At 65.3% G+C, this 57,671-nt stretch carries 48 protein-coding genes (1 of these 48 running past the window's edge); 17 read left to right on the forward strand and 31 right to left on the reverse strand.

What is annotated here, in order from left to right; genetic code table 11:
• Positions 1-97: 97 nt before the first annotated feature.
• Entirely contained in the window at positions 98-1,276 is a 1,179-nt protein-coding gene (locus VFW84_RS06830; protein ID WP_329679695.1) for a class I SAM-dependent methyltransferase, read from the forward strand.
• 12 nt (positions 1,277-1,288) lie between these two features.
• Here the strand turns inward: VFW84_RS06830 and VFW84_RS06835 are convergent, their stop codons facing one another.
• Positions 1,289-1,753 (reverse strand): hypothetical protein, encoded by a 465-nt coding sequence (locus VFW84_RS06835; protein ID WP_329679696.1) that lies wholly within the window; start codon positions 1,751-1,753, stop codon positions 1,289-1,291.
• 21 nt (positions 1,754-1,774) lie between these two features.
• Complete coding sequence (locus tag VFW84_RS06840; RefSeq protein ID WP_329679697.1) at positions 1,775-3,409, reverse strand: ShlB/FhaC/HecB family hemolysin secretion/activation protein; 1,635 nt, start codon at positions 3,407-3,409, stop codon at positions 1,775-1,777.
• A 153-nt stretch (positions 3,410-3,562) separates the two neighbouring features.
• Between VFW84_RS06840 and lpxC the strand changes: the two genes are divergently transcribed.
• Together lpxC and VFW84_RS06850 are read left to right on the forward strand one after the other, a co-directional pair.
• Positions 3,563-4,498 (forward strand): UDP-3-O-acyl-N-acetylglucosamine deacetylase, encoded by a 936-nt coding sequence (lpxC, locus tag VFW84_RS06845; protein ID WP_329679698.1) that lies wholly within the window; start codon positions 3,563-3,565, stop codon positions 4,496-4,498.
• A 7-nt stretch (positions 4,499-4,505) separates the two neighbouring features.
• Positions 4,506-4,694, forward strand: a complete 189-nt coding sequence (locus VFW84_RS06850; protein ID WP_329679699.1) for a hypothetical protein — start codon at positions 4,506-4,508, stop codon at positions 4,692-4,694.
• Between the two features lie 74 nt (positions 4,695-4,768).
• Here VFW84_RS06850 and VFW84_RS06855 read toward each other — a convergent pair whose 3' ends face one another.
• From VFW84_RS06855 to VFW84_RS06865, 3 genes are all read right to left on the reverse strand, one after another.
• Positions 4,769-5,350 (reverse strand): hypothetical protein, encoded by a 582-nt coding sequence (locus tag VFW84_RS06855; RefSeq protein ID WP_329679700.1) that lies wholly within the window; start codon positions 5,348-5,350, stop codon positions 4,769-4,771.
• Between the two features lie 98 nt (positions 5,351-5,448).
• Positions 5,449-7,134, reverse strand: coding sequence for a GMC family oxidoreductase (locus VFW84_RS06860; RefSeq protein WP_329679701.1), 1,686 nt, complete (start codon positions 7,132-7,134; stop codon positions 5,449-5,451).
• On the reverse strand, positions 7,127-7,624 hold the full coding sequence (locus tag VFW84_RS06865; RefSeq protein ID WP_329679702.1) for a gluconate 2-dehydrogenase subunit 3 family protein: 498 nt from the start codon (positions 7,622-7,624) through the stop codon (positions 7,127-7,129). Before VFW84_RS06865 ends, VFW84_RS06860 begins: the two co-directional genes overlap by 8 nt.
• A 178-nt stretch (positions 7,625-7,802) precedes the next feature.
• Between VFW84_RS06865 and VFW84_RS06870 the strand changes: the two genes are divergently transcribed.
• Together VFW84_RS06870 and VFW84_RS06875 are read left to right on the forward strand one after the other, a co-directional pair.
• Complete coding sequence (locus tag VFW84_RS06870) at positions 7,803-9,704, forward strand: propionate--CoA ligase (RefSeq protein WP_329679703.1); 1,902 nt, start codon at positions 7,803-7,805, stop codon at positions 9,702-9,704.
• 119 nt (positions 9,705-9,823) lie between these two features.
• Positions 9,824-10,294 (forward strand): hypothetical protein, encoded by a 471-nt coding sequence (locus VFW84_RS06875; RefSeq protein WP_329679704.1) that lies wholly within the window; start codon positions 9,824-9,826, stop codon positions 10,292-10,294.
• A gap of 29 nt (positions 10,295-10,323) precedes the next feature.
• Here VFW84_RS06875 and VFW84_RS06880 read toward each other — a convergent pair whose 3' ends face one another.
• Positions 10,324-11,574, reverse strand: coding sequence for a polyhydroxyalkanoate depolymerase (locus VFW84_RS06880; protein ID WP_329679705.1), 1,251 nt, complete (start codon positions 11,572-11,574; stop codon positions 10,324-10,326).
• Positions 11,575-11,715: 141 nt separating this feature from the next.
• Here VFW84_RS06880 and VFW84_RS06885 point away from each other — a divergent pair, with 141 nt between their 5' ends.
• The 5 genes from VFW84_RS06885 (at position 11,716) to uvrA (VFW84_RS06905) (ending at position 20,507) form a co-directional block, all read left to right on the forward strand.
• Positions 11,716-12,432, forward strand: a complete 717-nt coding sequence (locus VFW84_RS06885) for a glutathione S-transferase family protein (protein ID WP_329679706.1) — start codon at positions 11,716-11,718, stop codon at positions 12,430-12,432.
• Between the two features lie 103 nt (positions 12,433-12,535).
• A complete protein-coding gene (locus tag VFW84_RS06890) occupies positions 12,536-13,255 on the forward strand; it encodes a UPF0149 family protein (RefSeq protein ID WP_329679707.1) in 720 nt (239 codons plus the stop codon).
• A 31-nt stretch (positions 13,256-13,286) separates the two neighbouring features.
• Complete coding sequence (locus VFW84_RS06895; protein ID WP_329679708.1) at positions 13,287-14,141, forward strand: metallophosphoesterase; 855 nt, start codon at positions 13,287-13,289, stop codon at positions 14,139-14,141.
• A 34-nt stretch (positions 14,142-14,175) separates the two neighbouring features.
• Positions 14,176-14,598: a universal stress protein gene (locus VFW84_RS06900; RefSeq protein ID WP_329679709.1), complete on the forward strand. Its 423-nt coding sequence runs from the start codon at positions 14,176-14,178 to the stop codon at positions 14,596-14,598.
• A 92-nt stretch (positions 14,599-14,690) separates the two neighbouring features.
• Positions 14,691-20,507 (forward strand): excinuclease ABC subunit UvrA, encoded by a 5,817-nt coding sequence (gene uvrA, locus VFW84_RS06905; protein WP_329679710.1) that lies wholly within the window; start codon positions 14,691-14,693, stop codon positions 20,505-20,507.
• On the opposite strand, the gene VFW84_RS06910 is transcribed toward uvrA (VFW84_RS06905), so the two are convergent.
• From VFW84_RS06910 to VFW84_RS06940, 7 genes are all read right to left on the reverse strand, one after another.
• Entirely contained in the window at positions 20,504-21,628 is a 1,125-nt protein-coding gene (locus VFW84_RS06910) for a GGDEF domain-containing protein (protein WP_329679711.1), read from the reverse strand. The two genes, uvrA (VFW84_RS06905) and VFW84_RS06910, sit on opposite strands and share 4 nt — an antisense overlap.
• Before the next feature lie 67 nt (positions 21,629-21,695).
• Positions 21,696-22,706 carry an AEC family transporter gene (locus VFW84_RS06915; RefSeq protein ID WP_329679712.1) on the reverse strand — a complete coding sequence of 337 codons (1,011 nt, stop codon included), beginning with the start codon at positions 22,704-22,706 and terminating at the stop codon, positions 21,696-21,698.
• 13 nt (positions 22,707-22,719) lie between these two features.
• Positions 22,720-23,337 (reverse strand): protein-methionine-sulfoxide reductase heme-binding subunit MsrQ, encoded by a 618-nt coding sequence (locus VFW84_RS06920; RefSeq protein ID WP_329679713.1) that lies wholly within the window; start codon positions 23,335-23,337, stop codon positions 22,720-22,722.
• The gene (msrP, locus tag VFW84_RS06925; protein ID WP_329679714.1) at positions 23,337-24,359 is read right to left on the reverse strand and encodes a protein-methionine-sulfoxide reductase catalytic subunit MsrP; all 1,023 of its coding nucleotides are present in this window, start codon (positions 24,357-24,359) and stop codon (positions 23,337-23,339) included. The genes VFW84_RS06920 and msrP overlap by 1 nt, the downstream gene beginning before the upstream one ends.
• A gap of 98 nt (positions 24,360-24,457) precedes the next feature.
• Positions 24,458-25,171: a hypothetical protein gene (locus VFW84_RS06930; protein ID WP_329679715.1), complete on the reverse strand. Its 714-nt coding sequence runs from the start codon at positions 25,169-25,171 to the stop codon at positions 24,458-24,460.
• A 4-nt stretch (positions 25,172-25,175) separates the two neighbouring features.
• Positions 25,176-26,942, reverse strand: coding sequence for a glycoside hydrolase family 5 protein (locus VFW84_RS06935; protein ID WP_329679716.1), 1,767 nt, complete (start codon positions 26,940-26,942; stop codon positions 25,176-25,178).
• A gap of 152 nt (positions 26,943-27,094) precedes the next feature.
• Complete coding sequence (locus VFW84_RS06940; RefSeq protein ID WP_329679717.1) at positions 27,095-29,722, reverse strand: DNA topoisomerase III; 2,628 nt, start codon at positions 29,720-29,722, stop codon at positions 27,095-27,097.
• A 143-nt stretch (positions 29,723-29,865) separates the two neighbouring features.
• On the opposite strand from VFW84_RS06940, the gene VFW84_RS06945 reads away from it, so the two are divergent.
• The 3 genes from VFW84_RS06945 to VFW84_RS06955 are packed head-to-tail and all read left to right on the forward strand — an operon-like array spanning position 29,866 to position 32,065.
• Positions 29,866-30,396, forward strand: a complete 531-nt coding sequence (locus tag VFW84_RS06945; protein ID WP_329679819.1) for an SET domain-containing protein — start codon at positions 29,866-29,868, stop codon at positions 30,394-30,396.
• A gap of 8 nt (positions 30,397-30,404) precedes the next feature.
• On the forward strand, positions 30,405-31,301 hold the full coding sequence (locus tag VFW84_RS06950; protein WP_329679718.1) for a biotin--[acetyl-CoA-carboxylase] ligase: 897 nt from the start codon (positions 30,405-30,407) through the stop codon (positions 31,299-31,301).
• A 41-nt stretch (positions 31,302-31,342) separates the two neighbouring features.
• The gene (locus tag VFW84_RS06955; RefSeq protein ID WP_329679719.1) at positions 31,343-32,065 is read left to right on the forward strand and encodes a hypothetical protein; all 723 of its coding nucleotides are present in this window, start codon (positions 31,343-31,345) and stop codon (positions 32,063-32,065) included.
• Here VFW84_RS06955 and VFW84_RS06960 read toward each other — a convergent pair.
• The 16 genes from VFW84_RS06960 to recA all read right to left on the reverse strand — a co-directional run bounded on the left by VFW84_RS06960 (position 32,002) and on the right by recA (position 47,748).
• Complete coding sequence (locus VFW84_RS06960; RefSeq protein WP_329679720.1) at positions 32,002-33,732, reverse strand: S8 family serine peptidase; 1,731 nt, start codon at positions 33,730-33,732, stop codon at positions 32,002-32,004. The genes VFW84_RS06955 and VFW84_RS06960 overlap by 64 nt on opposite strands.
• A 122-nt stretch (positions 33,733-33,854) precedes the next feature.
• Positions 33,855-34,856: a type I glyceraldehyde-3-phosphate dehydrogenase gene (gene gap, locus VFW84_RS06965; RefSeq protein ID WP_329679721.1), complete on the reverse strand. Its 1,002-nt coding sequence runs from the start codon at positions 34,854-34,856 to the stop codon at positions 33,855-33,857.
• Positions 34,857-34,881: 25 nt separating this feature from the next.
• Positions 34,882-35,475: a hypothetical protein gene (locus VFW84_RS06970; RefSeq protein ID WP_329679722.1), complete on the reverse strand. Its 594-nt coding sequence runs from the start codon at positions 35,473-35,475 to the stop codon at positions 34,882-34,884.
• A gap of 57 nt (positions 35,476-35,532) precedes the next feature.
• Positions 35,533-37,578, reverse strand: a complete 2,046-nt coding sequence (tkt, locus tag VFW84_RS06975) for a transketolase (protein ID WP_329679723.1) — start codon at positions 37,576-37,578, stop codon at positions 35,533-35,535.
• Positions 37,579-37,746: 168 nt separating this feature from the next.
• Positions 37,747-38,199 carry a pilin gene (locus tag VFW84_RS06980; protein WP_329679724.1) on the reverse strand — a complete coding sequence of 151 codons (453 nt, stop codon included), beginning with the start codon at positions 38,197-38,199 and terminating at the stop codon, positions 37,747-37,749.
• A 249-nt stretch (positions 38,200-38,448) separates the two neighbouring features.
• The gene (locus VFW84_RS06985) at positions 38,449-39,264 is read right to left on the reverse strand and encodes a 3',5'-cyclic-nucleotide phosphodiesterase (RefSeq protein WP_329679725.1); all 816 of its coding nucleotides are present in this window, start codon (positions 39,262-39,264) and stop codon (positions 38,449-38,451) included.
• Positions 39,265-39,272: 8 nt separating this feature from the next.
• The gene (locus VFW84_RS06990) at positions 39,273-40,034 is read right to left on the reverse strand and encodes an FHA domain-containing protein (RefSeq protein ID WP_329679726.1); all 762 of its coding nucleotides are present in this window, start codon (positions 40,032-40,034) and stop codon (positions 39,273-39,275) included.
• A gap of 43 nt (positions 40,035-40,077) precedes the next feature.
• Positions 40,078-40,878 (reverse strand): Stp1/IreP family PP2C-type Ser/Thr phosphatase, encoded by an 801-nt coding sequence (locus VFW84_RS06995; protein ID WP_329679727.1) that lies wholly within the window; start codon positions 40,876-40,878, stop codon positions 40,078-40,080.
• 29 nt (positions 40,879-40,907) lie between these two features.
• Positions 40,908-42,443, reverse strand: coding sequence for a serine/threonine-protein kinase (locus VFW84_RS07000; RefSeq protein ID WP_329679728.1), 1,536 nt, complete (start codon positions 42,441-42,443; stop codon positions 40,908-40,910).
• Positions 42,444-42,506: 63 nt separating this feature from the next.
• Positions 42,507-43,214 (reverse strand): TerC family protein, encoded by a 708-nt coding sequence (locus tag VFW84_RS07005; protein WP_329679729.1) that lies wholly within the window; start codon positions 43,212-43,214, stop codon positions 42,507-42,509.
• Between the two features lie 65 nt (positions 43,215-43,279).
• Positions 43,280-44,173: a succinate--CoA ligase subunit alpha gene (gene sucD / locus VFW84_RS07010; RefSeq protein ID WP_329679730.1), complete on the reverse strand. Its 894-nt coding sequence runs from the start codon at positions 44,171-44,173 to the stop codon at positions 43,280-43,282.
• A gap of 19 nt (positions 44,174-44,192) precedes the next feature.
• Entirely contained in the window at positions 44,193-45,353 is a 1,161-nt protein-coding gene (gene sucC, locus VFW84_RS07015; RefSeq protein ID WP_329679731.1) for an ADP-forming succinate--CoA ligase subunit beta, read from the reverse strand.
• A 165-nt stretch (positions 45,354-45,518) separates the two neighbouring features.
• Positions 45,519-45,959, reverse strand: a complete 441-nt coding sequence (gene recX / locus VFW84_RS07020) for a recombination regulator RecX (RefSeq protein ID WP_329679732.1) — start codon at positions 45,957-45,959, stop codon at positions 45,519-45,521.
• A 14-nt stretch (positions 45,960-45,973) separates the two neighbouring features.
• Complete coding sequence (locus VFW84_RS07025; protein WP_329679733.1) at positions 45,974-46,285, reverse strand: BrnA antitoxin family protein; 312 nt, start codon at positions 46,283-46,285, stop codon at positions 45,974-45,976.
• Complete coding sequence (locus VFW84_RS07030; protein ID WP_329679734.1) at positions 46,263-46,538, reverse strand: BrnT family toxin; 276 nt, start codon at positions 46,536-46,538, stop codon at positions 46,263-46,265. The genes VFW84_RS07025 and VFW84_RS07030 overlap by 23 nt, the downstream gene beginning before the upstream one ends.
• A 151-nt stretch (positions 46,539-46,689) precedes the next feature.
• Positions 46,690-47,748, reverse strand: a complete 1,059-nt coding sequence (gene recA / locus VFW84_RS07035) for a recombinase RecA (protein ID WP_329679735.1) — start codon at positions 47,746-47,748, stop codon at positions 46,690-46,692.
• 186 nt (positions 47,749-47,934) lie between these two features.
• Here recA and VFW84_RS07040 point away from each other — a divergent pair, with 186 nt between their 5' ends.
• The 3 genes from VFW84_RS07040 to metH all read left to right on the forward strand — a co-directional run bounded on the left by VFW84_RS07040 (position 47,935) and on the right by metH (position 52,340).
• Complete coding sequence (locus VFW84_RS07040; RefSeq protein ID WP_329679736.1) at positions 47,935-49,059, forward strand: patatin-like phospholipase family protein; 1,125 nt, start codon at positions 47,935-47,937, stop codon at positions 49,057-49,059.
• Positions 49,060-49,135: 76 nt separating this feature from the next.
• Complete coding sequence (locus tag VFW84_RS07045) at positions 49,136-49,372, forward strand: YdcH family protein (RefSeq protein ID WP_329679737.1); 237 nt, start codon at positions 49,136-49,138, stop codon at positions 49,370-49,372.
• Positions 49,373-49,523: 151 nt separating this feature from the next.
• Entirely contained in the window at positions 49,524-52,340 is a 2,817-nt protein-coding gene (gene metH, locus VFW84_RS07050) for a methionine synthase (RefSeq protein ID WP_329679738.1), read from the forward strand.
• An 8-nt stretch (positions 52,341-52,348) separates the two neighbouring features.
• On the opposite strand, the gene VFW84_RS07055 is transcribed toward metH, so the two are convergent.
• Positions 52,349-54,013, reverse strand: a complete 1,665-nt coding sequence (locus VFW84_RS07055) for a hybrid sensor histidine kinase/response regulator (protein WP_329679739.1) — start codon at positions 54,011-54,013, stop codon at positions 52,349-52,351.
• Positions 54,014-54,115: 102 nt separating this feature from the next.
• The gene (gene uvrA / locus VFW84_RS07060; protein WP_414638918.1) at positions 54,116-57,019 is read right to left on the reverse strand and encodes an excinuclease ABC subunit UvrA; all 2,904 of its coding nucleotides are present in this window, start codon (positions 57,017-57,019) and stop codon (positions 54,116-54,118) included.
• Between the two features lie 112 nt (positions 57,020-57,131).
• On the opposite strand from uvrA (VFW84_RS07060), the gene VFW84_RS07065 reads away from it, so the two are divergent.
• Positions 57,132-57,671: the start of a GGDEF domain-containing protein gene (locus VFW84_RS07065; protein ID WP_329679741.1), read on the forward strand. 594 nt of this gene lie beyond the right edge of the window; only the first 540 of its 1,134 coding nucleotides appear in the window; its start codon is at positions 57,132-57,134; its stop codon lies off the right edge, out of view.

Raw genomic sequence — 57,671 nt, forward strand, 5'->3', positions numbered from 1 at the left:
CCCAGGCGCTTGCCCGCGCCGGTCACCAGCACGACCCGATCCTGGGAAGAGGGAGAACTTGCAGCAGATGCAGACATGAGACTTTCTACAATGGGGCATGAACCGTCCACCCCTCTCCGACCACAGTGTAGTGTCCGCGCCTGTGTCCAGCGAGCCCCTGAGCCGTCTGATCGCCCATGAAATCCAGGAGCGCGGCGGCTGGCTGCGCTTCGATCGTTTCATGGAACTGGCGCTGTATGCCCCCGGCCTGGGCTACTACAGCGGAGGCCGCCGCGTGCTGGGTGCCCTGCCGCGGGACGGCAGCGACTTCGTCACTGCCCCCGAGCTGACCCCATTGTTTGGCGAAACCCTGGCCCATCAGGTCGAGCAGGCCCTGGAAGCCACGGGCACACGCGAGGTCTGGGAGTTTGGCGCGGGCACCGGTGCGCTGGCCGAACAGTTGCTGAGCAATCTGGGTGACCGCATCGATCGCTACACCATCGTCGATCTGTCGGGCACCCTGCGGGACCGCCAGCACCAGCGCCTGGTCAAGGCCCAGCCCGAGCTGGTGCACAAGGTCATCTGGGCCGACAGCCTGCCCGACACCTTCGAAGGCGTGGTCGTGGGCAATGAGGTGCTCGATGCCATGCCGGTGCAGCTGATGGTCTGGGACGGCCGCCACTGGCTGGAGCGCGGCGTGAGCGTGGATGCCAGCCAGCCCCTGGGCTTCGTGTGGGAGGACCGGCCGGCCGAGCCCGGTGCCCGGCCACCCACGGACCGGCCCGACGACGCCTTTGTCCCTGGCACCGTCACCGAAACCCATGCGCAGGCCGAAGCCTTTGTGGCCACACTGGCGCAGCGCATGACACGGGGCGCGGCCTTCTTCGTGGATTACGGCTTCCCCGAAGCGGAGTACTACCACCCGCAACGCACCGGAGGCACCCTGATGTGCCACCACCTGCACATGAGCGACCCCGACCCCTTGATCGGCGTGGGGCACAAGGACATCACCACACACGTGAACTTCACGGGCATTGCCCTGGCAGGCCAGGAGGCCGGCTGGGAGGTGCTGGGCTACACCAGCCAGGGGCGATTTCTGAGCAACTGCGGTCTGGCCGAAGCCCTGGCCGCGACCGGCCAGGCCAGCACCGCCGAGGAGCTCAGATCACGCGCGGCCATGCAGATGCTGGTGGCCGAGCATGAAATGGGCGAGTTGTTCAAGGTGATCGGATTCGTGAAGGGGCCCTGGTTCGACGCCCTGGGTTTCAGGCAGGGCGACCGCACCCACACGCTCTGACGAGCCCGGCGCTCAGGGCGAGCAGCTCAGCTCGCCGGGTTTGGGTGTGCAGGCTTCCTTGCGCTGCGCCCCCCCCTTGCCTTCGGTGGCCGCACGGCCTGTGCCGACTTCGCCGATCACCCCACCACGCACGCGGCCGGACACATTGGCCCCCTCGCCGGCCTGACTGGAGTCCTGCACGCAGTCCAGGCTGTTGGTCTTGGGCGTGCAGGCACCCGGTGTACGCAACACCCGCACCCCTTCGGACACCGCCGTGCCACTGCCCACCACGGTCACAGGCGTGGGCCGAGGCCGCACGGTGATGGCCGTGCTCAAGGGCTCGCGGGCCGCCGCCGTGGCCGCCGTCATGGGGGGCACCGCCTGGGGTTCAACCAGCGGCCGGACATCGTTGCCCGGCGCAGCCGTCTGCGCGGAGGCCGTCACAGCCAGGGTCGGCAACACGATGGCCAGCACATGCCACAGCTTGATCTTGTTCATTTCATGCTCCTCGTTGAGCGCTCAGAAGCGCTTGCTCAGCACCAGATTGACACGGGGCTCGTCGTCCTTCGGATCCGCCAGGGCATCGCCCTGACCGCGCCAGGCCAGGTCCATGCGCACGGAGAAGTTGCCCACGCGCTCCCAGATCATGCCGATCCCGGCCGCGCTGAGCCTGCCGGTGTTGTCCACGCCAAAGCTCTGCAGCGATTCGTCGTGGAAGAACTTGACGTGGGCCCAGTCGTAGAAGGCACTGAAGACCAGCTCGCGCGCGGTCTTGCCAAAGATCGACTCGGGCGGCAGCCAGCGCAACTCGGCATTGACCACGTGGGCCGTGTCGGCCGCAGCCTCGCCCGGCTCGAAGGCCCGCACCCCGGTCGGCCCACCGGCCGCATAACGCTCGGTGGCGTCCAGGCTGGTGCCTGACAGCTGAGCTTTGTAGCGGGCATAGAGCTGCAGGCGCCCCGGCACGATGCTTTGCAGGCGCGCCGCGCCCAGCGTCACCTTGTCAAAGCGCCGATCCAGGCCCAGGGGGTTGGCGCCCGCACCATAGTGCATGCGCCCCTGCAGGGCCTGCAACTCGAAGGTGTTGATGCCGCCGCCCAGCCAGGCGTCACGGGAGTCTCCCACCATGCCCAGGATCCAGTCACCGCTGCGCTTGCTCAGTGCCAGACCCGTCTGACGGTCATCAAAATCCTTGTGCTCGTAGCTGAGCAGACCAAAGAGGTTCAGGTTGCGCGAACGCACCAGGGGATACAAACCATAGGCGCCCGCCACATCCACGGTCCCGCGGTAGGCTGCGGGGAAGTCGAAGCGATCGACCGCATACTCGACGCGGGACAGCACCCCGCCCAGGCGCAGGCCCTGCGCGCCCACCGGCACCACATAGCCCAGGCTGCCCTGCTTGAGCCCACCCGTGTGCGAGGACAGCACCTGGGCCGTGAGCGCATCACCGACCTGCAGCACACCCGCGGTGGAGACCGCCGCGCTCACCCGGGCCAGGCCGGTGTAGCGGTTGCCCAGGGTGTCGGCCTCCAGGCGCCAGGCCCAGGCCGATTCCGCACGCGAACTCACGCGCAAGGCGGCAGTGCCCGGCTGGCGCCCCTCTTCCACCTCCACCTTGATGCTCAGCCCTCGCAGGTCATTGAGCAGCAGCACGGCACGCTCGACCTCATCGGTGCGCAGGATCTCGCCAGGCTTCAAGGAGGCGAGCTGGCGGGCGATCAGCGCGCGCTCGGCCTCGCTGGCCTCACCGCCGTCCCCCGCGATGTCGATGCGGTCCAGGCGACCTTCCAGGGCCTGCAGGCGCACCACCCCATCCTTGGGCTGCTGCTCGGGCACATAGGCAAAGCCCACGTAGTAGCCCAGCTCGCGCTGCATGTAGCGCGTCACGGCCGTGGCCGCGTTCATCACGTCTTCATAGCCCTTGCCGGTGCCGGTGTAGCGCGCCGTGACGGCGGCAATCGCCTCGGCCGAAGCTTCGGGCAGGCCATCGACCTGATAGGCCCGGATGTCCAGGCGCAGGTCTTCTTCGGGCTTGCCCAGCTCACGCGGCAGAACCTGCGCTGCGGGCTCGGAGGCCGCTTGCGCGACAGGGGCCGCCAGGGCCAGCAGACAGACCGTGGCCAGCCAGGTGGTCTTCCAATGCGATCGGATCACAAATCACCTCCACAACAGTGCAGACAAACTTCATTGTCATCCTGCCAACCGGTGGGATCCAGTTGTTTCACATCAAATGCGCAGCTTGTTACGTGTCTGACGCCCAAAGCCCTCAGTGCAGGCGGCGCCTGGGTGTCGCGCGATAATGACAGGATGCTGCAACAACGCACCCTCAAATCGCTGACCCGTGCCGTGGGCGTGGGCCTGCACAGCGGCCAGCGTGTCGAGCTGACGCTGCGCCCGGCACCGCCCAACACGGGCATCGTCTTTCGGCGGGTGGACCTGGCCGAGCCGGTCGACATCCCCGTCCGGACCGAAGCGGTCTGCGACACGCGCCTGGCCTCCACCCTGTCGCCCGGCGGCGATCCTGGCGCGCCCAAGGTGCACACGGTCGAGCACCTGATGTCGGCCTGCGCCGGCCTGGGTCTGGACAACCTCTACATCGACATCACCGCTGAAGAGGTCCCCATCCTCGACGGCTCGGCCGCGGCCTTTGTCTACCTGCTGCAAAGCGCGGGCATCGAGCTGCAAAAAGCGCCCAAGCGCTTCCTGCGCGTGCTCAAACCCATCGAGTACCGCGAGGGCGACGGTGCCTCGCTCAAATGGGCCCGCCTGGAGCCCTACCATGGCTACAAGCTGACCTTCGAGATCGACTTCGACCACCCCGCCGTGGACCAGACCGGCCAGCGCGTGGTGTTCGACTTCGGCTCGGGCCAGTACAAGCGCGACATCGCGCGGGCACGCACCTTCGGCTTCACCAAGGACGTGGAGATGATGCGCTCGCGGGGCCTGGGGCTGGGGGCCAGCATGGACAACGCCATCGTGGTGGACGACTACCGCGTGCTCAACATGGATGGCCTGCGTTATGACGACGAGTTCGTCAAGCACAAGATCCTGGATGCCATCGGCGACCTGTATGTGGTGGGCTACCCCCTGCTGGCCGCCTACAGCGCCTACAAGTCCGGCCACGCGATGAACAACAAGCTGCTGCGCGAATTGCTGGCCCACCCCGAGGCTTACGAGATCGTGACTTTCGAAGACGAAGCCAAGGCCCCGCGCGGCATGGCCGAACTGGCCCCGGCCTGGTGAGCACCCCATGGGCGCACTGATCCGATCCCTCTTCCTGCTGACCGTGCTGGCCTTTTTTGGCAGCCTCGCGATGCACCGCGTCACCGGGGACGCCGTCTGGCGCCGTCGGGCCATGGACATCCTGAAATGGGGCGTGGTGCTGGGCCTGCTGGGCTTTGGCGCCGTGATCCTGCGCCGGGCTGCCGTCTTCGTCTGAGCCGGCCAACAAAAAGGGCCTGCGGCGCAAGCCACAGGCCCTGAGGGCAGACCAGCCAGCGCCTGGCGCCGTGATCAGTTGTTGCTGAACTCCGTGAAGCAGGTCTGACCGTTGGTCGTGAACTGATCCTGAGGTGGCAAACCAAAATCCGACACCGACAGCAAGACGGCTGGCGATGTACAGGACGACGTGCCGTTGGGCAGCTTGGGACGACCCAGAGAGTTCACGCCCACATAGGGCAGGAAGGTGCCCGTGAACAGGTAGTCGACACCCGCCTGTGCATAGGGTGCTTGCACACCGGCCATCACCAGCGGGGTCTTCTGGGCATAGGAGTAGCCCAGACCCAGTTGCGCCAGACCGGAGCGAGGGCCGCCGACATAGGCCAGACGGACTCGGTCAAAGCTGAGGCCGCCTTGCAGGCCCAGGATCAGGTCGAGCTGAGCGCCCGACGACTTCTTGTTGGCCTTGGTCTTCAGCGAGCGGAAACCCAGCACCAGCTCAGGCGTCTTGGAGCCGAAGTTCCAGTTGATGCCCACGAAGAAGCTTTCGGTGCGGCGCTTGCCATTGATCACCGACGAGGTGAGCGTATCGCAGGTGCCGGACGATCCCTTGTTGACGGCGCAGAAATTGGGCGAGCCCGCGTGAGCCGAGGACATGCCGACGACACCGGCTAGCACAGCCGTAACCATTTGTGTCGAATACTTGAGAAGTTTCATACCGTACATCCGATCTGGACAATCAAAGAAACAGGGCGTCACGCCTTGCGCCGATCCACCCAACGATCCACCGCCCGCAAGGACAGCGCCTGGATCGTGAGGGAGGGCGACTCACCGCCCCCACTGCTGGGAAAAGCGCTGGCGTCACAGACAAGGAGATTGTCCCAACCGTGCACACGACCGTCACCCCCTAGAACCGATGTGGCCGGATCGCCACCCATTCGGCAGGTTCCGAACACGTGCGAGGAGCCAAAGGCATCGTAGGTCCCCCCCTCGGTCAGTAGCTCGGTCACACCGGCGGCCTTGAGCAGCTCCCGGCTGCGCTGCGCCATGAAGCGCAACCGGCGACAGGTCATCTCATCGACATACGAGTGGATGCGCGCCAGCGGCATGCCCTGGGCATCGCGTGCCTTGGGGTCCAGATCGATGAAGGAGCCTTTGTTCGGCAGGCTCTCGCCAATGGCCGACACGGCCAGCGCCTTGCCCACGGTCTCGCGCATCGTCCGCTTGTGCGACGCCCCCCAGCCCTTGACCGCACGCGTGGCATAGGCCACCGGGCCCGCGTAATCCGCATCCAGCGTGGCCGAGTAGAAGCGCGCGCCACCGACCACGCCAGGGATGGCATCGGGCCGGTTGAAATCCCAACTGATGGCATCGGCCGGCAGGCCGGCATAGCTGTCGAGCTGATCCGGGTGCAGGCCCACCGACATCCACCCCACCGTCTCCAGGAAATGACGACCGACCTGACCATGGTCATTGCCAATGCCCTTGGGCGCCCAGGGGGAGCGATTGGCCAGCAACAGGCGGGGGGTTTCGATGGCGCCACAGGCCAGCACCACGCACCGTGCCGAGGCCTGGTGCCGACGCCCCTGCGCATCCACCCACTCCACCCCGGTCACCTCGCGCAAACGGTTGTGGATCAGGCGCGTCACCTGCGCGCGTGCCTGGATCTCGCAGCGGCCGGTGGCCAGGGCCTTGGGGATGAAGGTCTGGTCCACCGAGCCCTTGTCGCGACGGGGGCAGCCACGCGCACAGCCCCCGCAGTAGTTGCAGGGCGGGCGGCCATCGTAGGCCTCGGACAAGGCGGCACGCGGGTTGACGCTCCAGCTCATGCCCAACTGGCGCGCGCCCTCGCCCAATTGCTGCGAGGCCGGGCAGAAACGGTGCGGCGGCAAAGGGTAGCCCTGACTGCGCCAGCGCCCGCTGGGATCCTGAGTGTTCGGGCCCAGCGGCCCCACATGGGCCCCGGCCACACCGATCAGACGCTCGACCTTCTGGTAGTAGGGCTCCAGCTCGGCGTAGGAGACAGGCCAGTCTGCGCCCACACCGAATCGTGTGGCCAGCCGCATGGCGTCGGGGTGCATGCGGTGGGCCTCACCGGTGTAGTGCAGGGTCGATCCCCCCACCCCACGCACATGCGAGTAGCCACTGGTGACCTTGCGATAGCTGGGCATCTCGGACGACACCTCGCCACGGAACCAGGTGCGCAGATCGCGCCACTGCGGATCGAGCTTCTGCATGGGCCCGAAGGTATAGCGCCCCTCACTGCCCGGCTTGACCGGGAAGTAACGCTGCTCCCAATCGGGTTTGTCCAGGCCATAGTCCTTGTCGGGATCAAACCAGGGGCCTGCTTCCAGCACCAGAACCTGGAGGCCCCGCATCGCAAAGGCCCAGGCCGCCGAGCCGCCACCGGCCCCCGAACCCACCACGATCACGTCATGCATCGCGTGACTCCTTGTGGCCACCCATGGCCCTGGGCTTGAGCACCCGGTCGATGGAGCGCCCGCCTGGCTGGGGTGGGCGCTCCAGCGGTGTGCCACGCATCGCCACCGGCTCCAGGTAGTACAGCTTCATGGCGTGATCACGCACCAACTCGAAAAACCGGCGCTGCGGCGCCTCCCAGGGCGCCTGCGACATCCACAGGACCAACTGCTCCCGTTCATCAGCGCCCAGCCCCCGGAAGCCCTCGGGGTGATATCGGTCCAGCCATTCACAGCCAAAGCGCACCAGTCGTGCGTAGTCATCGTCCTTGAGAACCTCCGACCACAGCCGCTTGTCGATCTGCAACTGCGTGGCCGACGGTGTGAGCTCATCGGCCGGAATGAGATGATCCAGCAGCGTCGGCCAGGCCGCCGGCATGCGCGTCGTGCGAGCCGCTCCGGACGAGCCCGGTCGTGCCGCCAGGGCGTCTCTCGATGCCAGCCAGGTCCACAACCCGGCTCCGGACAAGGCGGAGAGGAACCACCGGCGACGCCACGATCGCGTGAGACTTGACACAAGATGGAAGTTCATGGAGCCAGAGCCTAGCGCAATCTCGGGTAACCCCCTGTTCAAGGGGGGTGACGGGCACTGCATGATCCCAGGCGCAGCCGAGGCCACAAGCCTCCTGTCCATGACCATGACCTACGCCGATCTGCACCAACGCTCCCTGACCGACCGCGACGCCTTCTGGCGCGAACAATCCGCCCGCATCGACTGGCATCGGCGCCCCGAGCAGATCTGCGACACGAGCCACCCGCCCTTTGCACGCTGGTTCTCGGGCGGTCTGACCAATCTGTGCCACAACGCGGTCGACCGGCATGCGGGCACCCGCGGCCAGCAGGCCGCGCTGATCTATGTGTCCACCGAGACCGACACCGAGCAGGTCATCACCTTTGCCGAGTTGCACCAGGAGGTGCAGACCATGGCCGCCATGCTGCACAGCCTGGGCGTACGCCAGGGCGACCGGGTGCTGCTCTACATGCCCATGATCCCCGAGGCCGTGATCGCCATGCTGGCCACAGTGCGCCTGGGGGCCATCCACTCCGTGGTGTTCGGAGGCTTTGCCAGCACCTCCCTGGCCAGCCGCATCGACGATGCCCAGCCCAAGGTCATCGTCACTGCCGACGCCGGCTCGCGCGGCGGCAAAGTCATCCCCTACAAGCCCCTGCTGGACGAGGCCCTGCGCCAGGCCACCCATGCGGTGGACCATGTGCTGCTGGTGGACCGCAAGCTGGCGCCGGCCGACCGCCTGCCCCCGCGCGATGTCGACCACGCCAAACTGCGCGCCCAGCACCTGCAGGCCAAGGTGCCCTGCACCTGGGTCGATGCCACCCACCCCAGCTACATCCTCTACACCAGCGGCACCACCGGCAAGCCCAAGGGCGTGCAGCGCGACACGGGCGGTTATGCCGTGGCCTTGGCCGCGTCCATGGAGCACATCTACCAGGGCGAGCCCGGTGAGACCTTCCTGTGCGTGAGCGACATCGGCTGGGTGGTGGGGCACAGCTACATCGTCTACGGCCCGCTGATCACCGGCATGGCCACCATCATTTACGAGGGCCTGCCCACCCGCCCTGATGCCGCCATCTGGTGGTCGCTGGTCGAGAAGTACAAGGTCAGCGTGATGTTCTCATCGCCCACGGCCATCCGCGTGCTCAAGAAGCAGGACCCAGCCTGCCTGCAGCGCCACGATCTCTCCAGCCTGAAACACCTCTTCCTGGCGGGCGAACCCCTGGACGAACCCACGGGCCGCTGGATCAGCGAGGCCATCGGCAAGCCCATCATTGACAACTACTGGCAGACCGAGACCGGCTGGCCCATCCTGAGCGTGGCCCATGGCGTGCAGGCCGATCTGCCCACCAAGTTCGGCTCCCCTGGCCTGCCCATGCTGGGCTACGACGTGCGCCTGCTCGACGAGGCCACCGGCGACGAGATCACGGACCCGCAACACAAGGGTGTCGTGGCCATCCAGTACCCCTTGCCGCCCGGCTGCCTGCAGACCATCTGGGGAGATGACCAGCGCTTCATCAGCACCTACTGGAGCAGCTTCACCCGGCAGTACGCCTACAACACGTTCGATTGGGGCATCCGCGATGCCGAGGGCTACTACTTCATCCTGGGCCGCACCGACGATGTGATCAATGTGGCCGGGCACCGCCTGGGCACCCGCGAGATCGAAGAGGCCATCAGCGCCCACCCGGCCGTGGCCGAAGTGGCCGTCGTCGGTGTGGCCGACTCGCTCAAAGGCCAGGTGCCCATGGCCTTTGCCGTGCTCAAGAACGCCAGCACCATCGTCACCGTCGAGCAGCAACAGGCCCTGGAGGCCGATGTGATGCGCACGGTGGACCAGCAACTCGGTGCCGTGGGTCGCCCCGCCCGGGTGGTCTTCGTGAACGTGCTGCCCAAGACGCGCTCGGGCAAGCTGCTGCGCCGCGCCATCCAGGCCGTGTGCGAAGGACGCGATGCGGGCGATCTGACCACCATCGAAGACCCGACCGCGCTGGCGCAGTTGCAGGCTCAGCTCAAGCGCTGAGCCCCCCCCTGAACCGGGGCCCTGAGACCAAGGGGTGCGTTGCCCTCCGTCAACACCGACGCACCAACAAATGCTTACATTGCAACTCTTGAACAAATGATTCAAATAAGGGAGTTGCCATGTCCGTACTGTCGTCGGCCCGCATGGGCCTGTCCATCTTGTCCTTGAGCATCCTGGCCGCCTGCGGTGGCGGCGGAGACAGCGGCTCGGGCGCAGATGAATCCAGCATCACCGTGCATACCGCCACCAGCGCCACCAGCGCAGGCACCTATCGCTCAAGCTCGGTGGATGTGGTCACCGACAACACCGACCTTGGTCCTGCTGACTCGGTCGAGATCGACTTTGGCAGCTTCGAAGGCGGATCCTCAGCCATCCAGTCGGACAACGACATCTATCTCCTGGGATTCAGTGATGCATCGGGAGACTATGTGTGTGGCAGCCCCCTGGCCAGTGAGGTGCTGGATGCGCCTCCTTGCCCAGAAGGCACTGTCGTCGACACCGCACGACGCACCGCACGATTCACGAACGCCGTGCTGACTGATGTCGACAGCAGCAATACCGTGCGCATCAGCGGCACCTATCACTGGTAACCCAAGCAGCGAGGCCATGCACCTGCGCGTCAAAGCGCCACCTGGTGGATGGCCTCGCGCACGCGGGGATAAATCTCGTTCTGCCAGCGTCGGCCGCTGAACACGCCGTAGTGGCCCACTCCGGTCTGCACATGGTGGTTGCGCAGATAGGGCCGCACGCTGGTGCACAGATCCTGCGCAGCCACCGTCTGGCCCACGGCACAGATGTCGTCACGCTCGCCCTCGACCGTGAACAGGGCCGTCTTGCGGATGGCCCGCGGCTCCACCGCGGCCCCGCGCCAGGTCAGTACCCCACGGGGCAGGTCGTAGGTCTGGAAGACCTTGCCCACCGTTTCCAGGTAGAAGTCGGCGGGCAGATCGGCCACGGCAAAATATTCTTCGTAAAAGGCTTGCACGGACGCGGCCTTGTCGTGCTCACCGTGGCTGATGTGCTCGTGCAGGGTCCGAAAGGCCGTCAGGTGGCGCTCCATGTTCATGCTCATGAAGGCCGACAACTGCACAAAGCCCGGGTAGACCTTGCGCCCCGCGCCCCGCTGAGTCCAGGGCACGGTGTGAATCATGTTCTGCTCGAACCAGCTCAGGGGCTTGCTGGTGGCCAGCTCGTTCACCGCAGTGGGGTTGACACGGCAGTCGATGGGGCCGGCCATCAGCGTCAGGCTGCGAGGCTGCGCAGGATGGTTGTCCTGCGCCATGAGCGCCGTGGCGGCCAGGGAGGCCACGCAAGGCTGGCAGATCGCCATCAGGTGCACGCCCGGACCGATGCGGTCCATGAACCGAATCAAGTGATGGGTGTAGTCGTCCAGACCGAACACGCCATGTCGCAGGGGCACATCCCGGGCGTTGTGCCAGTCGGTGATGTAGACATCGTGGTCCTGCAGCAGGGTGCGGACGGTGTCGCGCAGCAAGGTGGCGAAATGCCCTGACATGGGCGCCACCAGCAGCACCGGGGGCTGGTCCATGACCCGGTCCTTGCGAAAGCGCAGCAAGGTCGCAAAGGGCGTGCTCATGACGCTCTCTTCGATGATGCCGCAGGTCTGCCCGCCAGACTGCACCGTTTCGATGCCGAAGGCCGGACGGGTGTGCGTCAGACGCCAACGGGAGAACACATCCACCGCGCCGGCCAGACGGCGGGCCAGCAAGCCACCGGCGGCCAGTTCGTGTGGTGTGGCCTGAGGCGGCCCGGACGGCAGCACCTGGTGCAGCCACTCGGCAGCCTGACGAGACATCAGGCGCAGAGGATCTGCCAGGTGCTGGTGAAGGTCATAGGTGGCGTAAAGCATGGTGTCCCCGGCAATGGCCGCAATGGACAGCACTCCGCAAGTTACGGGCCACCCGTGTGCCCCATCGGTGGCCAGCCACGCCTGGCACGTCGCTTGCGTGATGACAGACACCGCAGCCTCGCGCTGCTCACCTCCAGCGCCATGGCCACCACCCCAGCCTCGACCCCCACCGCCGCACGCAAGACTGGCAAGACTGGCGCGGCACCTGTGGCCACCTTGACCATCACCAGCAAGAACTACTCGTCCTGGTCACTGCGCGGCTGGCTGCTGGCGCGTTTTGCGGGCCTGGACTTCCAGGAGCGCGTGCTGCCGCCGGACGACCCCTCCACCCGCGCCGAGATCCTGCTGCTGTCCTCCTCCATCCGCGTGCCCAGCCTGGATCACCAGGGCGTGCGCGTCTGGGACACGCTGGCCATTGCCGAGTACCTCCACGAGGTCTTTCCCAAGGCGGGCCTGCTGCCTGCGGACATCCAGGCGCGCGCCCATTGCCGCGCAATCTGTGGCGAGATGCACTCGGGCTTCACGTCCCTGCGCTCGGCCCTGCCCATGAACCTGCGTGCCCACTTCCCCAAGTTCAAGGTGTGGTCGCGTGCGCAAGCCGACATCGACAGCGTCGCCGCGATCTGGCGCGAATGCCTGCAGACCTATGGCGGCCCGTATCTCTTCGGTGCCCGGCGCACCATGGCCGACGCCATGTACGCGCCGGTCTGCACCAGGCTGGCCACCTATGACGTCACGGTCGATCCGGTCTGCCAGGCCTACTGCGACACCATCCTCGGCCTGCCCGAGATGAAGGAATGGATGCAGGCCGCGCTGGTCGAGCCCATCGACATCGACGAACTCGACGTCGAATTCTGAGCGCATCCGGGCGTCGGTTCACGCCCCGCTGTCCACCCGTCGCAAAGCCCGGCACAATCACGCATTGACCAATACAGCGCGCTGCATCCCAGTGCCCGCCAACATGACCGCTGCCGCCGAACTGACCGACGCCGAGATCCACGAGATCGACGAACTCCTGGCCCTGGTGCCCGCCCCCTACGAAACCCTGGACGCGGTGATCCTGGACGGCTACCTCTGCGGCGTGCTGGTGCAGCCCGTGATCCTCACCCCCGAGGACTGGCTGCCCCCCATCTTCGGCACCGAGGGCATCCCCAAGCCCGGTGAGAACGGCTGGACCGAGAAGCAGCACAACCGCCTGATGACCCTGATCCAGCGCCGCTACGACGAGTTGCTGCGCGGCATCCTGGAAAACGGCTGGTTCGACCCGCTGGTGCCCCTGGTCGAAGACGAGGACGGCAAACCGCTGGAGGGCAAGGACGCCTTCGAGGGCCTGGGTTACTGGGTGGCCGGCTTTGAATGGGCCTTGGCCAACTTCCCGCAACTGGAAGAAGCCAGCCTGAGCGGCGTGCCCGACCTGCTGGACTCGCTGTGGCGCCATCTGCCCGATCAGGACGAAGTGCAGCAGCAGATGACCAAGGCCCTGGACGAAGAGCACCCCCTCAAGAACCTGGACGCCGCCATCGAAGCCCTGGTGTTCGACGTGGTGGACCTGGCCCAGATCGGCATTGCCGAGCGCCACAAGGTGACCACCGTGGTGCGCGATCAACCCAAGACGGGCCGCAACGACCCCTGCCCCTGCGGCAGCGGCAAGAAGTACAAGAACTGCCACGGAGCCAACTGAGATCGCCTGACGACCCGATGCGGTGCCCCTGATGCGCATCCAGATCTTCTCCGATCTCCACCTTGAGCGGTATCCGGACTTCCAGCCGCAGGTCGGCGAGGGGGTCGACGTGCTCGTCCTGGCGGGAGACATCGGCTCCTACCAGGCGGGCTCGCTCCTGCGCGACGAGGACTTCGGTCTGGCGCGGTTCTCCCCCCTGGGGGACGGTGCCCGTTGGCCCAGGGTGCTCTTTCTGCCGGGCAACCACGAGTTCGACGGCCTGGAGTTCGAGCCTGCCTGTGCGCGCTTGAAGGCCACCTGCGAGCGGCTGGGCATCACCTGGCTGGACCGCGAAGTCGTCACCCTCGGCGATGTGCGCTTTGTCGGCACCACGCTGTGGAGCGATTTTGAAGCGCTGGCCAGCGCCGAGTCCTCGACCACCCGGCAGATGCAGGCGCGGGACAAGGCCTTTCGCGCCGCCAACTACTACCTGCGCAAGAACACCACGCTCCTGAACGGCGAGCCCGTGCTGGCCGAGGCCATGCGGGACATGGCGCTGGATTGCCAGGCCTGGTTGCGTGAGGCCCTGACCCGGCCCTTTGAGGGCAGCACGGTGGCCGTGACCCATTTCGCACCCTCGCTGCGCAGCGCCGATCCCCGTTATGGCCTCACACCGGGCACGGCGGGCTTTTGCAACGCCCTGGACGATCTGCTGCCCTACGCGCAGCTCTGGATCCACGGCCACCTGCATTGCAACAACGACTACACCGTCTCGGGCGAGGTCGAGGGCCGTCCCTACGCCTGCCGCGTGGTGGCCAACCCCCTGGGATACCGCAGCAAAGGCGAGCAGGACACCTTCCTGAAAACCTTTGTCATCGACCTCCCTTCTCGCCCTGCATTAGGATGAACACTTCTGCCCCACCTCTGAGGAGTCAAGACCCATGAAGATTTTGCTGGCTGTCGATGGAAGCCCCTTCACCAAGCGCATGCTGGCCTGGCTGGCCACCCATGAAGAATGGCTGACGGCCCCGCACACCTACACGGTGCTGACCGTGACGGCCCCCATCCCGCCGCACGCCGCCTCGATGTTCCCGGCCGACGAGCTCAAGGCCTACTACAACGACGCGGGTGAAACCGTCTTCAAGCCCATCCGCAAGTTCACCGCCAAGCACGACCTGGCCACCAACTTCGTGCAGAAGGTGGGCCACGCACCGGAAGTCATCGCCAAGCTGGCCGACAAGGACAAATACGATCTGATCATCATGGGCTCGCACGGCCACGGCAACCTGATGAACCTGATCACCGGCTCGGTGGCCACCCAGGTCATGGCGCGTTGCAAGACCCCGGTGCTGCTAGTGCGTTAAGCTGGTCTCTAGCCTCTAGAATGTTTGCGCTCCCTGCCCGGAGCATCTCCTCCGGGCAGACTCTCTCGCCGCCATCGAGCGCAAGGTGATCCATGTCCGTGATCCGCATCCGCGGTGCCCGTCAGCACAACCTCAAGAACCTCGACCTCGACATCCGCACGGGTGAGTTGACCGTGGTGACCGGCCCCAGCGGCTCGGGCAAATCTTCCCTGGTGTTCGACACCCTCTATGCCGAGGGCCAGCGCCGCTACGTCGAGACCTTCAGCGCCTACGCCCGCCAGTTCCTGGACCGCATGGATCGCCCCGCGGTCGACCGTGTCGAAGGCGTGCCCCCCGCCATCGCCATCGACCAGACCAACCCGGTGCGCACCTCGCGCTCCACGGTCGGGACGATGACCGAGCTCAACGACCACCTCAAGCTGCTCTTTGCGCGCGCCGCCCAGTTGTTCGATCAGGACACCGGCCTGCTGGTGCGCGAGGACACGCCCACCTCGGTGTTCCAGGAACTGCTGCGCCGCTGTGCGGCCACCCCTGGCGGGCGCCGCGTGGTGGTCACCTTCGGGGCCGAACTGCCGGCCAACACCTCGCCCGAGCAGATGCAGGAATGGCTGTCGGTCAGCGGCTTCTCGCGCATCCAGGCCCAGCGCATCGTGCCCGCCGAGGGCGGCGAGCGCCTGGTGCTCGACGTCGCAGCCGATCGCTTCCGCATCGGTGCCGACCCCAGCGGTGCCGACCTGGACCGCCCCCGCGTCATGGAGGCCCTGGAAGTGGCCTTCAAGCGCGGCAGTGGCCACATCACGGTCTACGCCCTGCCCGAGGGCGAGGCCACCGATCCCGAGCTGTGGCGCTTCTCCAGCGGCCTGCACTGCCCGGACAGCGGGCGCCGCTACAGCGCCCCCACGCCGGGCATGTTCTCCTTCAACTCGGCGGCGGGTGCCTGCCCCACCTGCCGTGGTTTTGGCCGCGTCATCGGCGTGGACTGGGGCTTGGTCATCCCCGATGCCAAGAAGACCTTGCGCAGTGGCGCCATCAAGCCCCTGCAGACCCCCGCCTGGGCCGACTGCCAGAACGACCTGATCAAGTACGCGGGCGACGCCGCCATCCCGCGCGACACCGCCTGGTCGCAGATGAGTGCCGAGCAGCGCCACTGGGTCATCGAGGGCGATCCGGGCTGGAAGGGCAACTGGAACAAGCAGTGGTACGGCATCCGCCGCTTCTTCGAGTACCTGGAGAGCAAGGCCTACAAGATGCACATCCGGGTGCTGCTGTCCAAGTACCGCAGCTACACCCCCTGCCCGGCCTGCGATGGCGCCCGCCTGCAGACCGAATCCCTGCTGTGGCGTCTGGGCAGCCAGGACGATGCCAACGCCGTGCTGCCCCCAGCGCAACGCATGCTGCCCAAAGGGGCCGCCGTGCCGCGCGCCGTGCTGGAATCCCAGCCGGGCCTGAACCTGCACGACACCATGCTGCTGCCGATCAAGCAGTTGCAGCGCTTCTTTGCCTTCGTGACCCTGCCCACGGCCGGCCACGACGAAGCCCTGCAATTGCTGCTTGACGAGATCCGCACGCGCCTCAAATACCTGGTCGATGTGGGCCTGGGCTACCTCACGCTGGATCGGCAAAGCCGCACCCTGTCGGGCGGCGAGGTGCAGCGCATCAACCTGACCACGGCCCTGGGCACCTCGCTGGTCAACACCCTGTTCGTGCTGGACGAACCCAGCATCGGCCTGCATCCGCGCGACATGGACCGCATCAACGTGGCCATGCAGCGCCTGGTCGATGCCGGCAACACCCTGGTGGTGGTCGAACACGACCCCGCCGTGATGCTGGCCGCCGACCGGGTCATCGACATGGGCCCCGGCCCGGGCCACCAGGGCGGCCGCATCGTCTTCGATGGCACGCCTGAAGACCTCAAGCGTGCCGAAACGCTCACGGGGGCCTACCTGGGCGCCCGCCGCACCATCGGCATGGGCCAACGCCGCCCGGTGGCCGACAACACGCCCAAGCTGATCCTGCAAGGGGCCCGGCAGCACAACCTCAAGAACCTGGACATCGAGATCCCGCTGCAGCGCCTGGTCGGCGTGACCGGCGTGTCGGGCTCGGGCAAGTCCACTCTGGTGCAGGACATCCTGCACCCGGCCCTGCTGCGCCACTTCGGCCTGGCCACCGAGAGCCCGGGCGAGCACGATGATCTGCTGGGTGCCGACTGGCTCAGCGCGGTCAACTTCGTGGATCAGTCGCCCATCGGCAAGACGGCCCGCTCCAACCCTGCCAGCTATGTCGGCGCCTTCGATGCGGTGCGCACCCTGTTTGCGGTGACCCCCCTGGCGCGCGAGCGCAAGTACACGGCCGGTACCTTCAGCTTCAACGCCGGCACGGGGCGCTGCGCCACCTGCGGCGGCTCGGGCTTCGAGCACGTCGAGATGCAGTTCCTCAGCGACGTCTACCTGCGCTGCCCGGACTGCGACGGCACACGCTTCCGTGCCGAGGTGCGCGAGGTCACCATCGAGCGCCTCAACAAGAAGCTCAGCATCTCCGACGTGCTGGAGCTGACCGTGGCCGAGGCCGTGCGCCTGTTTGCACAGGACGTGGACGTGGTGCGCGCCCTGCAGCCCCTGGCCGATGTGGGCCTGGACTACGTCAAGCTGGGCCAGCCCGTGCCCACCCTGTCGGGCGGCGAGGCCCAGCGCCTCAAGCTCGCCGGACACCTGGTCGAAACCGCCGCCCAGGCCAGCAAGACCGGCCAGCGCGTGGCGCGCAAGGGCACGCTCTTCATGTTCGACGAGCCCACCACCGGCCTGCATTTTGACGACATCGCCAAGCTGATGCGGGCCTTCACCAAACTGCTCGATGCCGGCCACTCGATCCTGCTGATCGAACACAACCTGGATGTGATCCGCGCCTGCGACTGGTTGATCGAGCTGGGTCCCGAAGGGGGCGAAGAAGGCGGGCGACTGGTCGCCAGCGGCCCGCCCGAAGCCCTGCGCCTGGGCAGCACCCACACCGCCCTCGCCCTGCGCGAGTACGAACAGGCCCTGGGCCTGGCCGTGCCAGAACCCGACGCCGCCCTGAAGGTCGCCGAGCGCGCCGCCAGCTACGCGGTCGGCTCGGCCCGCGAGGACGACGGCCCCTCGCTGCAGGCCCTGGTCAAGGCCCGCCGCGACGAGCGCCGTGCCCGCGCCGCCAGCGCGCCTGGCCACGACAGCATCGAGGTCCTCAACGCCCACGAGAACAACCTCCAGGGCCTGAGCGTGCACATCCCGCGCGGCAAGTTCAACGTCATCACCGGCGTGTCGGGCTCGGGCAAATCCACCCTGGCCTTCGACATCCTCTTCAACGAAGGGCAGCGCCGCTACCTCGAATCGCTCAACGCCTACGCACGCAGCCTGGTGCAGCCCGCCGGTCGCCCCGAGGTCGATGCCGTGTATGGCATCCCGCCCACCGTGGCCATCGAGCAGCGACTCTCGCGCGGCGGCCGCAAGAGCACGGTGGGCACCACCACCGAGGTGCACCACTTCCTACGCCTGCTCTTCGTCAAGCTGGGCGTGCAGCATTGCCCCTGCTGTGTCGACAGCGAGGGCCAGCCCATCCCCGTGCTGCCGCAAACCCCCGAGGCCATCGCAGCCCAGTGGGTGCGCGACTACCGTGGTCAGCACATCGGCCTGATGGCGCCCCTGGTGATCAACCGCAAGGGCATCTACACCGAGCTGGCCAAATGGGCGGCCGGCAAGGGCTTCACCCACCTGCGCGTGGACGGCGAGTTCCTGCCCACCGCGGGCTGGGGCACGGCCAGCGGCCCCAAGCTTGACCGCTACCGCGAGCACACCATCGAGCTGCCCGTGGGCGATGTCGTCGTCACCCCCGAGAACGAAGGCCGCCTGCGTGAGCTGCTGGCCAGTGCGCTCGAACACGGCAAGGGCGTGGTCCATCTGATCTCCGGGCTCGATGGCCTGGCCGAGGCCCTGGCCACTGGCAAGTCCACCCTGCGCATGGGTCGCGTCAAGGTCTTCTCGACCGAGCGCTCCTGTCCCAGCTGCGGCACCAGCTTCCCCGAGCTGGACCCACGCCTGTTCTCCTACAACAGCAAGCATGGCTGGTGCCCCGACTGCGTGGGCACCGGTCTGGCCCTGACCCGCGATCAGCGCAAGGTGCTCGACGACTCGGTGCAGGACGACAACAAGGGGCGCGAGCAGACCTTTGCCGAGCCCGATGTCGACGACGTGACCGACGAGTCCTGCGGCACCTGCCATGGCGCCCGCCTCAACCCCATCGCCCGTTTCGTGCAACTGCGTGGCCAGGGCATCGCCACCTTGTCGGCCCTGTCCGTCAAAGACGCCCGCAAGTGGGCCGAAAAGCTCAAGCTCGACGGCCGCGAGGCCACCATCGCCCGCGACATCGTCAGCGAGATCAAGAGCCGCCTGAGCTTCATGGAGCAGGTGGGTCTGGGCTACCTCAGCCTCGACCGCGCCGCACCCACCCTGTCGGGTGGCGAAGCCCAGCGCATCCGTCTGGCCGCGCAACTGGGCTCCAATCTGCAAGGGGTCTGCTACATCCTCGATGAGCCCACCATCGGACTGCACCCGCGCGACAACCAGTTGCTGCTCGATGCCCTGCACACCCTGGGGGCCGAGGGCAACACCCTGGTGGTGGTCGAGCACGACGAGGACACCATCCGCCGCGCCGAGCACATCATCGACATCGGCCCCGGGGCCGGTGTGCGGGGTGGCACCGTGGTGGCCGAAGGTACCGTGGCCGACATCATGGCCAGTGCGGACTCGGTCACCGGCCGCTGCCTGCGCAGCCCCATGACGCACCCGCAAGGCGATCGGCGCGCGGTCGACGCACACACCCCTGGCCTGAACATCCACAAGGCCCGCCTGCACAATCTGCGCGAGGTGAGCGTGCAGGTGCCCCTCAAGCGCCTGGTGGCCGTCACCGGCGTGTCGGGTTCGGGCAAGTCCACCCTGGCCCGCGACGTGCTGCTGGCCAATGTGCAGGCCGCGGTCAGCATCCCGCCCAAGGCCCGTGCCACGCAGCAACCCCAGTGGATCGGCTGCGACGGCATCGACGGCTGGGGCGGCGTGGACCGCGTACTGGAGGTCGACCAGACCCCCATCGGCAAGACCCCACGCTCCTGCCCGGCCACCTACATCGGCTTCTGGGACACCATCCGCAAGCTCTTTGCCGACACGCTGGAATCCCGCGCGCGCGGCTGGGCCGCCGGCCGTTTCAGCTTCAACACCGGCGCGGGCCGTTGCCCGGACTGCGAAGGCCAGGGCATCCGCACCATCGAGATGGCCTTCCTGCCCGATGTGAAGGTGCACTGCGACACCTGCAATGGCATGCGCTTCAACGCCGAGACCCTGGCCGCCACCTGGCGCGGCAAGCACATCGGCGATGTGCTCAAGATGGAGGTCGACGAAGCGGTCGAGTTCTTCGCCTCCATGCCCTCCATCGCCCACCCGCTCAAGCTGCTGCAGGACGTGGGCCTGGGCTACCTGACCCTGGGCCAGCCCTCGCCGACCCTGTCGGGCGGTGAAGCCCAGCGCATCAAGCTGGTCAGCGAGCTCACCAAGGTGCGCGACGAGGTCGGCAAGCGCGGCCAGAAGGCCCCCCACACGCTGTATGTGCTGGACGAACCCACCGTGGGCCTGCATCTGGCCGATGTGGCCAAGCTCATCCGCGTGCTGCACCGCCTGGTCGAAGGTGGCCACAGCGTGGTCGTCATCGAGCACGATCTGGACGTCATCGCCGAGGCCGACTGGGTCATCGACATGGGCCCCGAAGGGGGCACGGGCGGTGGCAAGGTGTCTGCCGAGGGCACGCCCGAGCATGTCATCCGCAAGGGCACCCACACGGGCAAGGCCCTGGCGGGCGTGATGAACCGCGCCACCGCTCCGCAGGCCTAAGGCGCTGCTGACGGCGCCTTAGCTTCCACCCGGTTGCGGCCAGCGCGCTTGCCCTCGTAGAGCGCACTGTCGGCCCGGGCGATGGCCTCGTCGACCGATTCGCCCGCCTGCATCATGGCCACCCCGATGGTCACCTGGATCGTCAGCACGACACCGTTGTGCTCGATGCGCAATTGCTCGACGGCCGCACGCAGGCGCTCGGCCACCATCTGCGCGTGCGCCAGATCGGCATCGGGCAACACGGCCAGGAACTCCTCGCCGCCCCAGCGCGCCACATGGTCATTGCTGCGCACACCTTGCGCCAGGACCGCACTGACCGCCTGCAGCACGGCGTCTCCGGCCTCATGCCCATGCTCATCGTTGACGCGTTTGAAGTGGTCCAGATCGCACAGCAGGAATGACAAGGGGTGGCCGCCACGCACAGCGCGGCTGTGCTCCCGGAGCGTCACATCGTCAATGGCACGCCGGTTGTGCAACTGCGTGAGGGGGTCGGTGGCCGCCATGGCGCGCAACTGGGCTTCCACTTCATTGATCAACTGAAAGTAGTAGGCCGCCAGGAACAGCAGGATCACCATCACACCCAGCACATTGAAGTAGTGCAGACCGTCGAGCACCACCCCGGGCAGCGCATGGGGCGGCACGCGGTGGCGCAACTGGATGTCCATGGCCAGATAAGAGAGCATCGCCAGCAGGACCACGCCCGCACGCAGCCACACAGGCCGGATGGCACTGACCGTCGCCACCGGGATGACCAGCAGGATGTAGTAGTGAAAGCCGCTCTCCCACCCGATCACGACCACCGCCAGCAGGGCGTGCCCCATCACCTCGCTCACGGTCGAAAACCAGGCGCGGAGGATGTGCCCTCGCCGAGCCCAGAAGAACACGCACACGTAGAGCAGGACGCTGCCCACATTGACATAGGCCAGTGGCTCCACCTCCGCCCAGAAGAACAGGCCGCAGAACGCCAGATGGGTGATCCCGGCGATCACGGCGATGCCTTGAAGCAAGGCGCCGAATTCGGCTTGCCGAGAGTCCTGAAGTGTTCCGACCAAGGGCGACGAAGGCACCATCGCTTCGGGTCGCGTCAGCTTGTCAAAGAGGGTCGCCAGAGTCGTCGCCATGCCTGAGGATGTGGGTGGTGATTACGGGCCCATGCAGACAACCATGGTGCGAGCGCGGCCATCCGCGTCATGGTGGCCGCACACCCAGCCCATGGGCCCAGCAGGCCACCGTGAGCAGGGCGGCGGCCGTGGTCCACAGAATGACCCGTGCCACCAGCGCCGTGTCTGCGCCCTCTCTTTCGGCCAGCATAGACACATTGCTGGCCGAGGGCAAGGCAGCGGCCAGCGTCAAGGTGATCAGCCCGGCATCGGGCACCGCCAGGCCAGTCGACCGCAGGCCCATGCCTGCCAGCCAGACCAGGCCCGGATGGAGGACCAGCTTCAGCAGGGTGGGCCCCCAGACGGCCGCGCTGTCACGGCGATCCGTGGGGCCCAGCATCTGCGCGCGCGCCAGCATGGCCCCCAGGGTGAACAAGGCTGCGGGGGTGGCCGACAGGCTCAGCAAGCGCAAGGTTTCATCCACCGGCTGCGGCAACACCAGCCCCCACCAGGACGCCAGCAATCCCGCCGCCATGGACCACAGCAAGGGATTGCGCAGCGCGCCGCGAAGTGAGGTCAGCGCCGCCTGCAGGGCCTCGGAGGCACCGCGCTCCTGCGCAGACACCGCCCCGGATGACGCACCTTGCGACATGCCTTGTGAATGCGCCCAGGCCAGGCACAGGGAACTGAGCACCAGCACATCGACCAGCAAGGTGGCCGCCACGGGCCCCGCCGCCTGAGGCCCCAGCAGACCCGTCAGCAAAGGCAGGCCCAGAAAGCCCGTGTTGGGGAACACGGTGACCAGGGCCAGCAGACCGCTGTCCCGACGCACCAGCCCGGCCCGGACACCCCAGACCAGGGCCAGCGACACGATCACGGCACCGGCGGCGCCATAGGCCAGCAGCAACCCCAGCAGGCCACTCTGCTGCAAAGCCCCGCCAGCCGACAGCCGAAACACCATGGCCGGCAGGCCGAAGAAGAGCACAAAGGTGTTCATGGCCCCGATGCCTTCCAGAGGCAGCAGGCGACCGCGCGCCGCCGCCCAGCCCATCAGGACCAGGGCAAAGAAGGGCACGAACAGCCACAGCAGATCGATCATGCAGCGTGGACTATCAGACGAGCTTGATCCACCGCCCGAAGCGCCAACCCAGCAGGGCCGCCAGGATGCCGGCATAGACCGACACCTCGCCGAAATCGTTCTTGCCCGCCTTCTTCCAGAAGAAATGCAGCAGAGCCAGCAGGGCCACGACATAGACCAGGCGATGCAACATCTGCCAGCGCCGCCCGCCCAGCGCACGGATGGCCCGGTTGAAGGAGGTCAGCGCCAGCGGCGTCATCAGCAGCAGGGCCAGCACCCCCACCAGGATGAAATTGCGCTTGACGATGTCCTTGAAGATGTCATCCATCACCCAGCCCTTGTCCAGCCAGGCATAGGCCAGGAAGTGGATGGCCGCGTAGAGGAAGGCGGTCACCCCCAGCGGACGCCGAAAGCGCAGCAAGGCGGGTTGCGACAGCAGCGTCCTCAAAGGGGTGATGGCCAGGGTGGCCCACAGCCAGCGCAAGGCCCACTCACCGGTCTCCTGGACCAGTTTTTCGGCCGGATTGGCCCCCAGGTTGTCAGTGGCCGCAGCCGCCAGCAAGGCCGCCATCGGGATCGCACAGATCAGCCACAAGGCAGGCTTGGCCCAGGGCTGGAGCAGCAGGGCCGTCAGTCGAGAAGTCAGCGTCATCAGTAGTATTTTTTCAGATCCATGCCCGCATAGAGCGAGGCCACCTGGGACTGGTAGCCATTGAACATCAGGGTCGGCTTGCGCGGGGTGAACAGGCCGCCCTCGCCGATGCGGCGCTCGCTGGCCTGACTCCAGCGCGGGTGATCCACCCCGGGGTTGACGTTGGAATAAAAGCCATACTCGCGCGGGTTGGCCCGCGTCCAGGAGGACACCGGCTCACGCTCGACCAGGCGGATGCGCACGATGGACTTGGCGCTCTTGAAGCCGTACTTCCAGGGCACGACCAGGCGCAAAGGCGCGCCATTCTGGTTGGGCAGCACCTCGCCATACAGGCCAAAGGCCATCAGGGTGAGCGGGTGCATGGCCTCGTCGATGCGCAAGCCCTCCACATAGGGCCAGTCGAGCACGCTGGAGCGCACGCCGGGCATCTGCTTGGGGTCGGCCAGGCTGACAAACTCGACGAACTTGGCGCGGCTGGTGGGCTCGGCACGCTTGATCAGGGTGGACAGCGAGTAGCCCACCCAGGGGATCACCATAGACCAGCCCTCGACACAGCGCAGGCGGTAGATGCGCTCTTCCATGGCGCCCAGCTTGAGCAGATCATCGAGCCCCAGCTTCAGGGGCTTGCCCACCTCGCCCTCGATGCTCAGCGACCAGGGGCGGGTCTTGAGCGTGTGGGCCAGGTCGGCCGGATCACCCTTGTCGGTGCCGAACTCGTAGAAGTTGTTGTAGGTGGTGACGTCCTCGTAGGGGGTGAGCTTGTCCATCACCACCGAGCCGGGCACCGCACTGCGAGCGCCTGGCAGGGGTGCCAGCTTGCCCGGACGCCGTGCCAGGGGCTCGGATCCCTGCGCCTGACTCCCCCCGACCCATGAGGCGGATGTCAGCGCCGCCAGACCCGCCTGCTGCAGCCAGGCGCGGCGCCCCTCATACACCTGACGGGGCGTGATCTCGCTGGGCACGGGGTGCACCATGCCAAGATCTGGATGGATCAGACTGCGTGAGGTCTTGATGAACGGCATGGTTGGTGCTCCACATGAACCGCACCAGATCGGGTGCAGCCCCCGAACCTTACACGCACCTGCACATCAGGAAGCAGCCCTGATCATCATGGGGTTTCTCAGGTCAACCAGGAAACCACCTCTTCGCGCACGCCCAATCGGATCTGACCATCGAGTTGCAGCGGATAGATGGCCTCGTTGTTGGTCGGCTCTGACGTCACCACCCCCTTGACCCCCGAGAAGGTCAGGGTGATCTCGCCACTGCTGGTTTCGTCCAGGCCGGACAAACCCGAGACAGTGATCGACCCATCGTACAAGGTGAAGTCAAACAGCTCGGCTCGCCCATCCTTGATCACGGTCACGACCACGACGGCATCCAGCACCGAGGGAGGCGAACTCGCCAACTGGAACACCTTGCTGTCCAGATACAGAGGTGTTCCTTCGGGGATCGGCGGAGGATTCTCGGCATCGGGATCGATCACCGCCGCAGGGTTGATCGGCAAATCCACCAAGGTCATGGCGATGGCCCGCTGTTGATCACCCGACCCTTGCCACAGCGCCAGATAGAGATTGTCGCCATTGATGCAGCCCTGCAGCAGATTCTCGTCAGGGATGAAATAGGCCTGCCCATCGCCCGAGAATGTCGAGTCGACCACGGCATAAGGCCATGCGGCATTGACCTTCAAGGCGCGGCCATTGGCCAACGCCCGCTCCCCGGTCTGCTCCGCCGACGACAAGGAAGCGTCGTCAGACGAACCGACATTGCAGCCCGACAGGCCCATGAGCGCTCCCATGGGCAAAGAAAACAACAGTGCGCGGCGAACTTTGTTCATGCTCTTATCCTTCCAACCGACGTCCCATGGCTGGCTTGTACATCAACTGATAGATCAATGAATCAGCCGCCCATTCGTGACGACCGACCTCCGTCGACACGGCATGCCAGGACCATGAAAATCCCTGTTGCTGACACATGACCAAGATGTCGGCCGCATAGTTCTCGCGGATGCGACGCCAGTTGCTGCCATTGGTGCCCATATGCGCCTCGGAGGGAGCCAGGGACACCAGAGCGACCGGTGGATACCGCAGCACGGAGGCCCCGTCCATCACGGGGTCCTGCGCCGGGATACTTGTCAAGCCCGTCGTGTTCATGACAATCTCGTAGCGATGATCACCGCGTGCAATGGTCACTTCCCGTTGACTAGGCAACAGCGCTCCCAGCTTGTCGCTGATGTTCCACACCTGATCGTTGAGAGTCTGTTCGCCAAGCGAAAGTCCGTCCAGTTGTGCCTGCTCCTCGGGCGTCAAGTCAGAACGTGTGGGCTTCGGGTACCAGCCCTCCAACGACACCCGAACCTTGTTCTTGAGCTTGCCATCCGCTGTCCCAGCGGTCACGCCTTCCAGTGCGAGCTGGCTCGGCGTTTTGTCGCTGACATCGATCCTGAAGCCCATCCCCTGACGGTCTGCAAAGGCCCTGCGCTCGATATTGCCCATCACCAGGGTCAGCTTGCCCGTCGTGGCATCTCCGGGTGTCACCTCGATGGCGGTCACCTGGCGGCAGTAGCTCTCGGGGTCAGGCTGATAGTACTTGCCTGACTCGTCCAGCCAGGCGCCGCCTGACTGATCCACATAGGAAAACTCTCCCACGAAGATAGGCACACCGTAGGCCTGCTTGAACGCCACCGCCGGCGCGAAGTAGGCATCCACCAATTCCTGGGACGAACGAATCGAGATCAGCGCAGCGGAACGCACGGGATAGTCCGGACTGGTGGCATAGCGTGGCTCGGTGCCATAGTCCAGGATGCTCCCACTGATGGGATAGGTGACCCCCATCTGCTCGTAAGCAGACTCCGCCAGCCCACCATGGGTGTGACCGAAAGGCTGGTAGGCGTGAAACGAGAACACAATCTTGCGCTCGGCATACCCGGTGACCAGCGGGTGGCTTGCACCGAACGCCCCCAGACCTTTGGCCGTGCCGAGATCAGCGCCTTCCACCACGATCGGGGTCACCGCATCGATCTCGCGAATGGCATTGGCAATGCGCAACGCCAGAGCAGGCCAGTGCGCTTCATTGTCAGGCTGCGGCTCATTGACGATGTCATAGCCGATCACGGCCGAGTGGGTGCGCCACTGGGCTGCCGTCGCCCGCCAGAAATTCACGATGCCAGTCTTGACGGCTTCATCCGTCCAGAGAAGGTTGCCACGGGTTGCCCAGCAATCGATCGTCAGGATGGCGCCCATGCCCACAGAGGCACACACATCCAGGATCTCCGTCACACGGGCCGCCACCTCCACATAGGTCCTGCTGGTCCCCGATTCCGAAGATATGTCGGACAGTGCCGTCAAGGCGGATGACCGCCAGCCGACGTCGGCGCCACCCGGGTCAGCGGCATAACTTGCGCCGATCGCCAGATAGTCGTCCGGAGTCAGGTAATAGCCTGCCGAGCCCTCGGTGAGGAAAAGGCGGATGGCGTTGAGCCCCTTGTTGATGCACAAATTCAGGATCAACTGCTGAGGTTCATCCACAAATCCGGTATTGATACCCGAGATGCGCCCCAGCTGCCACAGGCTCCAGGCTGAGTTTTTACTGACCTTGACAAATGACATGCCAATACCTTCTGAAAGACTGACGGGTGCGACCACCCCGATCTGCGGCCACACTGCCGCCATCGTGAATGACACGATGATAGGGCGGGTTCCAAGACGATACCTTCATGTCGGGGCATCGTTTTCCCGATGCCCCTGACATCCCCCCCGATTCAAGCGGCCTTTTTTGCCACTTTCTTGGCCGCCACCCGGGGCGCACGCGGCTCGAACTCGAAGCCCACCTTGCCCGCCTTGGCATCCCAGCTCAGGAAGGCCTTGAACTTGCGCCGGGTCTTGTTGGAGACGAAGTTCTCCAGCAGATCGGTCTTGCCCGTGTGCAGCAGCTTGCCCATCTGCTCGGGGGGCACCGGCTGCTGCAGGATGATCTTGCCGCTCTTGAAGTCACAGGTGGCCGTGCCCGTGGTGCGCTCGCACACATAGTTGCTGCCATGTTCGTACACATGGCCACCACACTTGGGGCAGGCGCCCAGACTGGTGTGGCCACTGAAGTCCACCTCTTCACCACCCTCTTCGCCCTTCTTGGCGTCATCGCCAAAGTCGAACTCCATCTTCCAGTTGGCGGTTTCCTCGTCGCGCACCATGCGCAACTCGGCCGTGAAGGGCCAGCCCGCCTTCGAGCGGAAGCCCTCCAGCGGCCCGATCCTGTGGTGCTGCAGCAGTTCCTCCACCTCGGCCAGCTCGAAGCTGCGACCCGCCGGGATCTTGGTCATGGAGAAGCCACAACCCGCCTCATCGCCGCCGCCCTGCTTGCCGGTGCAGGTGAAGCGCCGGTAGTTTTCCTTGACCACCCCACCACAGTTTGGGCAGGGTGTCTTCAAGGTGGCGTAGTCGCCCGGGATGGTGTCGCGGTCGTACTCCTTGGCCTTTTGCACCACGCGCTGGGTCATGGCCGCGATCTCGGCCATGAAGGCCTCGCGGCTCAGACGGCCCTTTTCCATCTCGGCCAGCTGGTATTCCCAGTTGCCGGTCAGCTCGGGCTTGGTCAGCTCTTCCACACCCAGCCCCCGCAACAGCGTCATCAGCTGGAAGGCCTTGGCCGTGGGGATCAGCTCGCGCCCCTCGCGGTACATGTACTTTTCAAGGATCAGGCCTTCGATGATGGCCGCGCGCGTGGCTGGCGTGCCCAGGCCCTTTTCCTGCATGGCGGCCTTGAGCTCTTCATCGTCGATGAGCTTGCCGGCACCTTCCATGGCGCTCAGCAGCGTGGCTTCCGAATAGCGCGCGGGCGGCTTGGTCTTGAGCGCGTTGACCAGCACGTCCTCATTGGTGACGGCCTCGCCGGGCTGCACGGCCACCAGGGTGGTGTCGTCGCCCTCTTCGGCCACTTCCTTGCCATAGACGGCCTGCCAGCCCGGCTTGACCAGCACCTTGCCATTGGTCTGGAAATGGTGCTCGGCCCCACCCACCGGCACCTTGGTGATGCGGGTGGTGACCATGAACTCGGCCGCCGGGTAGAACACGGCAATGAAGCGCTTGACGACCATGTCGTAGAGCTTGGCTTCGGCCTCGGTCAGGCTGCGGGGGGCCTGCAGCGTGGGGATGATGGCAAAGTGATCCGACACCTTGGCGTTGTCGAACACCCGCTTGTTGGGCTTGATGTAGCCATCGTTGATGGCCTTGCGGGCATGCTGGGCCAGGGCCTTCAAGGGACCGGGCAGATCCTCGTCGGCGATCATGCCCATGGTCTGCTGCACCACACTCAGATAGTCCTCGGGCAGGGCGCGCGAGTCGGTACGAGGGTAGGTCAGCACCTTGTGCTTTTCGTACAGGGCCTGCGCCAAGCCCAGCGTGGTCTTGGCACTGAAGCCAAAGCGCGAGTTGGCCTCGCGCTGCAGCGTGGTCAGGTCGTACAGCAAGGGGCTGGACTGGCTGCTGGGCTTGGCCTCTTCCGTGACCGTGCCGGCCTTGCCACGCACCGCATCGGCAATGGCCTGGGCCTCGGCCGCCGACCAGACGCGATCGGCCTTGAACTCGGCCTCGGCCGAGCCGTCCACGGCGCTCTTGTCCTTCTTGAAGGCCGGGTCGAACCACTTGCCGTCGTAGCTGCCTGCGGCGGCGCCAAAGGTGCCGCGAATTTCCCAGTAATCACGGAAGACGTGCTTGCGGATCTTTTCTTCACGCTCGACCACGATGGACAGCGTGGGGGTCTGCACCCGCCCCACGGTGGTCAGGAAGAAGCCCCCATCGCGCGAATTGAAGGCCGTCATGGCCCGCGTGCCGTTGATGCCCACCAGCCAGTCGGCCTCGGAGCGGCAACGCGCCGCGCTGGCCAGGGGCTGCATCTGCGCGTCGCTGCGCAGCTGATCGAAACCATCGCGGATGGCGGCAGGCGTCATGCTCTGCAGCCACAGGCGCTTGACCTCCTTGCCCAGGCCCTTGGCGCGGGTGGTGGCCGTGCTGTCCTGCGCGTACTGCGCGATCAGGCGGAAGATCAGCTCCCCTTCGCGCCCCGCGTCACAGGCGTTGATCAAGGTGGTCACGTCCTTGCGCTTGATCAGCTTGACCAGGGCATTGAGGCGGCCCTTGCTCTTGTCGATCGGATTGAGATCGAAGTGCGGAGGGATGACCGGCAGGTGGGCAAAGCTCCACTTGCCGCGCTTGACGTCGTACTCCTCCGGAGCTTTGATCTCCACCAGGTGACCGACTGCCGAGCTGACCACATAGTGGTCACTCTCGAAGTATTCGTCGTGCTTCTCGAACTTGCCGTCCACCGGCGTCAGCGCGCGCACGATGTCTTGGGCAACGGAAGGTTTCTCTGCAATGACCAGGGCTTTGCTCATGGCGTCTTTATAGCGTCAGTCCGGCCCATCTCGCGGCCGGAGGCAATACGTTCTTACAATCAGGGCTCTCGCGCGCACGCACATGTGTGTGTACGTGTACGCACACGCGCGCGCCCACCAATTCAATGTACCCAATCTTGCCCATGCCGCAAGCCCAGAAAAAAAATCGGCCCGCCGCCCGTTCGGCCACCGCCTCGACGCCGACCCCTGAGCGAGGGCCACGCACCCAGGTGCGCGAGTCCGGCATCCATGGCAAGGGCGTCTACGCCATCCGCCCCCTCCAGGCCGGCGACAAGGTGCTGGAGTACCGCGGCGAGATCATCACCTGGCAGGAAGCCCTGGACCGCCACCCGCACGACCCAGCGCAGCCCAACCACACCTTCTACTTTCACCTGGACGACGGCCATGTGATCGACGGCAAGCACAAGGGCAACTCGGCCAAGTGGATCAACCACTCCTGCGAGCCCAATCTGGAAGCCGACCAGCAGGGGGACCGCGTCTTCCTGTATGCGCTGCGCGACATCGAGCCCGGCGAGGAACTCTTCTTTGACTATGGCCTGGTGATCGACGGACGCATCACGCCCAAGCTCAAGAAGGACTATGCCTGCTGGTGCGGCACACCGTCCTGTCGGGGCACGATGCTGGCCATCAAGCGCCGCAAGAAGGCGGCTTGAGGCCCGCCTTGAGCACCGATGCCGATGCCGCCGGTCTGGCGGAACTGCACGCGGCGGCCGAACAGCTCTGGCTGGCGGCGCAGTCGCGCTGGCCCACCTTGAGCATCGAGGTCCTGCCCGAGGTCGACTCGACCAACAGCCATGCCATGGCCATGGGCCGACAAGGCCTCAGCGACCCGGCCGTGGTGGTGGCCTGGCGCCAGACGGCCGGTCGCGGCCGCGCCGGACGGGTATGGCAGGCCGAGCCGGGCCAGACCCTGACCCTGAGTGTGGCCCTGCCCCTGGACCTGACCCACGTGCCAGGCGGTGGCAGCGCCTTGTCGCTGGCCGTGGGCACCGTGGTGGCCGAGGTCATGGAGGCGCTGGGGGCGCCCGCACAGCTCAAGTGGCCCAACGACCTGTGGATCCAGGACCGCAAGCTGGGCGGCATCCTCATCGAAGCCAGCCACAGCACCGCACTGCCCCCCGACCAGCGCTGGGTGGTCATCGGGCTGGGCCTGAACCTGTGGGGCACACCGGCCGAGTGGCGCTCCGAGCGCTGCGATCTGCACGAGTGGGGCGTGCATGGCGACGCTCCCGGATCCCCGCCTCAACCCGGCCAGCTCATGCGGGCCCTGGTGCCCGCCCTGCTGGAGGGGGCACAGCTGTTCGAGCGCAGTGGCTTTGCCGCCTTCATGGCGCGCTACGCCCGACGAGATGCCCTGCTGGGGCGGGCCGTGAACCTCTGGCGCCACCAGGCACCGCCTGCCACGCTGCAAGCTGCCTTGCACCCAAGCCCCGAGGCCTCTGGCACAGCGGCCGGCGTGGATGCCCAGGGAGCGTTGCTGATCCACGACGCTCATGGGCGCCCTCAGCCCTGGCGCCTGGGCGAGGTCTCGGTGCGTCCGATCCCGGATCACCTATGATCCCGACCATCGACCCACTGCAGGATCTCTGACACCCCCTTATGCTGCGATTGCTTGTTGCGCTGCTGTTGATGGCCAATGCAGGCTTTTACGCTTGGCATGCGGGTTGGCTGGACCCGCTTCTGGGCACGCAGGCCACGCCTGGCCGCGAGCCGCAACGACTGCGGGAGCAGGTGCACGCGGAGCGGCTGATCGTGCTGACGTCTGGCGGTTCAATCGACACGGCCGCGCCGCCTGAAATCTCTCCCGATCCTTCAGTCCAGGCGCCGGCCAGTGAGGTGTCGAGCGCCACCACCGAGAACACAGCCACCTGCCTGGAGGCCGGCCCCTTCACGGTCGACGAGCAGCGCCAGGTCCAGTTGCTGCTGTCCAAGGCCTTGCCTGCCACCCCCTGGAACACCCAGACGGTGGCCGTGCCAGGGCTGTGGCTGGTCTACATGGGCCCTTACCCCGATGCAGACACCGTGCAGCGCAAACAACTGGAATTGCGCCGCATCCGCAACCTGAGCTTCGAAGAAGTGCGTTCGCCCGCCAGCCTGCGCATGGGGCTGTCGCTGGGACGCTTCAATGTCGAGGCCCAGGCCCAGGCCGCACTCGAATCCATGAAGCTGCGCGGCGTGCGGACCGCCCGGGTGGTCAATCTGCGCGCCCCGTCCGATCAGATCGTCGTGCGCGTGCCGCAGACTCAGGCGGGAGACCCTCAGCGCCTGGCGGGCCTGCCCCTGCCCACCGGCAAGGGCTTTGTGGCTTGCGAGCCGCGCTGAACCCAGGCCCACGCGGCCAGCAGGCCCAGAGCGATCACGTCCTGGAAGGACATCGCGCCCCCACCTCCGCCACTCCCCTGGCTGCCGTAGGCCCGCTCCGGCGTGAAGAAAGCAGCGCTGACGTCTGGCGCGGCATAGGCCCCATAGCTTTGTGACGCTGCCCAGTCGACCGCCAGTGCCACATCCAGAATACCCGGACCGCAGGCCTGGGTCAGGCTGCCGCTGCACACCGGATCTATGTGCGGACGAACCCCGTGAGCGCGCAGACCATCGAGCAATTGCTGCACAGTCAGTCCCGGATTGACAGACCACATCATCGCCAGCGCCCCGGCAGCAATCGGTGCCGAAAAACTGGTGCCCTCGACAGTGAGATACTCATCCGCCGGCGCATCGGCATCTGGCAACGGCCCTCGCGCGCCCCGATTGGCCGTGGTCACTCCGCCCGCCATGGTGGCCATGCCCAGAGAGGTCACGGCATTGCCATAAGACGCCCGAGACCCATCCGCATCCAAGGCCGTGACCGCCAGCACCCCCGGGCAACTCGCCGGTCGCGTGGACTGGCTGGCACCATCATTGCCTGCTGAGGCCACCAGCACGGCGCCTTTGCTGCTGAGCGCGTCGATCGCGTTCTGATACAGGCAGGCACCACCATCTAGATTGGGCTGGGACTTGTTGGCGCAGTAACACCCGGGCGCACCACCAAAACTGAGACTGAGAACGCGCGCCGGCCTCGGGTTGGGCGCAGGCGAGCCGTTGTAGCTGATGCCCGCCGCCCACAACATCCCCTCGATGATGTCACTGACCGAGGCGCCGCAACTGCCAGAGACGCGCACCGGCAGGACCGACACCGGCAGGACAGGCGACGACAGCATGCCTGCCACACCCCGCCCATTGCCTGACACGGCAGCCAGCACACCCATGGTCATGGTGCCATGCCAGGAACTGTCTCCCGCCTCACACCCCTGATAGAGAACAGGCGATTGATTGATCGTGGCCTGCGTCAGGTAATCACCTGGATCGGAAGCATCGGGGTCCAGCCCGGTGCCGTCATTGGAGTAATCACTCTCCGTCACGAAGTCATAGCCATACTGTCCCGGCAACAAAAGAGGCCCACCGACCAGATCCGGATGACGCACGACGCCCGTATCCAGTACGGCCACCACCACGGGATCCAAGGCCCGGCCCCGGTCGGACACCACGGTCGACAAGCGATCGTAGGCCGCCGGGACATTGGGAATCGCCCCCGCCGCCGAATCACTCAACCACGTCTGCTGCGAGTAAAGGGGATCGTTGGGCGCCGTGGCCTGCGGCCAGGCGATCTCGTTGATCACCACCCACTCGACATCGGGATCCTGCTTGAGCGCACGCGCCTGACGCTCGGCCTCAGACCAGGACATCGGGCGAGCGTTGTGGACCAGTTGAGCCCCGAACACCGTGGGGCGCTGCACCAGGAAAGACACGCCACGGCGTTGCATCAAGGCACTGATGCGTTGCCGCGTCTGAGACGGCAACTCCTTGGGCCGCACAGACGCCTGGATGTGCACCACCGAACTGGGTTGCGCTCCCTTGAGCTTGACGATCAGGCCCATGGCCAGCCGCTCACCGGCCGTGGCTGCGCCACAAAGCCCCCACACCAACCCGCACAAAGCCATCCACTTGCGAATCACATCCCACTCCTCTTTGATCCCTTGAGGCAGCTTATCAAGCTACCGCCCTCACCATGCCGCAAATAGTGCCTCAAAAAAGACAAACGGCCCCGAAGGGCCGTTTGTCCATGGTCAGCACCCGATCACTTGGCGATGACGCGTGCCATTTCCAGGCACTTGTTGGAGTAACCCCACTCGTTGTCGTACCAGGACACCACCTTGACGAAGGTCTTGTCCAGGGCCAGGCCGGCTTCGGCGTCGAACACCGAGGTGCAGGACTCGCCACGGAAGTCGGTGGCCACCACCTTGTCTTCGGTGTAGCCCAGCACGCCCTTCATGGCGCCTTCAGAGGCGGCCTTCATGGCGGCGCAGATGTCTTCGTAGCTGGCTTCCTTGTTGAGCTCGACAGTCAGGTCCACCACCGACACGTCGGAGGTGGGCACGCGGAAGGCCATGCCGGTCAGCTTCTTGTTGAGCTCGGGGATCACCACACCCACGGCCTTGGCAGCGCCGGTGGACGAGGGGATGATGTTTTCCAGGATGCCGCGGCCGCCGCGCCAATCCTTGTTGGACGGACCGTCCACGGTCTTTTGCGTGGCGGTGGCGGCGTGCACGGTGGTCATCAGGCCGCGCTTGATACCAAAGGTGTCGTTGAGCACCTTGGCCACAGGAGCCAGGCAGTTGGTGGTGCACGACGCGTTGGAAATGATGGTCTGACCGGCATAGGTCTTGTCGTTCACGCCGTAGACAAACATCGGGGTGTCGTCCTTGGAAGGAGCCGACATGATGACCTTCTTGGCACCTGCCTTGATGTGGGCTTCGGCGGTTTCCTTGGTCAGGAACAGGCCGGTGGACTCGATCACGACATCGGCACCCACCTCGTCCCACTTCAGCTCGGCGGGGTTCTTCACGGCGGTCAATCGGATGGGTTTGCCATTGACGACCAAGGTGTTGCCGTCGACGGACACATCGCCCTTGAAGCGGCCATGCACCGAATCGTACTTGAGCATGTAGGCCAGGTAGTCAGGCTCGAGCAGATCGTTGATGCCAACGATTTCGATGTCCTTGCTGAAGTTCTGAACGGCAGCGCGGAACACCATGCGGCCGATGCGGCCGAAGCCGTTGATACCAATCTTGATCGTCATGTCTTGAATCTCCGAAAAAAACGAATCAGGGGCGGCAGCCCAGTTGACCCTTCTTGACGTTGTCAAAGTAGGTCAGATCGCCCGGGCAGGCCACCTTGGGTTCAGGGATGGGGGTGTTGGCTTTGGCCGTGCAGGTGAAGGCGCCGGTCTTCTTGGACACACCCGCCTTGGTCAGCTTCCAGCCCGTGGGGCAGACCGAAGCCGTGGCCGAAGCGGCAGATGCCGCAGCAGCAGCCTTGCCCGTTGTCTTGGCGCCCTTGGCGACCACCTCGACCGTGGCGTGCTGATCCGCACCCATGCACTTGATGCCGCCCTTGCCTTCCACCCTCACGTCGTACTTGCCAGGTTTGGCATAGCTGTGATCGAGCACCAGGGGCACGTCCTTCTCCTGGTTGATGTGGAAGTCGCGCGACTTGCCATCACCCCAGTTCACGCGCACCTTGCAGTTGATCGCGCCATTGCTCACCTCGAACGAGGAGGTGGCTTTGACCGTTTGACCGACCTCGGCCTTGGCGGGCTCGACCGTCACGCCCGTGAGCTTTTGCGCCTGGGCCGACACCCCCCACCCCATGAAAGCCACCAGAGCAGCAGACACCAGCGTCATTTTGCGAATTGTCATGATCAAACCTCGTTGAAATGGGGGAAACGTCGAAACTACCGCGAACGCGGGCCAGCGTCAATGACGCAGGCCAAGAGCCACCTTGACGGTCGCCACCACGTTCTCGGTGGTGAAGCCGAAGTGCTTGAACAGCACACCTGCGGGGGCCGACTCGCCATAGGTGTCCAGGCCGACCACAGCGGCACAGCCGTACTTCCACCAGCCGTCGGTCACACCGGCTTCCACGGCGATGCGCGGCAGGTTGGCGGGCAGCACCGACTTCTTGTACTCGACGCTCTGGCGATCGAACACGGTGGTCGACGGCATGGACACCACGCGCACGGCAATCTTGCTCTTGGCCAGCTCGGCCTGGGCATGCAGGGCCAGTTGCACTTCGGAGCCGGTGGCGATGATCACGGCCTGGGGCTTCTTCTTGAGGCCCACTTCAGCCGGCTCGGCCAGCACATAGCCGCCCTGGGTGATGACATCGGCGTCGGCCTTGGGCGCGTAGGGCAGGTTCTGGCGCGACAGCAGCAGTGCGCTGGGGCGGTTCTTGTTGGCCAGGGCCATGGTCCAGGCCACGGCAGTCTCGGTGGTGTCCGCAGGGCGCCACACGTCCAGACCCGGGATCAGGCGCAGGCTGGCGGCGTGCTCGACCGACTGGTGGGTCGGGCCGTCTTCGCCCAGGCCGATGGAGTCGTGCGTGAACACGTGGATCACGCGCTGCTTCATCAGGGCCGCCATGCGGATGGCATTGCGGCTGTAATCGCTGAAGGTCAGGAAGGTGCCGGCGTAGGGAATGTAGCCACCGTGCAGGGCCACGCCGTTCATGATGGCGGCCATGCCGAACTCGCGCACACCGTAGTTGATGTGGCGGCCAGGCTTGCCCTCGCTCAGCACCACGGCCCCCTCGTCGTCCACGCGGAAGGCGGCCGTGCTCTTGGTGTTGGTCAGGTTGGAGCCGGTCAGGTCGGCCGAGCCGCCGAGCATCTCGGGGATGGCGGCCGTGAAGAACTCCAGGGCGATCTGGCTGGCCTTGCGGCTGGCCACGGTCTCGGCCTTGTCATGTGCCGAAGCCACGGCCTGCACGGCGATCTCGGCGAAATTGGCAGGCAACTCACCCGCCATGCGGCGGGTGAACTCGGCGGCCAGTTCAGGGAACGCCGCCTGGTAGGCCGCAAAGCGGGTGTTCCAGTCGGCCACCAGTTGTTCACCCTCGGCCTTGGCATCCCAGTCGGCATACACCTCCTGCGGGATCACGAAAGCATCGTGAGGCCAGCCCAGCAGCTCGCGGGTCAGGCGGATTTCGTCGACGCCCAGGGGCTCGCCATGGGCCTTGGCCGTGTTGGCGCGGTTGGGCGAGCCATGGTCGATGTGGGTCTTGCACACGATCAGCGTGGGCTTGTCGGTGCTCAGCTTGGCGGTCTCGATGGCACCGTCCACGGCGTCCACATCATGGCCATCGACCGGGCCGATCACATTCCAGCCATAGGCCTCGAAACGCTTGGGGGTGTCGTCCACGAACCAGGGGGCGACCTGACCATCGATGGAGATGCCGTTGTCGTCGTACAGGGCGATCAGCTTGCCCAGCTTCCAGGCACCGGCCAGGGCGGCCGCTTCGTGGCTGATGCCTTCCATCAGGCAGCCGTCGCCCAGGAAGGCGTAGGTGTGGTGGTTGACGATGGCGTGGCCATCGCGGTTGAACTCGGCGGCCAGCAGCTTCTCGGCCAGAGCCATGCCCACGGCATTGGTGATGCCCTGACCCAGCGGGCCGGTGGTGGTCTCGACACCCGGGGTGATGCCGACCTCGGGGTGGCCCGGGGTCTTGCTGTGCATCTGACGGAAGTTCTTGAGCTCGACCAGCGGCAGATCGTAGCCCGACAGGTGCAGCAAGGCGTAGATCAGCATGGAGGCGTGCCCGTTGGAGAGCACGAAACGGTCACGGTCTGCCCACATAGGCTGGCCCGGGTGATGGCGCAGGTGACGACCCCACAGGGCCACTGCCATGTCGGCCATGCCCATGGGGGCGCCCGGGTGGCCGGAGTTGGCTTGCTGAACGGCGTCCATCGCCAGCGCGCGGATGGCATTGGCCATGGCGGTGACGTTTTTCGTGGTGTCGGGCATGGTGTAACAGGTGAATGGCTAGCCGCAAGGGGCTCAACCTGGAGATTTTAGCCCGGCTGTGGCCTGGGTCTTTGGAGGCCATCGAGAAGAGCGCGTACAAAAGAAAAAGGGCTCCGTGAGGAGCCCCTGGTGATTTCTGCCCGGCCAGCGGGCAGAGATTCAAAAACTTTACTTCCAGGCCGTGGGCAAGAAGTTGGCACCAACAGTACCGCCGGTCGTGGCTTGAGAGGTCACGAAACCATTGGTCGCAGCACTCCAGGTCATGATGATGGTGTCACCAGCAACCAGAGGGCTCGCATTCGCGCTCATGGTGGCCGTCAACGTGCAGACACCCGCAGCAGGGTTTGGCACCGCCACTACCGAGTACTTGCCAGTGTAGGGTGTACCGTTGGCGAACCCGCAGTTGGCCGCCGTTGCGTCGTCAGACATCGCCGGAGCAACCGTCGACTTGGCACCATCGAGCAGGCCGATGGCTTCAGTCACTTGCGACTTGGCCACATAGTCCTGATAAGCAGGCAGCGCCACGGCGGCCAGGATACCGATGATCGCCACAACGATCATCAGTTCAATCAGGGTGAAGCCCTTCTGGGCAGCTTGGCGAGCGCGACGGATTTGGGTCATGTTGAACTCCTTTGGAAGGGGGCGAACCCCGCGATGAGGTGGTAACTGTTGGATCAGTCCGGGGCCGAACTGACCACCGTGCCTTCTTCATTGCAGAGGCTGTGCCAACCCCCTTGGGTGGGGGGAGGGCGCCAAATCCATCACGTAAACCCGCAAACCAGGGGGGTGCCACTCACAAGTGTTTACCTTTAGACCCCCTTGGGTCGACCAATCTGGTCAGCACCCAAGTCACTCAGGTGACCATTTTTGTCAGTCGTCCGCCACCGGGGCGCCAAAACGTTGCCCCTCCCGCAGGGGTTCGATGCGGTGCTGGCTGTCCAGTGCCCGGATCTGCGACAACACCGCAGGCACCTCACCCGGCTTGGGGTGGGTGATGAACACACTGACCTGCCCATCCAGTTGGCGCAATTCGCGCGCCAGCGACAGGGGCGACAAGTGGCCGCTGATGTCGGCCAGATGGGCCTCGTCGTTGCCAAAGGCGGTTTCGATCACCAACTGGGCAATGGTCTGACCCGACAGGGCCTGCCACAAGGCCGGGTTGGGGCCCGTGTCTCCGCTGTAGACCCACAGCCCCTGCGGCGTTTCGACGCCAAACCCCACGCCTGGCACGGTGTGTGCCGCGGGCAGCACCTGGACCACCCGCTCGGCCTGCCCACCCCGGGCAGGAAAACGCAACTCATCGCCGACCTGGAAGGGGTGCAAGGTCAGGATGGGGTGGGCCACGCTGGGCAGGCGCGAAAAATCAGGCCAGATGACGCCATTGAGCACATGGGCCTGGAGGGCCGCCAGCGTCTCGGGCAGGGCATGGACCTGGATGGGTCGCAGTTCACTGAGCCCGCCGGCGCCCTGGCGCAGACGGATCACGCTGTCGGCCAGCAAGGGCACACTCAGGATGTGATCGAGGTGGCTGTGGCTCAGCAGGATGTGGTCGATGCGCGCCAGCTCGTCGAGCCGCAACTCACCGACGCCGGTACCGGCGTCGATGAGGATGTCGTCATGCAGCAGGAACGAGGTGGTGTGACACCGCGCCGCGATGGAACCATGGCAGCCCAGAACGCGGATCATGCCGCGGCTCAGGCCTGGATGAATTGCATCTGGGTGCCTGCGAGCTCGATGACATCGCCATTCTTGAGGTGCACCGGATCACCCGCCACGGGTGCGCCGTTGACGGACGGACGGGCCGCGCCCTCGACATGGGCGAACACATAGCCACCCGGGCGCTTGGTGATGGAGGCCACCTGCACCCCGGGCTTGCCCACCGTAGTCACCACCTTGGTGAGTTGCACCTCGCGCCCCGCGGCAGCACCGTTGAGCACCTTGATGGACGCAGCAGACTGCGTGGACAGGCCCCCGAAGCCCGAGGACGCGCCAAACCCGGCAGCCGGTGCGGGCGCCGGGCTCGACATGGGCATCGGCATGGTGGCGGCCGATGGCACCACCGAGGGAGCGGCGGCCTGCGGTGCAGCCGACGGCATGGGGCGCTGCCCCACCCCGGCAAAGCCACCGCTGCCAGGGCGCATCACCATGGTCTTTTCAAACTCGTCGGCCACCTCGGACAGGTACTTGATCTTGTACTTACCGATCTCGACCGTGTCGTTGTGCGACAGCAGCTGCTTCTTGACGGCCTTGCCATTGATGTAGGTGCCGTTGGTGCTGTTGAGGTCTTCAATGAAGACGTCATTGCCCACCATCTGCAGCAAGGCATGCTCACCGCTGACCGCCAGGTTGTCGATCACGATGTCGTTGTAGGGCCGACGGCCGAGCGAGGTCTTTTCCTTGGTGATCTGTACTTCTTTGATGACGACCCCGTCTAGCGAGACGACCAGCTTTCCCATGCGGAACCTCTTGGGTATTTTGTTGGGGATGTTTCAGGTGAACTCAGGATGGACTGCCCAGACGGCGGAAGGGCCACCAGGTTTTGGCTGGCTGCTCGGGCGCCCCCTGGGCCCGAATCAGCGTCACAGCGATATTATCCCTCCCACCCGCCTCATTGGCGGCCGCGATCAATGCGGCGCCCAGTTCAGGCAAGGTGGTGTGACGGGCCATGACTTCAGCAATTTCGCGGTCTTCCAGCATGTCGGAGAGCCCATCGGAGCACATCATGACGATGTCGCCACTTTGCAACTCATGGGTCCGGGTTTCCAGCAAGACATAGTCCTCGACGCCCACGGCGCGGGTGACCAGGTTCTTGTTGGCCGACACGGCAGCCTGCTCTGGCGTGAGGATACCTGCGTCAATCTGTTCCTGCAGTAACGAATGGTCTTTCGTGATCTGCTGCAACTGGCCGGCACGCCAGCGGTAGGCCCGGGAGTCACCGATGTGCCCGATCAGCACCCGACCTGCGCGGCAGACCGCCAGCACCAGGGTCGTGCCCATGCCGGCGTAGTTCGGGTTGGAGTTGGCCGCATTGAAGATGGCGCGGTTGGCGTTGTCGACGCAGATGTCCATGGCCCGCTTGACATCGGCATCGGAGGCCGACTGCGAAGCCTCGTTGAGCCAGCGCACCAGCTCGCCACAGATGAAATCGCAGGCCATCTGGCTGGCCACCTCGCCAGCGTTGTAGCCGCCCATGCCATCGGCCAGCACCACCACACCGCCGGCCGCATCCACTGCGACCGAATCCTCGTTGTTCGTGCGCAGGCGTCCTGTATCTGTCTGACTGAAGAACTCGAAGTCCATGCCGTATTGTCTCTCGGGATCGGGGTGCGTCAGCTCAGGTCCAGATCCAGGGCGCCCGGCAGCATCGCCGCCACCGCCCGCAGATCCTCGGCCATCTGCTGACCATCGGCGTAGCGCGTGGTCGGGTGCTTTTGCAGCGCCAGGGCCACGATGTCGCCCAGGGCGCGGGGAATGTCGGGCCGCAGGTCGCACACATGGGGCACGGGCTCGCTGCCGATGGCCCGCATCAGGGTGGCCATGGAGTCATTGCGGTAGGGCAATTGGCCCGTGAGCAACTGGAACAGGGTCACGCCCAGGGAATACAGGTCCGAGCGTCCATCGATGGTCTGCCCGGCCAGTTGCTCGGGCGACATGAAGGTGGGCGTGCCCAGGACCACCCCGGTGCGGGTGCGCGCCGCATCCGCCACCCGGGCCACACCGAAGTCCATGACCTTGACCACGCCATGGCCCAGATCGACCATGATGTTGCCGGGCTTGATGTCCCGGTGGGTGACGCCCCGGGTATGCGCATAGGCCAGCGCCTCGGCCACCCGGGCCATGATGGGCACCAGCTGGATCAGTGGCAGCAGCTTGTCGGGCTGCGTGTACTCGCTCAGATCGGTGCCCTCGACCAGCTCCATGGCGATGAAGGCCAGGCCGTCGGCCTCACCCGCGTCGATGACGCTGACGATGTCGGGGTGATCCAGGCGGCCCGCCATCTCGGCCTCCCGCAAGAAACGTTCACGGGCATCGACCAGGTCCGACCCGCTGAACTCCTTGGCCAGCGACATGGTCTTGAGCGCCACACGGCGGTTGGTCGCGGGGTCATAGCCCAGATAGACCGCACCCATGGCGCCTCGGCCAATTTCCTTGTCGATCAGGTACTTGCCCAGTTGCCGGTGAGCCACCTCGGGAATGGGCTGGGCCGGCACGGTGCCCCAGGCATTGGCCTTGGCGTTCTGAGCCAGACCCCGTGCGCGCATCAGGCGCAGCTTGATGTCGCGCCAGGTGGGGTCGATGTCGGCGATGTGCTCGTACACCTCACGGGCACCGTCATAACGGTGCTCACGCTCGAAGGCCAGCGCCACGCGCTCCATGGTCTCCAGGGTGGCCACCAAGTGGTCCTTGGCTGGACGGAAGCCCTTGAGGGATTCCCAGGCGGGATCGATCTCCATGCGCTGCAGGGCGGCCAACGCGCGCTCGATGCGCAGACGATCGGGCGAATCGTCACCGGCGGGGAACTGCGAGGTGGGCCCGAAATCACTGCCCAGATCGGAGGGGTATTCGCTGGTCCCCAGGGGCGTGCTGTTCTGGAAGTGCAGGTAGGACAGCACGGTCTCGGGGCCGGTGTCCTCGCTCGGTTTGACACGCCGGCGGTCAGGGCGAGTCACAGGGGCCGGCTCATGCGGACGGGTGTCGCGCGACGGGCGCGTGGCCGCATCCAGCATGGGGCGTGTGGGGGCCGGACGCGTCGTTGATGAGAAACCGCTGCGCGAGGGCACCACCGGCTGGCGATTCTGCTTGAGCATCCACCAGGCCAGCACCAGCGCCAGGGCCAGCAGCAACAACATGATCATCCAGATCATCAACGCGCCTTTACTCTGTGTTGAACAGATCGACCCCAGCGGGCCACCCCCTCATACCGGCACCTAGGCCTTGGCCGACTGGGCCGCCATGCGCCAGGACAGGGCCTTGCCCAGCCCCAGCACAAACAATGCACCGGCCACCCCCAGGGCGTAGCGTGTCACGTCGTTCTGGGGAATGTAGGCGCGCAATGCCGGGTCCGACACCACAAGCGTACCTGCAATCCAGCCCAGCAACATGCCGCCAGCCACGATGATGACCGGAAAACGGTCCATCAATTTCAGAACGATGCCGCTGCCCCACACGATGATGGGAATGCTCACCAGCAGACCGAAGATCACCAGGGGCATCTGATGGCCCTCATGGCCCGCCCCCTGAGCCGCACCGGCGATGCCGATGACGTTGTCCACGCTCATGACGAAGTCGGCCACGATGATGGTCTTGATGGCGCCCAGCAACTTGTCGCTGGCCCGCAGGTCACCGTGATCCCCGTCGTCCGGCAGCAGCAGCTTGACACCGATCCACACCAGCAAGGCCGCCCCGACCAGTTTCAGGTAAGGCAGCGCCAGCAGGGACATGGCGAAGAAGATCAGCACGACCCGCAGCAAGATGGCCCCGGCCGTGCCCCATAGGATGCCCTTGCGGCGCAGCTCGGGAGAGAGGTTGCGGCAGGCCAGGGCGATGACCACGGCGTTGTCCCCCCCCAGCAATACGTCGATCATCACGATCTGGCCGACGGCCAGCCAGAACTCAGGTGTCAGAAAAGCGTCCATGGTCATCACAAAAAAAAGCAGCCCCAAGTGTAGGGGCTGCGGGTGTCAGATCACGACGAGATGCGTTACAGGAGGCCCTTGAGCAGCTTGCCCATCTCCGACGGATTGCGCGTGATGGTGAAACCACACTCTTCCATGATGGCCAGCTTGGCATCGGCCGTGTCGGCGCCACCGGAGATCAGTGCGCCGGCATGACCCATGCGCTTGCCCGGAGGGGCGGTGACCCCGGCGATGAAGCCGACGATGGGTTTTTTCATGTGGTCCTTGCACCACTGGGCGGCTTCGGCCTCATCGGGACCGCCGATCTCGCCAATCATGATGACGGCATCGGTGTCGGGGTCGTCGTTGAAGGCCTTCATGACGTCGATGTGCTTGAGGCCGTTGATGGGGTCGCCACCAATGCCCACGGCGCTGGACTGGCCCAGACCCAGTTCGGTCAGTTGAGCCACCGCCTCATAGGTCAGGGTGCCCGAGCGGGACACCACGCCGATGCGGCCCTTGCGGTGGATGTGGCCGGGCATGATGCCGATCTTGATCTCTTCGGGCGTGATCAGGCCAGGGCAGTTGGGGCCCAGCAGCAGGGTCTTCTTGCCACCGGCGGCTTCCTTGGCCTTCATCCGGTTGCGCACCATCAGCATGTCGCGCACGGGGATGCCTTCGGTGATGGCGATGACCAGGTCCAGATCGGCCTCGACGGCCTCCCAGATGGCATCGGCCGCACCGGCGGGCGGCACATAGATGACGCTCACGGTGGCACCGGTGTCCTGAGCCGCTTCCTTGACGCTGGCGTAGATGGGGATGTCCGAGAACTTCTCGCCCGCCTTCTTGGGGTTCACCCCGGCGACAAAAGCGTTCTTGCCGTTGGCGTAGGCCTGGCAACCCAGGGTGTGGAACTGACCGGTCTTGCCCGTGATGCCCTGGGTGATGACCTTGGTGTCTTTATTGATGAAAATGCTCATGACGAAGTCCTTTTAGTCTTTAGGCCACAGCGGCGACGATCTTGGTCGCGGCTTCAGCCATCGAATCGGCAGCGATGATGGGAAGGCCGGAGTCGGCCAGCATCTTCTTGCCCAGGTCTTCGTTGGTGCCCTTCATGCGGACCACCAGGGGCACATTCAGGTTCACGGCCTTGCAGGCGGTGATCACGCCATCGGCGATGGTGTCGCACTTCATGATGCCGCCGAAGATGTTGACCAGGATGCCCTTGACATCCGGGTTCTTCAGCATGATCTTGAAAGCTTCGGTGACTTTCTCGGCCGTGGCGCCACCGCCGACGTCCAGGAAGTTGGCGGGCTCGCCGCCGAACAGTTTGATGGTGTCCATGGTCGACATGGCCAGGCCGGCGCCATTGACCAGGCAACCGATGTTGCCGTCGAGTTGGATGTAGGCCAGATCGAACTTGGAGGCTTCGATTTCAGCGGGGTCTTCTTCGTCCAGATCGCGATAGGCGACGATCTCAGGATGACGGAACAGCGCATTGCTGTCGAAGTTGAACTTGGCGTCCAGGGCCATGACCTGACCCTTGCTGTCGCGGTTCAGAGGGTTGATCTCGACCAGGGAGGCGTCGGTCTCCATGTAGCACTGATAGAGCTTCTTGAAGATGTCGACCGCCTGGGCGGTGGAGTCGGCCGGCATGCCGATGCCGTCAGCGATCTCCTTGGCCTGGGCATCGGTCAGCCCCACCAGGGGGTCCACGAACGAGGTGATGATCTTTTCGGGAGTGGCGTGCGCCACCTCTTCGATGTCCATGCCCCCTTCGCTGGAGGCGATGAACGCCACCTTCTGGGTGGCACGGTCGGTCACGACCGACACGTAATATTCTTTCTGGATGTCAGCGCCGTCTTCAATATAGAGACGGTTGACCTTCTGGCCTTCAGGTCCGGTCTGGTGCGTCTTGAGCTGCATGCCCAGGATCTCGCTGGCCAGGCGGCGCACGTCGTCCAGCGACTTGGCCACCTTCACGCCGCCGCCCTTGCCGCGGCCGCCTGCGTGGATCTGTGCCTTCACCACCCAGACCGGTCCGCCCAGCTTTTCAGCGGCGGCCACGGCCTCGTCTACGGAAAACGCCGGAATGCCTCTTGGGACCGGCACGCCAAATCGGCTCAGGATCTCTTTGCCTTGGTACTCATGAATCTTCATGGGATAACTCGCGGAGTTGTAGTGCGTTCTTGTCGAACAGGACAAATACCCCCGGCGCCGATCAGGCTCCGGAGGCGCGCTGCAAGTGATTGGGTAAATTCTTGCGGTGCAGCATCCAGCATAGCACCGTCGCCCGGGGATCAGACGGGGGATTTACGCGGCAAATCAGTCACCGATGGGCTCGTCGCCCCGCAGCACGCGGCGGATCACATCACCGGCAAAACCCCGGCCCGCCAGGAAGCGGGTCTGGCGCGCCCGCTCCTCAGGCGTGTCAGGAGGGGTGCCAAAGCGCCTCAACCACAAGGCACGGGCGCGGTCGAACTCGGACTCACGCAACTGCTGGGCGGCCGCGCGGGTGATGTCCTCTGGCAGGCGGTGCTGGGCCAGTTCGGCCTTGAGGCGCGCCGCGCCATAACGAGCGGCCTTGCGGTGAATGACCGACTCGGCAAAGCGCTCGGCCGACAGCAGCCCCCGGCGCTCCAGTTCATCGAGCACCTGCTCGATCTGCTCGGGCGACTCGGCATGCGGGCCCAGCTTGCGCATCAACTCGACCCGGGAATGCTCCCGGGCCGCGAGGTATTTGAGGGCCCGTCCTTTGAGGGACAAACCGGGAGCACCACTCACAGCCCTGATACCTTGGCTTTGGGGTGCGTTTTGAGCCACTCCCTCAACACCTGATTGATGCGCGTCTGCCAGCCAGCACCCGTTTCCTTGAACGCACCGAGCACGTCCGCGTCCAAGCGGATATTGACATGCTCCTTGGGTTTGTCCAGCGCAGGCCGACCCCGCTTAGGCTTGAGCATGTCCTTCGCTGCCTTGTCACCAAACAGGTCCCCCAACACTTGCGAAGCGGGTTGCGCTTGAGCGAACCACTCCTTGGTGGCTTCTGGCGCATCGTCATCCAACAACTCAGGATTCGGTTTGCGAGGCATAGCGCCTCCTTTCTCTTTGGTTGGCCTTGCGAAGGCTGATCACATGAACCGCCGCATCTCTCGGCGTAAAGACCAGCATGTGCAGATGCCCCTCCAGCCAGCCCAGTGCCTGATAACGCCTTTCCTGGTAATTCACTCGCGTGTCTTCGACGATCAGCGCGGAACTCCAGTCAAAGGCCTTGACGAGGCCGAACGACAAGCCTCGCTCCTGCTCGTTGCGCAAACATTTGGCTGGATCGTAGGTGATCCTCATTTATTGTACCCACAACAATCAAGCCGTGCACGTGATTCGCTACGTGCTCACGACTCAGTCCAAGCGCTTGGCCAGGCGTGACAAGGCCTGACCTGACGATGGTCAGCTCGGTCGCCCAGCGACTGATTGAAGGATCAGACCGCGATCAGTCTCAGGCGGCTGAATCGTCGTGTTTGACAGAAGCCGGCAGCAGAGCGATGTCCAGCGATTCGCGGATCTTGTTCTCGATCTCGCGGGCCAGTTCGGGGTTTTCGCGCAGGAACTCACGGGCGTTGTCCTTGCCCTGGCCGATCTTCTCGCCGTTGTAGGCGTACCAGGCGCCAGCCTTGTCGACGATCTTGGCGGTGACGCCCAGGTCGATGACCTCGCCCTCGCGGGAGATGCCCTCGCCGTAGAGGATGTCGAATTCGGCCGTCTTGAACGGAGGCGAGACCTTGTTCTTGACCACCTTGACCTTGGTCTCGTTGCCGATGACCTCATCGCCCTTCTTGATGGAGCCAACGCGGCGGATGTCCAGACGCACGGAAGCGTAGAACTTCAGGGCGTTGCCGCCGGTGGTGGTTTCGGGGCTGCCGAACATCACACCGATCTTCATGCGGATCTGGTTGATGAAGATGACCATGCAGTTGGTCTTCTTGATCGTGGCGGTGAGCTTGCGCAGGGCCTGGCTCATCAGGCGGGCCTGCAGGCCCGGCAGGGCATCGCCCATTTCGCCTTCGAGTTCGGCCTTGGGGGTCAGGGCCGCCACCGAGTCGATCACGATCAGGTCCACCGAGCCGGAGCGCACCAGGGCGTCGACGATTTCCAGGGCCTGCTCGCCGGTGTCGGGCTGGGAGATCAGCAGATCCTGCAGGTTGACACCCAGCTTTTGCGCGTACTGGGCATCCAGGGCGTGTTCAGCATCGATGAAGGCGCAGACGCCGCCTTGCTTCTGCATCTCGGCAATGACCTGCAAGGTCAGGGTGGTCTTGCCGGAGGACTCGGGGCCGTAGATCTCGACCACGCGGCCACGGGGCAGGCCGCCCACCCCCAGGGCGATGTCCAGGCCGAGCGAGCCGGTGGAGACAACCTGGATGTCCTCGACCACTTCGCCCTCGCCCAGTCGCATGATGGAGCCCTTGCCGAACTGCTTTTCGATCTGGGCCAGGGCGGCCTGAAGGGCTTTGGCTTTTTCAGCGCTGAGGGCGGACTTGGCGGTGGTGGCTTCCATGCAGGGTCTCCGTGGCGCCGCACGATGGGGCGGCTGGTGATGAATTGGCGCCATTATGTCAAAGGCTGGATCTTTGTACAGTACTTTGCGGCATTTTTTTCTCACCCCGATGGGCTCACCCAGAGGTGGGCACACCTCTGGGTGAAGTGCTATGCTGCAATGCAACATGACACGCACCGGACCTGAATGAGCACCGCCCGCCCCGCCAGAAAGACCACCCGCCCCTCTCGCCGCAAGGGATCAACACAGCGCCCGGCCGTGGATCTGGCGCTGCAGGGCGGCGGCTCGCACGGTGCCTTCACCTGGGGGGTGCTGGACCGCCTGCTGGACGACGACGGGCTGGACATCTGCGGCATCTCGGGCACCAGCGCAGGCGCGCTCAATGGCGCCGTGATGCTCAGTGGCTATGTCAAGGGCCATGCAGAAGGGGGGGTGCCTCAGGCGCGGCGGCAGGCTCAGCAATCGCTGCGCGACTTCTGGCGCGACATCAGCGGACACGGCCCCATCTTCTCGCCCCTGACGGTCGAGTCCAACGGGATGCTCAAGCCCCAGTTCAACTTCGACCAGTTCCCCGCCTACCAGTGGCTGAACATGTTCACGCGTGCCTTCAGCCCCTACGAGTTCAACCCGCTGAACCTGAATCCCCTCAAGGACGTGCTGCGCCGCCACGTGGATGTGCAGGCCTTGCACGATGGCTGTCGGGGCTGTGGCATCCACCTGTTCGTGACCGCCACCTCGGTGCGCACGGGCCAGGCCAAGGTCTTCACGGATCAGGAGCTGAGCCACGATGCACTGATGGCCTCGGCCGCCCTGCCCTTCGTCTTTCAGGCCGTGACCATCGATGGCGAGGCCTACTGGGATGGCGGCTACACCGGCAACCCGGCGCTCTACCCGCTGATCTACAACACCGAGGCGCTGGACATCCTGCTCATCAAGATCAACCCGCTGGTGCGCGAGGACACGCCCACGCGCAGCATGGACATCATCGACCGGCTCAGCGAGATCACTTTCAACACCAGCCTGATCGGCGAGATGCGGGCCATTGCCTTCGTCACCCGATTGTTGAAGGAAGAAAAGCTGGACCCTGGGCGCTACAAGCACCTGCACCTGCACATGGTGGCCGACGACGAGGGGCTGCTGCCCTACAACGCATCGAGCAAGTTCAACACCGACGCCACCTTCCTGCAGCATCTGCACGACCTGGGGCATCAGGCAGCGGATCGGTGGCTGAAGGCGCATCGGCAGGATGTGGGGCAGCGCAGCTCGCTGGACATCGAGAGCGCCTTCCTGAGCCAAGCCATCAAGCCTTGACATTCCTCAAGGCTCACTTCGCGATTTCAGGCAGCATGAAAACACTGAAGTTTTCGCCCCCACAACAGGAGACCTTATGGATCTGGACAATCACCCCCTGGCTCGCGACTTCCCTGAACTCAAGGACAAGATCCACGATCTCAAGATCAACAGCACCCACTTCGCCCGCCTGAACCGCGAGTACGAAGAGGTCGACAAGGCGGTCATCCGCCTGGAGAACGGCACCGAACACGGCTCGGCCGCCGAACTGGAAGAAAAGAAGCTCAAGCGCGTGCACCTCAAGGATGAGTTGTACGCCTTGCTGAAGGCCTGAGACACCGGCCTCACATCGGTTAAGGCATCGCTGCGTGCCGTCTGATCGGACGGCATCGACAGCGCCTCGGGGCTCGGCGCCACAAGCGCCGCGCCCTTTTCTCATTGGGTCCCCGAGATCGTGGGTAACGGTGGACCGTTAAAATCGGCGGATGACCGAGTCTGCCCGCACCCCTTCCGACGCCACACCTGGCGCCCCCCGCTCCGCCCAACACGTGGCGCCCATGCGCCTGTCCGGCCTGGAGCCGGTGCTCATCGGCCAGGGCTCGCTGTTCGTCAATGTGGGTGAACGCACCAATGTGACGGGCTCCAAGGCTTTTGCCCGCATGATCCTGGAAGGGCGCTTCGAAGACGCCCTGTCCGTGGCACGCCAGCAGGTGGAAAACGGCGCCCAGGTCATCGACATCAACATGGACGAGGCCATGCTGGACAGCCAGGCCGCCATGGTGCGCTTCCTGAACCTGATCGCCGGTGAGCCGGAGATCGCCCGCGTGCCCATCATGATCGACTCCTCCAAGTGGGAGGTGATCGAGGCCGGTCTCAAGTGCATCCAGGGCAAGGGCATCGTCAATTCGATCTCGCTCAAGGAAGGCGAGGACAACTTCCGCCACCAGGCCAGACTGGTCAAGCGCTACGGCGCTGCGGCCGTGGTCATGGCCTTTGACGAACGGGGCCAGGCCGACACCTATGCGCGCAAGATCGAGATCTGCGAGCGCGCCTACCGCATCCTGGTCGACGAGGTGGGTTTTGCGCCCGAGGACATCGTCTTCGACCCCAACATCTTTGCCATTGCCACCGGCATTGAAGAGCACGACAACTACGCCGTGGACTTCATCAACGCCACGCGCTGGATCAAGCAGAACCTGCCCGGCGCCAAGGTCTCGGGGGGGGTGTCCAATGTGTCCTTCAGCTTCCGCGGCAACGAGCCGGTGCGCGAGGCCATCCACACGGTCTTTCTGTACCACGCCATCCAGGCGGGCATGGACATGGGCATCGTCAACGCCGGCATGGTCGGTGTGTACGATGATCTGGACCCCACCCTGCGCGAGCTGGTCGAGGACATCGTGCTCAACCGCCAGCCCGTGTTCAAGGATGGCGAGGACACCAGCCTGACGCCCACGGAGCGCCTGCTGGCCATTGCCGAGCAAGTCAAGGGCGCCGCCAAGGACGACAGCGCCAAGCTGGCCTGGCGCGGTACGGCCGACGAGCCCGTGCCGGTCGACACCCGCCTGAGCCACGCCCTGGTGCATGGCATCACCGATTTCATCAACCACGACACCGAAGAAGCCTGGCAGCACATCAAGGCGCGCGGTGGCCGCCCGCTGCACGTGATCGAAGGCCCGCTGATGAGCGGCATGAACACGGTGGGCGACCTGTTTGGCGCGGGCAAGATGTTCCTGCCGCAGGTGGTCAAGTCGGCCCGCGTGATGAAGCAGGCCGTGGCCCACCTGGTGCCCTACATCGAGGAAGAAAAGCGCCTGCTCGAGCTCAGCGGCGGCGATGTCAAGGCCAAGGGCAAGATCGTGATCGCCACGGTCAAGGGCGATGTGCACGACATCGGCAAGAACATCGTCACGGTGGTCCTGCAGTGCAATAACTTCGAAGTGGTCAACATGGGCGTGATGGTGGCCTGCAAGGACATCCTGGCCAAGGCCAAGGAAGTGGGTGCGGACATCGTCGGCCTGTCGGGCCTGATCACGCCCAGCCTGGAAGAGATGCAGTACGTGGCCGCCGAGATGGAGCGCGATGAGTACTTCCGCAGCCGCAAGACGCCGCTGCTGATCGGCGGTGCCACCTGCTCGCGCGTGCACACTGCCGTCAAGATCGCCCCCCACTACAGCGGCCCCGTGGTCTATGTGCCCGACGCATCGCGCGCGGTGGGCGTGTGCTCCGAGCTGCTCAGTCCCGAGCGCCAGCAGGCCTACATTGCCGAGCTGAACGCGGACTACGAGCGCGTGCGCCAGCAGCATGCCAACAAGAAGGCCACACCCATGGTGTCGCTGGCCGAGGCCCGCGCCAACAAGGCCCGGGTGGACTTTGAACAGCACACCCCCGAGGTGCCACGTTTCATCGGCCGCCGCGTGTTCAAGAACGTGGATCTGGGTGAACTGGCTCCCTACATCGACTGGGCGCCCTTCTTCCAGACCTGGGATCTGGCCGGGCCCTTCCCCGCCATCCTCGATGACGAGGTCGTGGGCACCGAGGCCAGGAAGGTCTTTGCCGATGCCCAGGCCATGCTCAAGCGCATCGTCGATGGCCGCTGGCTGACCGCCCATGGCGTGATCGGCCTGTACCCGGCCAACACCGTGGATGACGACACCATCGAAATCTACGCGGACGAAACACGCAGCCATGCGCTGATGAGCTGGTCGCCGCTGCGCATGCAGACCGAGCGTCCCGTGGTCGACGGGGTCAAGCGCCCCAACCGATCGCTGGCCGACTTCGTAGCCCCCAAGGGCGTCAAGCCCGACTACATCGGCCTGTTTGCCGTGACCGCCGGCTTGAACATCGAGAAAAAGGAGGCCGAGTTCCTGGCCCACCACGATGACTACTCGGCCATCATGCTCAAGGCTCTGGCCGACCGCCTGGCCGAAGCCTTTGCCGAGCGCATGCACGAGCGCGTGCGCAAGGAGTTCTGGGGCTATGCCGCCGATGAGCACCTGGACAACACGGCCCTGATCAAGGAGCAGTACCGCGGCATCCGTCCGGCGCCGGGCTACCCGGCCTGCCCGGATCACACGGTCAAGCGCGAGATGTTCCGTGTGCTCGACGCCCATGAGGTCCACATGCACCTGACCGAGAGCCTGGCCATGATGCCCGCGGCCAGCGTCAGCGGCTTTTACCTGTCTCACCCGGAGGCGGCCTACTTCAATGTGGGCAAGATCGGTGGGGATCAGGTGGAGGCCTGGGCCCACCGCACGGGCCTGAGCCTGGCCGAGGCCGAGCGGGCCCTGTCACCCAATCTGTGAACGGATGATCAGCCTTCGCTCGGGCGAGCCTCGTCGGTGAGGGCGTCGACCACCGAAATCAGGGCCATCACGTCCACGGGCTTGGTGAGGTACCAGCGAAAGCCCTGCGCCTGCGCCTTACGCATGGTGTCGGGCATGGCGTCGGCCGACAGTGCCACGCGCGGCAGACCCGCTGTGGTCGGATCCCGCTCCAGCTGGTCCACCACGTCGAAACCGTTCATGTCACCCAGCTGCATGTCCAGCAAGAGCAGGTCCGGACGGGTGCGTCGAACCGCAGCGATGGCCTCCTGACCACTGCGGGCGATGGTGAGCACGCAATGCGGCCGCAAGGCGAAGATCTCGCTGATCAGGTTGATGTTGACCTCGTTGTCCTCGGCATAGAGCACCTTGAACCACGGCAGGTCGTCGGCATGGGCCGCCGCCTCCACGTCGGGCGAAGGTGCGGCCGGCCAGCCGCGCGGCGACACCGGCAGGGCCTCCAGGTCAGCGCACGGCAACCAGCAGATCATGTTCGAGCCCTGTCCGGCCTGGCTGTGCACTTCGAGATCCCCGCCCATCAGCTGCAACAGGCGCCGCACAATGACCAGGCCGATGCCCGAACCTTCGACGGGGGTGTTCTCGGCACCCAGGCGGTTGAAAGGCTCAAACAGATGCGAGAGCTGTTCGCTCGTCATGCCGGGGCCGTTGTCGGCCACCTGCAGGGCCACGCGATCGCCTTCAACCCAGGCGCTCAGGGTCACGAGGCCCCCGGCATGGTTGTACTTGATGCCGTTGGACAGCAGATTGACCAGCACCTGCTGCAGGCGCAGGCGATCCGCCCGCACGCCCACCTGACGCAAATCCTGCCAGGCCTGCAGCGTGACATCGCTGGTCTGCGCCAGGCCGCTGGTCAGCGACAAGGCATTCTCGAAGGCATCGGCGATGGAGACGTTCTCGATGGACAAAGGCAATTGCCCTGCCTCGATGCGGGAGAGGTCCAGCACGTCGTTGATCACGGCCAGCAGGTGCTGACCGGCACGCTCCATCAGGTCGATCTTGCCGCGCTGCCCGCTCGTCAGGGGATCGCTCTCGCTGAGCTTGAGCAACTGGGCAAAGCCGAGCACGGCATTGAGCGGCGTGCGCAGCTCATGGCTCATGCGCGAGAGGAACTCCGACTTGGCCGCACTGGCCTGCTCGGCCGCACGGGCCTTGATGGTGGCCTCCTGGTAGAGCTTGTGCTCGGTGATGTCGTGCAGGTAGCCGAAACGGGCGCTGCGCCCGCTGACCGTGCCCCGCAAGGCCCGGCCACCCATGGTGCGCCAGCCCTTGCCCGGTACGTTCACGCGGAACTCGTAGCGTGCCGGCTCCATCGCCGTGAGCCCTGTACTGCAGACCTTGCGCATATAGGCCACATCGTCGGGATGCATGTCACGGTAGATCTGCTCGAAGTCGTCGCGCAGGGCCTGCGGCTCCAGGCCCAGCAACTCACGCAGGCCGTCGTTGACGTAGGTGATGCAGGGACGGCCTTGAGCGTCAGGCTCCAGCACGTAGATGACCCCCGGCACATTGCGGCTGAGGCTGCCCAGCACGGCCACCTCGGCCTGCAGGGCGCTGACCTGCTCACGCAAGGCCAATGCCTCGTCCTTCCAGTGCTGGACGTCTTCCTCTGACCCGTCATGGGACTTCCCGAACATCAACGCTCCAACAGACTAAGACACTTGTATCACTCTGACACAAGGCGTCATGACTTGCCTATGGGGATTGACCGCAGATTTCAGGCCAAATTCAGCAAAATTTCAGGACAAGAGAAGTGGTTTGAGGTAAATACCCGTGTAACTGTCCGGGTGATCTGCCAGTTGCTCGGGTGTCCCGGCCATGAGCAAGGTGCCGCCACCTGAGCCCCCCTCGGGGCCCATGTCCAGCAGCCAGTCTGCCGTCTTGATGACGTCCAGGTTGTGCTCGATCACGACGATGGTGTTGCCCGCGTCTCGCAACTGATGCAGCACCTTGAGCAGCAGAGCGATGTCGTGGAAGTGCAGGCCCGTGGTGGGCTCGTCCAGAATGTAAAGCGTGCGACCCGTGTCGCGTTTGGACAACTCCAGTGCCAACTTGACGCGCTGCGCCTCGCCTCCCGACAGGGTGGTCGCGCTCTGTCCCAGGCGGATGTAGCCCAGCCCCACGTCCATCAGGGTCTGCAGCTTGCGGGCGATCGAGGGCACGGCACTGAAGAAGGCCAGCGCGTCCTCGACCGTCAGGTTCAGGGTCTCGTGGATGTTCTTGCCCTTGTAGAGGATCTCCAGGGTTTCGCGGTTGTAACGCTTGCCATGGCACACGTCGCAGGGCACATAGACATCGGGCAGGAAGTGCATCTCCACCTTGAGCACCCCATCCCCCTGGCAGGCCTCGCAACGGCCACCGGCCACGTTGAAGGAGAAGCGCCCCGCGCCATAACCCCGCTCACGCGCGGCCGGCACTTCGGCAAACAGCTCACGGATGGGGGTGAACAGGCCGGTGTAGGTGGCCGGATTGCTGCGCGGCGTGCGCCCGATGGGCGACTGGTCCACATTGATGACCTTGTCGAAGAGCTCCAGACCCTCGATCTCGTCGTGCGGCGCGGGCTCCAGGTGGCTCTGGTAGAGCTTGCGCGCCACGGCCGCATACAGCGTGTCGTTGACCAGGGTGCTCTTGCCCGAACCTGACACGCCGGTCACACAGGTCAGCAGGCCAGCGGGGATCTCGGCGGTGACTCCCTTGAGGTTGTGGCCTCGGGCATTGACGATGCGCAGGCGCGGGGTCTCGGCCGTGACGGCCCGACGCGTGGTGGGCACCTCGATGCGCAGCGCACGCGCCAGGTAGCGGCCCGTAAGGCTGTCCGGGTGGGCCGTGACCTCGTCGGGCGTGCCCTGGGCCAGCACGCGCCCGCCATGCACCCCGGCCCCCGGGCCCATGTCGACGACATGGTCGGCGGCGCGGATCATGTCCTCGTCGTGCTCGACCACGATGACGCTGTTGCCCAAGTCACGCAGGTGCTTGAGGGTGCCGATCAGGCGGTCGTTGTCGCGCTGGTGCAGGCCGATGCTGGGCTCGTCGAGCACATACATCACCCCGGTCAGACCCGAGCCGATCTGCGAGGCCAGGCGGATGCGCTGGGCCTCGCCTCCCGACAGGGTGTCGGCACTGCGGTCCAGGCTGAGGTAGTTCAGGCCCACATCGTTGAGAAAGCGCAGGCGCGAGCGGATCTCCTGCACCACTTTGGCGGCGATCTCGGCCTTGGCACCCTGCAGGTGCAGGGTGTCGAAGTAGGCAAAGGCCTCGGCCAGGGTGCTGTGGGCGATCTCGTAGATGGCGCGGGTGTCGCCCGTGTCCACATTGAACAGTTTGACGTGACGGGCCTCGCGGCGCAGGCGTGTGCCATGGCAGTCCGGGCAGGCCTTGGGCTGCTGGTAGCGGCCCAGTTCCTCGCGCACGGCCGGGGAATCCGTCTCCTTGAAGCGGCGCTCGAAGTTGGGGATCACGCCCTCGAAGGCGTGGTGACGCTTGACCTTGCGCTTTTTGCCGCTGGGGCCATCGGCCTCGTAGGTGAACTCGATCTCGACCGGGGCCGAGCCATACAGGATCACCTGCTGGAAGTCGGCGGGCAGGTCCTCGAAGGGCTGTTCGATGTCCACGCCATAGTGGCGGCCGATGCTCTCCAGCAGGGAGTAGGTGTAGGGGTTGCGGCGATCCCAGCCCTTGACCGCGCCGCTGCCCAGGCTGAGCGAGGGGAAGGCCACCACGCGCTCGGGATCGAAGGCGATGACCTGGCCCAGGCCGTCGCAGGTCGGGCAGGCCCCCACGGGGGAGTTGAAGGAAAACAGGCGGGGTTCAAGTTCGGCCAGGGAGTAGCTGCACACCGGGCAGGCGAACTTGGCTGAAAACAGGTGCTCCTGACCCGAATCCATCTCCAGGGCGATGGCGCGACCGTCGGCCAGGCGCAAGGCGGCCTCGAAGCTCTCGGCCAGGCGCTGGGCCATGTCACCGCGCACCTTGAGGCGGTCGATCACCACGTCAACATCGTGCTTCTCATTCTTGACCAGGGGCTTGAGATCGGCCGCCTCGACGATCTGGCCATTGATCCGAAAGCGCACATATCCCTGGGCCTGCATGTCGGCGAACAGCTCGGCGTGCTCGCCCTTGCGGTCGCGCATCACCGGGGCCAGCACCATCAGCTTGGTGTCTTCGGGCAGGGCCAGGGCCGCATCGACCATCTGACTGACGCTCTGCGACTGCAGGGGCATCGCGTGGTCGGGACAGTAGGGCGTGCCTGCGCGGGCAAACAGCAGGCGCAGGTAATCGTGGATCTCGGTGACCGTGCCCACGGTGGAGCGCGGGTTGTGGCTGGTGGCCTTTTGCTCGATGGAAATCGCGGGCGACAGGCCCTCGATCACATCCACATCGGGCTTGTCCATTAACTGCAGGAACTGGCGGGCGTAGGCGGAGAGGCTTTCCACATAGCGGCGCTGCCCCTCGGCATAGAGGGTGTCGAATGCCAGGCTGGACTTGCCCGAACCCGACAGACCGGTGATGACCACCAGTTCGTGGCGAGGCAGATCGAGGTCGATGTTCTTGAGATTGTGGGTGCGTGCACCGCGGATCTGGATCATCGGCACGTCATGGCGGGACGCGCCATGGGATGCACTACGGGAAGGGGGGCGAGACATCGGACGAACGGCGGGCAAAGACGCCTTGAGCAGGCAACCGGTCATCATACGACGCCAGCACTGGTGCGACCAGCCCCTCAAGTCAGGCCGGGTCTTGCCGAAACCCTGACGTATGGACACTTCCGTCTTCGCCATCAACACCCGCCCCATGCCTGGCGGCTGGTCCTGGCTGCTCGGCGACGACCCGAACCGACGCACCGGGCTGCAGCGCATGCTGGTGGCGTATGCCCTCCTGCTGGGCATGCACGGCCTGCGAGCCCTGGGCCTGCTGAGCACGGGCCAAGGCCTGGACGATCTGGCGCTGCCTCTGAGTCTGGATCTGCTGTGGATGACCCTCTGCTTCAGCTTGGTGCGCAGCGGGCGCACGGCCCAGCGCCCGGACCCGACGCTGACCAGCACCCAAGTGGCGCTGGCCCTGCTCTCGGTGGTGATGAGCTATGCCCTGGTGGATGTGGGACGCGCCGCGGCGGCACCGCTGGTCGGCACGATGCTGGCCTTGACGGTCCATCACCTGCGCGCCCGCACCATCGTGATGCTCGGCGGCCTGAGCCTGGTTCTGCTGGCCGGGTGCACCTGGGTGCTGGAGCTGGTGTCCACAGAGGGTGTGAGCGGGCCACGCCCGTGGATCGGTCTGGCCACCCTGGCCCTGTGC

It is taken from the genome of Aquabacterium sp. (genome assembly GCF_036279655.1).
GTDB lineage: Bacteria > Pseudomonadota > Gammaproteobacteria > Burkholderiales > Burkholderiaceae_C > Aquabacterium.

Bases quoted from the DNA above. Each gene is read 5' to 3' on its own strand.
- uvrA (WP_414638918.1), bottom strand. From the start codon at position 57,019: ATGTCTCGCCCCCCTTCCCGTAGTGCATCCCATGGCGCGTCCCGCCAT.
- VFW84_RS07005 (WP_329679729.1), bottom strand. From the start codon at position 43,214: ATGGACGCTTTTCTGACACCTGAGTTCTGGCTGGCCGTCGGCCAGATC.
- VFW84_RS06870 (WP_329679703.1), top strand. From the start codon at position 7,803: ATGACCATGACCTACGCCGATCTGCACCAACGCTCCCTGACCGACCGC.
- recA (WP_329679735.1), bottom strand. From the start codon at position 47,748: ATGGAAGCCACCACCGCCAAGTCCGCCCTCAGCGCTGAAAAAGCCAAA.
- VFW84_RS06900 (WP_329679709.1), top strand. From the start codon at position 14,176: ATGAAGATTTTGCTGGCTGTCGATGGAAGCCCCTTCACCAAGCGCATG.
- tkt (WP_329679723.1), bottom strand. From the start codon at position 37,578: ATGCCCGACACCACGAAAAACGTCACCGCCATGGCCAATGCCATCCGC.
- VFW84_RS07025 (WP_329679733.1), bottom strand. From the start codon at position 46,285: ATGCCTCGCAAACCGAATCCTGAGTTGTTGGATGACGATGCGCCAGAA.
- VFW84_RS06940 (WP_329679717.1), bottom strand. From the start codon at position 29,722: ATGAGCAAAGCCCTGGTCATTGCAGAGAAACCTTCCGTTGCCCAAGAC.
- VFW84_RS06935 (WP_329679716.1), bottom strand. From the start codon at position 26,942: ATGTCATTTGTCAAGGTCAGTAAAAACTCAGCCTGGAGCCTGTGGCAG.
- sucC (WP_329679731.1), bottom strand. From the start codon at position 45,353: ATGAAGATTCATGAGTACCAAGGCAAAGAGATCCTGAGCCGATTTGGC.
- VFW84_RS06980 (WP_329679724.1), bottom strand. From the start codon at position 38,199: ATGACCCAAATCCGTCGCGCTCGCCAAGCTGCCCAGAAGGGCTTCACC.
- VFW84_RS07000 (WP_329679728.1), bottom strand. From the start codon at position 42,443: ATGATCTGGATGATCATGTTGTTGCTGCTGGCCCTGGCGCTGGTGCTG.
- VFW84_RS06885 (WP_329679706.1), top strand. From the start codon at position 11,716: ATGGCCACCACCCCAGCCTCGACCCCCACCGCCGCACGCAAGACTGGC.
- VFW84_RS07040 (WP_329679736.1), top strand. From the start codon at position 47,935: ATGAGCACCGCCCGCCCCGCCAGAAAGACCACCCGCCCCTCTCGCCGC.
- VFW84_RS06955 (WP_329679719.1), top strand. From the start codon at position 31,343: ATGCTGCGATTGCTTGTTGCGCTGCTGTTGATGGCCAATGCAGGCTTT.
- VFW84_RS06945 (WP_329679819.1), top strand. From the start codon at position 29,866: ATGCCGCAAGCCCAGAAAAAAAATCGGCCCGCCGCCCGTTCGGCCACC.
- VFW84_RS07055 (WP_329679739.1), bottom strand. From the start codon at position 54,013: ATGTTCGGGAAGTCCCATGACGGGTCAGAGGAAGACGTCCAGCACTGG.
- VFW84_RS06860 (WP_329679701.1), bottom strand. From the start codon at position 7,134: ATGCATGACGTGATCGTGGTGGGTTCGGGGGCCGGTGGCGGCTCGGCG.
- VFW84_RS06830 (WP_329679695.1), top strand. From the start codon at position 98: ATGAACCGTCCACCCCTCTCCGACCACAGTGTAGTGTCCGCGCCTGTG.
- VFW84_RS06880 (WP_329679705.1), bottom strand. From the start codon at position 11,574: ATGCTTTACGCCACCTATGACCTTCACCAGCACCTGGCAGATCCTCTG.
- lpxC (WP_329679698.1), top strand. From the start codon at position 3,563: ATGCTGCAACAACGCACCCTCAAATCGCTGACCCGTGCCGTGGGCGTG.
- VFW84_RS06930 (WP_329679715.1), bottom strand. From the start codon at position 25,171: ATGAACAAAGTTCGCCGCGCACTGTTGTTTTCTTTGCCCATGGGAGCG.
- VFW84_RS06985 (WP_329679725.1), bottom strand. From the start codon at position 39,264: ATGATCCGCGTTCTGGGCTGCCATGGTTCCATCGCGGCGCGGTGTCAC.
- VFW84_RS06990 (WP_329679726.1), bottom strand. From the start codon at position 40,034: ATGGGAAAGCTGGTCGTCTCGCTAGACGGGGTCGTCATCAAAGAAGTA.
- VFW84_RS06835 (WP_329679696.1), bottom strand. From the start codon at position 1,753: ATGAACAAGATCAAGCTGTGGCATGTGCTGGCCATCGTGTTGCCGACC.
- msrP (WP_329679714.1), bottom strand. From the start codon at position 24,359: ATGCCGTTCATCAAGACCTCACGCAGTCTGATCCATCCAGATCTTGGC.
- VFW84_RS06970 (WP_329679722.1), bottom strand. From the start codon at position 35,475: ATGACAATTCGCAAAATGACGCTGGTGTCTGCTGCTCTGGTGGCTTTC.
- VFW84_RS06920 (WP_329679713.1), bottom strand. From the start codon at position 23,337: ATGACGCTGACTTCTCGACTGACGGCCCTGCTGCTCCAGCCCTGGGCC.
- VFW84_RS06850 (WP_329679699.1), top strand. From the start codon at position 4,506: ATGGGCGCACTGATCCGATCCCTCTTCCTGCTGACCGTGCTGGCCTTT.
- VFW84_RS06915 (WP_329679712.1), bottom strand. From the start codon at position 22,706: ATGATCGATCTGCTGTGGCTGTTCGTGCCCTTCTTTGCCCTGGTCCTG.
- uvrA (WP_329679710.1), top strand. From the start codon at position 14,691: ATGTCCGTGATCCGCATCCGCGGTGCCCGTCAGCACAACCTCAAGAAC.
- VFW84_RS06995 (WP_329679727.1), bottom strand. From the start codon at position 40,878: ATGGACTTCGAGTTCTTCAGTCAGACAGATACAGGACGCCTGCGCACG.
- VFW84_RS06855 (WP_329679700.1), bottom strand. From the start codon at position 5,350: ATGTCCTCGGCTCACGCGGGCTCGCCCAATTTCTGCGCCGTCAACAAG.
- gap (WP_329679721.1), bottom strand. From the start codon at position 34,856: ATGACGATCAAGATTGGTATCAACGGCTTCGGCCGCATCGGCCGCATG.
- VFW84_RS07030 (WP_329679734.1), bottom strand. From the start codon at position 46,538: ATGAGGATCACCTACGATCCAGCCAAATGTTTGCGCAACGAGCAGGAG.
- metH (WP_329679738.1), top strand. From the start codon at position 49,524: ATGACCGAGTCTGCCCGCACCCCTTCCGACGCCACACCTGGCGCCCCC.
- VFW84_RS06895 (WP_329679708.1), top strand. From the start codon at position 13,287: ATGCGCATCCAGATCTTCTCCGATCTCCACCTTGAGCGGTATCCGGAC.
- VFW84_RS07045 (WP_329679737.1), top strand. From the start codon at position 49,136: ATGGATCTGGACAATCACCCCCTGGCTCGCGACTTCCCTGAACTCAAG.
- VFW84_RS06910 (WP_329679711.1), bottom strand. From the start codon at position 21,628: ATGGCGACGACTCTGGCGACCCTCTTTGACAAGCTGACGCGACCCGAA.
- sucD (WP_329679730.1), bottom strand. From the start codon at position 44,173: ATGAGCATTTTCATCAATAAAGACACCAAGGTCATCACCCAGGGCATC.
- VFW84_RS06875 (WP_329679704.1), top strand. From the start codon at position 9,824: ATGTCCGTACTGTCGTCGGCCCGCATGGGCCTGTCCATCTTGTCCTTG.
- VFW84_RS06890 (WP_329679707.1), top strand. From the start codon at position 12,536: ATGACCGCTGCCGCCGAACTGACCGACGCCGAGATCCACGAGATCGAC.